This is a genomic window from Pseudomonas sp. GD03875, from assembly GCF_029840585.1.
GTDB lineage: Bacteria > Pseudomonadota > Gammaproteobacteria > Pseudomonadales > Pseudomonadaceae > Aquipseudomonas > Aquipseudomonas paralcaligenes.
The window spans coordinates 55000-110363 of record NZ_JAOCCV010000014.1; the positions used below are offsets into that span (position 1 = coordinate 55000).

55 protein-coding genes and 1 tRNA gene (2 of these 56 only partly in view) are annotated in these 55364 nt (G+C 67.3%); 16 read left to right on the forward strand and 40 right to left on the reverse strand.

Annotated elements, in window-relative coordinates; genetic code table 11:
• Both guaB and N5D30_RS14150 read right to left on the reverse strand, forming a co-directional pair.
• Window positions 1–295 carry the beginning of an IMP dehydrogenase gene (gene guaB / locus N5D30_RS14145; RefSeq protein ID WP_279903143.1) on the reverse strand. 1175 nt of this gene lie to the left of the window's left edge, so 295 of the gene's 1470 nt are visible here — the first part of the coding sequence; its start codon is at window positions 293–295; its stop codon lies off the left edge, out of view.
• A gap of 90 nt (window positions 296–385) precedes the next feature.
• The gene (locus N5D30_RS14150) at window positions 386–1144 is read right to left on the reverse strand and encodes a sulfite exporter TauE/SafE family protein (protein WP_279909588.1); all 759 of its coding nucleotides are present in this window, start codon (window positions 1142–1144) and stop codon (window positions 386–388) included.
• 120 nt (window positions 1145–1264) lie between these two features.
• On the opposite strand from N5D30_RS14150, the gene N5D30_RS14155 reads away from it, so the two are divergent.
• The gene (locus N5D30_RS14155; RefSeq protein WP_279909533.1) at window positions 1265–2161 is read left to right on the forward strand and encodes a LysR substrate-binding domain-containing protein; all 897 of its coding nucleotides are present in this window, start codon (window positions 1265–1267) and stop codon (window positions 2159–2161) included.
• Between the two features lie 6 nt (window positions 2162–2167).
• Here the strand turns inward: N5D30_RS14155 and N5D30_RS14160 are convergent, their stop codons facing one another.
• Entirely contained in the window at window positions 2168–2719 is a 552-nt protein-coding gene (locus N5D30_RS14160) for a sugar ABC transporter ATPase (RefSeq protein WP_279909534.1), read from the reverse strand.
• Entirely contained in the window at window positions 2716–3471 is a 756-nt protein-coding gene (locus N5D30_RS14165; protein WP_279909535.1) for an EAL domain-containing protein, read from the reverse strand. The genes N5D30_RS14160 and N5D30_RS14165 overlap by 4 nt, the downstream gene beginning before the upstream one ends.
• 105 nt (window positions 3472–3576) lie before the next feature.
• On the opposite strand from N5D30_RS14165, the gene xseA reads away from it, so the two are divergent.
• The 5 genes from xseA (at window position 3577) to N5D30_RS14190 (ending at window position 10005) form a co-directional block, all read left to right on the forward strand.
• Window positions 3577–4956 (forward strand): exodeoxyribonuclease VII large subunit, encoded by a 1380-nt coding sequence (xseA, locus tag N5D30_RS14170; RefSeq protein ID WP_279909536.1) that lies wholly within the window; start codon window positions 3577–3579, stop codon window positions 4954–4956.
• A 3-nt stretch (window positions 4957–4959) separates the two neighbouring features.
• On the forward strand, window positions 4960–5778 hold the full coding sequence (locus N5D30_RS14175) for a peptidoglycan DD-metalloendopeptidase family protein (RefSeq protein WP_279909537.1): 819 nt from the start codon (window positions 4960–4962) through the stop codon (window positions 5776–5778).
• Window positions 5779–5886: 108 nt separating this feature from the next.
• Entirely contained in the window at window positions 5887–6393 is a 507-nt protein-coding gene (locus N5D30_RS14180; protein ID WP_279909539.1) for a sigma-70 family RNA polymerase sigma factor, read from the forward strand.
• Window positions 6390–7346: a FecR family protein gene (locus N5D30_RS14185; protein ID WP_279909540.1), complete on the forward strand. Its 957-nt coding sequence runs from the start codon at window positions 6390–6392 to the stop codon at window positions 7344–7346. Before N5D30_RS14180 ends, N5D30_RS14185 begins: the two co-directional genes overlap by 4 nt.
• 178 nt (window positions 7347–7524) lie before the next feature.
• Window positions 7525–10005, forward strand: coding sequence for a TonB-dependent siderophore receptor (locus tag N5D30_RS14190; RefSeq protein WP_279909541.1), 2481 nt, complete (start codon window positions 7525–7527; stop codon window positions 10003–10005).
• 34 nt (window positions 10006–10039) lie between these two features.
• On the opposite strand, the gene N5D30_RS14195 is transcribed toward N5D30_RS14190, so the two are convergent.
• The gene (locus N5D30_RS14195; protein WP_279909542.1) at window positions 10040–10432 is read right to left on the reverse strand and encodes a DUF6491 family protein; all 393 of its coding nucleotides are present in this window, start codon (window positions 10430–10432) and stop codon (window positions 10040–10042) included.
• A 131-nt stretch (window positions 10433–10563) separates the two neighbouring features.
• On the opposite strand from N5D30_RS14195, the gene N5D30_RS14200 reads away from it, so the two are divergent.
• The 4 genes from N5D30_RS14200 (at window position 10564) to N5D30_RS14215 (ending at window position 15232) form a co-directional block, all read left to right on the forward strand.
• Window positions 10564–11793 carry a mechanosensitive ion channel family protein gene (locus tag N5D30_RS14200; protein WP_279909543.1) on the forward strand — a complete coding sequence of 410 codons (1230 nt, stop codon included), beginning with the start codon at window positions 10564–10566 and terminating at the stop codon, window positions 11791–11793.
• Between the two features lie 82 nt (window positions 11794–11875).
• Window positions 11876–12034: a hypothetical protein gene (locus N5D30_RS14205; RefSeq protein ID WP_279909544.1), complete on the forward strand. Its 159-nt coding sequence runs from the start codon at window positions 11876–11878 to the stop codon at window positions 12032–12034.
• A 72-nt stretch (window positions 12035–12106) separates the two neighbouring features.
• Entirely contained in the window at window positions 12107–13783 is a 1677-nt protein-coding gene (leuA, locus tag N5D30_RS14210) for a 2-isopropylmalate synthase (protein ID WP_279909545.1), read from the forward strand.
• Between the two features lie 387 nt (window positions 13784–14170).
• Window positions 14171–15232 (forward strand): NAD(P)-dependent alcohol dehydrogenase, encoded by a 1062-nt coding sequence (locus tag N5D30_RS14215; RefSeq protein ID WP_279909546.1) that lies wholly within the window; start codon window positions 14171–14173, stop codon window positions 15230–15232.
• Between the two features lie 235 nt (window positions 15233–15467).
• On the opposite strand, the gene N5D30_RS14220 is transcribed toward N5D30_RS14215, so the two are convergent.
• From N5D30_RS14220 to trmJ, 22 genes are all read right to left on the reverse strand, one after another.
• Window positions 15468–15959 carry a hypothetical protein gene (locus N5D30_RS14220; RefSeq protein ID WP_279909548.1) on the reverse strand — a complete coding sequence of 164 codons (492 nt, stop codon included), beginning with the start codon at window positions 15957–15959 and terminating at the stop codon, window positions 15468–15470.
• A 14-nt stretch (window positions 15960–15973) separates the two neighbouring features.
• A complete protein-coding gene (locus tag N5D30_RS14225) occupies window positions 15974–16813 on the reverse strand; it encodes an amidohydrolase (RefSeq protein ID WP_279909590.1) in 840 nt (279 codons plus the stop codon).
• 36 nt (window positions 16814–16849) lie between these two features.
• Window positions 16850–17998: a pyridoxal phosphate-dependent aminotransferase gene (locus N5D30_RS14230; protein ID WP_279909549.1), complete on the reverse strand. Its 1149-nt coding sequence runs from the start codon at window positions 17996–17998 to the stop codon at window positions 16850–16852.
• A 269-nt stretch (window positions 17999–18267) separates the two neighbouring features.
• A complete protein-coding gene (der, locus tag N5D30_RS14235; protein WP_279909550.1) occupies window positions 18268–19767 on the reverse strand; it encodes a ribosome biogenesis GTPase Der in 1500 nt (499 codons plus the stop codon).
• Between the two features lie 69 nt (window positions 19768–19836).
• Window positions 19837–20988 (reverse strand): outer membrane protein assembly factor BamB, encoded by a 1152-nt coding sequence (gene bamB / locus N5D30_RS14240; RefSeq protein WP_279909551.1) that lies wholly within the window; start codon window positions 20986–20988, stop codon window positions 19837–19839.
• Window positions 20981–21616, reverse strand: coding sequence for a tetratricopeptide repeat protein (locus N5D30_RS14245; protein ID WP_220815564.1), 636 nt, complete (start codon window positions 21614–21616; stop codon window positions 20981–20983). The genes bamB and N5D30_RS14245 overlap by 8 nt, the downstream gene beginning before the upstream one ends.
• A gap of 33 nt (window positions 21617–21649) precedes the next feature.
• On the reverse strand, window positions 21650–22936 hold the full coding sequence (hisS, locus tag N5D30_RS14250) for a histidine--tRNA ligase (RefSeq protein ID WP_279909553.1): 1287 nt from the start codon (window positions 22934–22936) through the stop codon (window positions 21650–21652).
• Window positions 22937–22949: 13 nt separating this feature from the next.
• Window positions 22950–24062, reverse strand: a complete 1113-nt coding sequence (gene ispG / locus N5D30_RS14255) for a flavodoxin-dependent (E)-4-hydroxy-3-methylbut-2-enyl-diphosphate synthase (RefSeq protein ID WP_279903165.1) — start codon at window positions 24060–24062, stop codon at window positions 22950–22952.
• Between the two features lie 8 nt (window positions 24063–24070).
• Window positions 24071–25081 carry a helix-turn-helix domain-containing protein gene (locus tag N5D30_RS14260; protein ID WP_279909555.1) on the reverse strand — a complete coding sequence of 337 codons (1011 nt, stop codon included), beginning with the start codon at window positions 25079–25081 and terminating at the stop codon, window positions 24071–24073.
• Window positions 25081–25842 (reverse strand): type IV pilus biogenesis/stability protein PilW, encoded by a 762-nt coding sequence (pilW, locus tag N5D30_RS14265; protein WP_279909556.1) that lies wholly within the window; start codon window positions 25840–25842, stop codon window positions 25081–25083. The genes N5D30_RS14260 and pilW overlap by 1 nt, the downstream gene beginning before the upstream one ends.
• A 12-nt stretch (window positions 25843–25854) precedes the next feature.
• Window positions 25855–27000 (reverse strand): 23S rRNA (adenine(2503)-C(2))-methyltransferase RlmN, encoded by a 1146-nt coding sequence (gene rlmN, locus N5D30_RS14270; protein ID WP_279909558.1) that lies wholly within the window; start codon window positions 26998–27000, stop codon window positions 25855–25857.
• Window positions 27001–27024: 24 nt separating this feature from the next.
• The gene (gene ndk / locus N5D30_RS14275) at window positions 27025–27456 is read right to left on the reverse strand and encodes a nucleoside-diphosphate kinase (protein WP_043308688.1); all 432 of its coding nucleotides are present in this window, start codon (window positions 27454–27456) and stop codon (window positions 27025–27027) included.
• Between the two features lie 95 nt (window positions 27457–27551).
• Window positions 27552–27752: a Fe-S cluster assembly protein IscX gene (iscX, locus tag N5D30_RS14280; RefSeq protein ID WP_220815499.1), complete on the reverse strand. Its 201-nt coding sequence runs from the start codon at window positions 27750–27752 to the stop codon at window positions 27552–27554.
• Window positions 27753–27766: 14 nt separating this feature from the next.
• Complete coding sequence (gene fdx / locus N5D30_RS14285) at window positions 27767–28108, reverse strand: ISC system 2Fe-2S type ferredoxin (protein WP_220815500.1); 342 nt, start codon at window positions 28106–28108, stop codon at window positions 27767–27769.
• Complete coding sequence (gene hscA / locus N5D30_RS14290; RefSeq protein ID WP_279909559.1) at window positions 28108–29976, reverse strand: Fe-S protein assembly chaperone HscA; 1869 nt, start codon at window positions 29974–29976, stop codon at window positions 28108–28110. The genes fdx and hscA overlap by 1 nt, the downstream gene beginning before the upstream one ends.
• Window positions 29977–30017: 41 nt before the next feature.
• The gene (hscB, locus tag N5D30_RS14295; RefSeq protein ID WP_279909560.1) at window positions 30018–30539 is read right to left on the reverse strand and encodes a co-chaperone HscB; all 522 of its coding nucleotides are present in this window, start codon (window positions 30537–30539) and stop codon (window positions 30018–30020) included.
• An 11-nt stretch (window positions 30540–30550) separates the two neighbouring features.
• Window positions 30551–30874 (reverse strand): iron-sulfur cluster assembly protein IscA, encoded by a 324-nt coding sequence (gene iscA / locus N5D30_RS14300; RefSeq protein ID WP_220815503.1) that lies wholly within the window; start codon window positions 30872–30874, stop codon window positions 30551–30553.
• 18 nt (window positions 30875–30892) lie between these two features.
• Window positions 30893–31279 (reverse strand): Fe-S cluster assembly scaffold IscU, encoded by a 387-nt coding sequence (gene iscU, locus N5D30_RS14305; RefSeq protein ID WP_220815504.1) that lies wholly within the window; start codon window positions 31277–31279, stop codon window positions 30893–30895.
• Between the two features lie 47 nt (window positions 31280–31326).
• The gene (locus tag N5D30_RS14310) at window positions 31327–32541 is read right to left on the reverse strand and encodes an IscS subfamily cysteine desulfurase (RefSeq protein WP_220815505.1); all 1215 of its coding nucleotides are present in this window, start codon (window positions 32539–32541) and stop codon (window positions 31327–31329) included.
• Between the two features lie 32 nt (window positions 32542–32573).
• Complete coding sequence (gene iscR / locus N5D30_RS14315; RefSeq protein WP_220815506.1) at window positions 32574–33065, reverse strand: Fe-S cluster assembly transcriptional regulator IscR; 492 nt, start codon at window positions 33063–33065, stop codon at window positions 32574–32576.
• A 134-nt stretch (window positions 33066–33199) separates the two neighbouring features.
• Complete coding sequence (gene cysE / locus N5D30_RS14320) at window positions 33200–33979, reverse strand: serine O-acetyltransferase (protein ID WP_279909562.1); 780 nt, start codon at window positions 33977–33979, stop codon at window positions 33200–33202.
• A complete protein-coding gene (gene trmJ / locus N5D30_RS14325) occupies window positions 33972–34751 on the reverse strand; it encodes a tRNA (cytosine(32)/uridine(32)-2'-O)-methyltransferase TrmJ (protein WP_279909591.1) in 780 nt (259 codons plus the stop codon). The genes cysE and trmJ overlap by 8 nt, the downstream gene beginning before the upstream one ends.
• A 149-nt stretch (window positions 34752–34900) precedes the next feature.
• Between trmJ and suhB the strand changes: the two genes are divergently transcribed.
• Window positions 34901–35716, forward strand: coding sequence for an inositol-phosphate phosphatase (suhB, locus tag N5D30_RS14330; RefSeq protein ID WP_220815509.1), 816 nt, complete (start codon window positions 34901–34903; stop codon window positions 35714–35716).
• A 55-nt stretch (window positions 35717–35771) separates the two neighbouring features.
• On the opposite strand, the gene N5D30_RS14335 is transcribed toward suhB, so the two are convergent.
• The 7 genes from N5D30_RS14335 to N5D30_RS14365 form a co-directional block, all read right to left on the reverse strand.
• Window positions 35772–36311 carry a glycine zipper 2TM domain-containing protein gene (locus N5D30_RS14335; protein ID WP_279909563.1) on the reverse strand — a complete coding sequence of 180 codons (540 nt, stop codon included), beginning with the start codon at window positions 36309–36311 and terminating at the stop codon, window positions 35772–35774.
• Window positions 36312–36489: 178 nt separating this feature from the next.
• Window positions 36490–37404, reverse strand: coding sequence for a protein translocase subunit SecF (gene secF, locus N5D30_RS14340; RefSeq protein WP_279903172.1), 915 nt, complete (start codon window positions 37402–37404; stop codon window positions 36490–36492).
• Window positions 37405–37413: 9 nt separating this feature from the next.
• Window positions 37414–39282, reverse strand: a complete 1869-nt coding sequence (secD, locus tag N5D30_RS14345; RefSeq protein WP_279909565.1) for a protein translocase subunit SecD — start codon at window positions 39280–39282, stop codon at window positions 37414–37416.
• Window positions 39283–39342: 60 nt separating this feature from the next.
• A complete protein-coding gene (yajC, locus tag N5D30_RS14350) occupies window positions 39343–39684 on the reverse strand; it encodes a preprotein translocase subunit YajC (protein WP_279909567.1) in 342 nt (113 codons plus the stop codon).
• 112 nt (window positions 39685–39796) lie between these two features.
• Window positions 39797–40915: a tRNA guanosine(34) transglycosylase Tgt gene (gene tgt / locus N5D30_RS14355; RefSeq protein ID WP_279909592.1), complete on the reverse strand. Its 1119-nt coding sequence runs from the start codon at window positions 40913–40915 to the stop codon at window positions 39797–39799.
• Window positions 40916–40920: 5 nt separating this feature from the next.
• A complete protein-coding gene (queA, locus tag N5D30_RS14360) occupies window positions 40921–41976 on the reverse strand; it encodes a tRNA preQ1(34) S-adenosylmethionine ribosyltransferase-isomerase QueA (protein WP_279909568.1) in 1056 nt (351 codons plus the stop codon).
• A gap of 110 nt (window positions 41977–42086) precedes the next feature.
• A complete protein-coding gene (locus N5D30_RS14365) occupies window positions 42087–43844 on the reverse strand; it encodes a cation:proton antiporter (RefSeq protein ID WP_220815515.1) in 1758 nt (585 codons plus the stop codon).
• Window positions 43845–44034: 190 nt separating this feature from the next.
• Between N5D30_RS14365 and N5D30_RS14370 the strand changes: the two genes are divergently transcribed.
• From N5D30_RS14370 to N5D30_RS14380, 3 genes are all read left to right on the forward strand, one after another.
• Window positions 44035–44119, forward strand: a tRNA-Leu gene (locus N5D30_RS14370).
• A gap of 254 nt (window positions 44120–44373) precedes the next feature.
• Window positions 44374–44586, forward strand: coding sequence for a cold-shock protein (locus tag N5D30_RS14375; protein ID WP_021700367.1), 213 nt, complete (start codon window positions 44374–44376; stop codon window positions 44584–44586).
• Window positions 44587–44710: 124 nt separating this feature from the next.
• Entirely contained in the window at window positions 44711–45208 is a 498-nt protein-coding gene (locus N5D30_RS14380; RefSeq protein WP_279909571.1) for an RDD family protein, read from the forward strand.
• Between the two features lie 105 nt (window positions 45209–45313).
• On the opposite strand, the gene N5D30_RS14385 is transcribed toward N5D30_RS14380, so the two are convergent.
• Together N5D30_RS14385 and N5D30_RS14390 are read right to left on the reverse strand one after the other, a co-directional pair.
• Window positions 45314–46237 (reverse strand): GIDE domain-containing protein, encoded by a 924-nt coding sequence (locus N5D30_RS14385; protein WP_279909572.1) that lies wholly within the window; start codon window positions 46235–46237, stop codon window positions 45314–45316.
• A gap of 2 nt (window positions 46238–46239) precedes the next feature.
• Complete coding sequence (locus N5D30_RS14390) at window positions 46240–46812, reverse strand: LemA family protein (protein ID WP_220815518.1); 573 nt, start codon at window positions 46810–46812, stop codon at window positions 46240–46242.
• A 152-nt stretch (window positions 46813–46964) separates the two neighbouring features.
• Here N5D30_RS14390 and N5D30_RS14395 point away from each other — a divergent pair, with 152 nt between their 5' ends.
• Entirely contained in the window at window positions 46965–48311 is a 1347-nt protein-coding gene (locus tag N5D30_RS14395; RefSeq protein ID WP_279909574.1) for an imelysin family protein, read from the forward strand.
• A gap of 93 nt (window positions 48312–48404) precedes the next feature.
• On the opposite strand, the gene N5D30_RS14400 is transcribed toward N5D30_RS14395, so the two are convergent.
• From N5D30_RS14400 to N5D30_RS14415, 4 genes are all read right to left on the reverse strand, one after another.
• The gene (locus tag N5D30_RS14400) at window positions 48405–49340 is read right to left on the reverse strand and encodes an aliphatic sulfonate ABC transporter substrate-binding protein (protein WP_279909575.1); all 936 of its coding nucleotides are present in this window, start codon (window positions 49338–49340) and stop codon (window positions 48405–48407) included.
• A 2-nt stretch (window positions 49341–49342) separates the two neighbouring features.
• Entirely contained in the window at window positions 49343–50386 is a 1044-nt protein-coding gene (gene mgrA / locus N5D30_RS14405) for an L-glyceraldehyde 3-phosphate reductase (protein ID WP_279909576.1), read from the reverse strand.
• Window positions 50387–50542: 156 nt separating this feature from the next.
• Window positions 50543–51868 (reverse strand): LLM class flavin-dependent oxidoreductase, encoded by a 1326-nt coding sequence (locus N5D30_RS14410; RefSeq protein WP_279909577.1) that lies wholly within the window; start codon window positions 51866–51868, stop codon window positions 50543–50545.
• A 219-nt stretch (window positions 51869–52087) separates the two neighbouring features.
• The gene (locus N5D30_RS14415) at window positions 52088–54301 is read right to left on the reverse strand and encodes a TonB-dependent receptor (RefSeq protein ID WP_279909578.1); all 2214 of its coding nucleotides are present in this window, start codon (window positions 54299–54301) and stop codon (window positions 52088–52090) included.
• A 286-nt stretch (window positions 54302–54587) separates the two neighbouring features.
• Here N5D30_RS14415 and N5D30_RS14420 point away from each other — a divergent pair, with 286 nt between their 5' ends.
• Window positions 54588–55364, forward strand: partial view of a LacI family DNA-binding transcriptional regulator gene (locus N5D30_RS14420; RefSeq protein WP_279909579.1) — the 5' portion only. It continues 303 nt past the right edge of the window; 777 of the gene's 1080 nt are visible here — the first part of the coding sequence; the start codon lies at window positions 54588–54590; its stop codon lies beyond the right edge, outside the window.

The following is a 55364-nucleotide window of genomic DNA, read 5'->3' on the forward strand; positions in this document are numbered from 1 at the left end:
TGATCGGGTCCTTGACCACGCCGGACTCGTAGCGCTTGACCTTGCGCACCTCGGTGGCCTGCTGCTCGATGGTCATGTTCTTGTGGATGATGCCGATGCCGCCTTCCTGGGCCATGGCGATGGCCAGGCGGGCTTCGGTGACGGTATCCATGGCGGCGGACAGCAGCGGGATGTTCAGCTCGATGCCTCGGGTCAGGCGGGTCTTGAGGCTGACGTCCTTGGGCAGGACTTCGGAGTAACCGGGGATGAGCAGAACGTCGTCGAAGGTGAGTGCTTCTTGGCTGATGCGCAGCATGGCAGGGCTCCCGGGAGGGAAAAATAAGAAGCGCGGCATTATACCCAGCCCAGGCGCCGCGCTCAATGCGGACGTGCGCGGAAAAATCCGCTAGGCGCCGCTCAGGTAGCGCCCGATCAGGCCCAGGCCGCTGGCCAGCACCAGCCAGGTCACCAACCGCACGAAGGCCTCGCGCGACATGTTCAGGGTCAGCCGCCGGCCGCACCACAGGCCCAGGGCCATGGGCGGCAACAGGCAGACGGCCAGCGCCAGCATCTTCAGGTCGGCGTAGACGCCCGCGACGAGGAACAGGCTCAGCCGCAGCAGCGCGCTGCAACTGATCAGCGCGCTCTGGGTGGCGCGCGCCTGCTGCTTGTCCGCCAGCCGCGCGTTGAGATAGAGCGCGTAGAGGAAGCCACCACTGCCGAACAGCGCACCGAACAACCCTCCCACCGTGCCAGCCGGCACCGCCCAGGCGGCCGCCAGGCTGGCCGGACGCACCCGCACCGCGAGGCTGTACAGGGCGTAGGCGGTGACGAACAGGCCCATCGCCAGCAGCAGCACGTCGGACTTCAGATTGAGCAGGAAGGTCACGCCCAGCGCGCAGCCCAGCGCCATGCACGGCAGCAGGCGCAGCAGCTCGGCCCTTGCCACGTCGCGCCGCGACGGCAGCAGGTTGCCGAAGGCGGCGACGAAATCCAGCAGCACCAGCAGCGGGATGATGGTCGACAGCGGCAGGAAGTGCAGCAGCACCGGCCCCGCCACCAGCGCCGTGCCGAAGCCGGCGATGCCGAACACCACGTAGGCGGCGACGATGCCCAACAGGATCGCCAGCCAGTCGACGGGCGAAAACGGCAGCGAGGCGAACAGCGCGGTGAGCGCCATCGAGCGACATCCTTCTTGCACAACGACGCCGGCACTCTAGCGCCAGCCCAGCCATGCCGACCAATATGTTTAGAATCGCCAAGCCATCTCGAAAAGGCATGACAGATGATCTCCACCCGCCAGTTGCGCTACTTCGTCGCCATCGTCGAAAGCGGCAGTTTCAGCGCCGCCGCCGAACGCCTGTTCGTCGCCCAGTCGGCCTTGAGCCGGCAGATCAAGGAGCTGGAGGCACAGATGGGCACCGCCCTGTTCGTGCGCACCGCGCGGCAGCCGCTGCTCAGCGACGCCGGCGCGGCCTTCTACCCGCGGGCGCGCGGCCTGCTGCTGGAGCTGGAACGGGCCAGCCAGGAAAGCCGGGAGATCGGCCTCGGCCAGCGCGGCACCCTGCGCCTCAACCATTCCAGCACCGTGCCGCTGAGCGGCGCGCTGATGGAGGCGCTGGCCGGCTACCTCGCCGAGTCCCCCGGCGTGCGCATGGAGATCGCCCAGCAGTCCTCGGAAATCCAGCTGCAGGAGCTGGCCGAGCGGCGCCTGGACATCGGCCTGCTGCGCCTGCCGGTGCTGCGCCAGCACGACGGCGTGGTGCTGCACCGGCTGCTCGACGAGCCCATGCTGCTGGCCGTCGCCAGCCACCACCCGCTGGCCGCGGCGGCATCGGTGCGCCTCACCCAGCTGGTGGACGAGCCGTTCATCTCCATTCCCCATCCGCAGCGCGGCGGCCTCAGCTACCGGGCGGCCGAGCTGTGCACGCGCGCCGGTTTCTACCCGAAGGCGGCGCGGGTGGTGTCGCGCAAGACCACCCAGCTGCAACTGATCCAGGCCGGCTTCGGCATCGCCCTGCTGCCGCAGTGCATGAGCGCCATCGCACCGCCCGGCGTCAGCCTGGTGCCGCTGGCCGACGCGGCCTGCGACACCAGCATCGCCCTCGCCTGCCGGCAGGACGACTCGGCGCTGGTGCAGGCGTTCGTCCACCACTTCCGCGACGCTCTGGCGGCGGGCTGACGCCGCTCAGGGATCGACGACGACCTGGGCGACAGGAAACCCCGCCCGCTCGGCGAACGCCTCCAGGAAGGCCGGCGCGAAGCCCGCCTCGGCCCAGCCGTTGAAGATGAAACCCAGGTTGGAGAACGCGCACGGCTGCAGGAACAGGAAGCCGTTGACCTCGTCCTCGTGGCCGCACTCGGGGCAGGTGAAGTTGTCGGTGTCGCCGGGCGTCCACTCGTCCAGGCTCTCGAAGAAGGCCTCGCCGATCTCCTGGCGGCACTCCGGGCAGCCAGCCTCCTCGTGGAAGTCGCGGGTCGGCGTGTAGATGCAGCGCCGGGTGACGATCTCCAGGCCGTTGCACGGCTGGCCATAGGGCAGCCGCTCCGGGTGCAGCGCCACTCGCCGCGCGCCCTCGCCGATGGCGTAGGCCATGCCACCCCGGCCACGGCCGCAGGTGGTGGGCAGCGCCGCGACGATGCCCTGGCGCACCAGCCAGTCGAGCAGCTTGCGCGCCCGGTACTCGTGGTCCGGCACCCGCGACAGGCGCGGCACCAGGATCAGCTGGCGCTCGCTCATGCGCAGTGCTCCAGCGGCGCGGCCGGCGCCTCGCCGGCCCAGTGGAGGATGAAGCGCTCGCGGAACAGGAAGCCCTGCACGCAGTCGATGCCCTGCTCGCGCGCCCAGCGCAGCTGGGCCTCGTCCTCCACGCCTTCGAGGATCACGGTCTTGCCGGCCTCGCGGGCGAACGCCAGGATACCGCGCAGCAGCGCCATGGACGCCGGGCTGGACAGCCGCGACAGCCAGTCCCGGGCCAGCTTGAGGTATTGCACGCCGAGCAGCACGTCGAACGACACCAGGCTGTCGTGGGCGCCGAGGTCGTCCAGGGCGATGGGGATGCCGGCGCCGCCGAAGGCCTGCTGCATGGCGATGCTGACCCGGGCGTCGGCCACCGAGCTGTTCTCGATGATCTCCACCACCGCCAGGCGGTGCACCAGCAGCAGCTCGACCATGGGGTGGCGGGCCTCGCCGAGGAACACCTCGAAGGCGTCCTGATCGATGTTGAGGAACACCGGCAGCTCCGCCGGGCAGGCCTCCAGTTGCAGGCGCTTGATCAGCAGTTCGAGCTGGAACAGGCTCAGCGGGCTGTCGTGCAGCTGGCGGAACACCTGGTCCGGCGGCAGGTAGCCGACCCGCTCGTGGCGGAAGCGCGCCAGCGCCTCGTAGGCTACCGGCTCGCCGTCGGCGACGCGCAGGATCGGCTGGTACTCGACGCCCAGGCCATCGCCGGCCAGGAAGGACAACAGAACATCGGGGGAAATGCGCACCATCACACTCGCGAACAAACAGGAATCGCTCTCATTATGACGCCGCCGCGGCCTCCCCGGCCAGCGGGGCCCATGACCGCGACCGGCAAAGCCACTATGATGCCGGCCATGTTCACCGATCCCTTCGCCCGCCTCGGCCTCGACCGCGAGGCCCTCAGCGTCAGCCAGCTCAACAACCGCGCCCGCCTGCTGCTGGAGGACGTGTTCGCCCAGGTGTGGGTGGAGGGCGAGATCTCCAACCTCGCCCGCCCGGCCTCCGGCCACATCTACTTCACCCTCAAGGACAGCCAGGCCCAGGTGCGCTGCGCGCTGTTCCGGCAGAACGCCGCGCGGGTACGCCAGGCGCTGCGTGACGGCCTGGCGGTGAAGGTGCGCGGCAAGGTCTCGCTGTTCGAGGGGCGCGGCGACTACCAGCTGATCCTCGACACCGTCGAGCCGGCCGGCGACGGCGCCCTGCGCCTGGCCTTCGAGGCACTCAAGGAGAAGCTCGCCGGCGAGGGCCTGTTCGCCGCAGAGAGCAAGCGCGCGCTGCCCGCCCACCCGCGGCGCATCGGCATCGTCAGCTCGCCGACCGGCGCGGTGATCCGCGACATCATCAGCGTGTTCCGCCGACGCGCGCCGCAGGTGGAGCTGACCCTGGTCCCCACCGCCGTGCAGGGCCGCGAGGCCACCGGGCAGATCGTCCGCGCCCTGCAGCTGGCCGATGCGCAGGGCTTCGACGCGCTGATCCTGGCCCGTGGCGGCGGCTCGCTGGAAGACCTCTGGTGCTTCAACGAGGAAGCCGTGGCCCGCGCCGTGGCCGCCTGCGCCACGCCCATCGTCAGCGCCGTGGGCCACGAGACCGACGTCTCGATCAGCGACTTCGTCGCCGACGTGCGCGCGCCCACGCCTTCGGCCGCCGCCGAGTTGCTGGCCCCGGACAGCTCCGACCTGCAGCACCGCCTGGACAGCCTCGCCCGCCGCCTGCAGCTGTCCCTGCGCCAGCGCCTGCAGCGCGACCTGCTGCGCCTGGACGGCCTGGCCCGGCGCCTGCGCCACCCCGGCGAGCGCCTGCGCCAGCAGGCCCAGCGCCTGGACGACCTCGACCTGCGCCTGCGCCGTGCCTTCGCCCAGCAGGCCGCCGGCCGCCACGACCGCCTGGCCCGCCTGGAGGGCCGCCTGGCCGCCCAGCACCCGGGGCGCACCCTGGCCCTGCTGCGCCAGCGCCTGGACAGCCTGGCCGAGCGCCTGCCGCGCGCCACCCACGCCCTGCTGCGCGAACGCCGGCAGCGGCTGGGCAACCTGGCCCAGACCCTCAACATCGTCAGCCCGCTGGCCACCCTCGGCCGCGGCTACAGCATCCTCCTCGACGAACGCGGCCAGGCCGTGCGCGCCGCCGCCCAGACCCACCCCGGCCAGCGCCTCAAGGCGTGCCTCGGCGAGGGCGAGCTGGACGTGCGCGTCGAGGACAACCACCTCGCCCCGGTCACTCTCTCGCTGCTGGACTAACCCGTGCGCCCGATCCTCGCCCTGCTGTTGTGCCTCGCCCTGCCCGCCCACGCCGAGGGCTTCATCACCCGCCTGCTGAACAAGCCGGTGCCCGGCGGGGTGGCGGTGCTCGACCTGGGCAACGGCGCCCAGGCGCCCCAGGCGCGCTACCAGGGCAAGCCGGTGCTGGTCGTGCGCGAAGACGGCGCGCGCTGGATCGCCATCGTCGGCATCCCGCTCACGGTCAAGCCCGGCGAGCAGCGCCTGGAGGCCGACGGCCGCAGCCTGAGCTTCAGCGTCGGCGCCAAGCACTACCGCGAGCAGCGCATCACCCTGAAGAACAAGGAACAGGTCAACCCGAGCCCGAAGAACCTGGCCCGCATCGAACGCGAGCTGGCCGAGCAGACCGCCGCCTACCGCCAGTTCAGCCCGCGCCAGCCGAGCAACCTGCTGTTCGACAAGCCGGTCAATGGCCCGCTGTCCTCGCCCTTCGGCCTGCGCCGCTTCTTCAACGGCGAGGAGCGCAACCCGCACTCCGGGCTGGACTTCGCCGTGGGCGCCGGCACGCCGATCAAGGCGCCCGCCGCCGGCAAGGTGATCCTGATCGGCGACTACTTCTTCAACGGCAAGACGGTGTTCGTCGACCACGGCCAGGGGCTGATCAGCATGTTCTGCCACATGTCCAAGGTGGACGTGCAGCTCGGCCAGGAGCTGCCGCGCGGCGGCGTGGTCGGCCGCGTCGGTGCCACCGGACGCGCCACCGGCCCGCACATGCACTGGAACGTCAGCCTCAACGACGCACGGGTCGACCCGGCCATCTTCATCGGCGCCTTCCAGCCCTGAGAATCCGAGGGCGCACGCCAGAGCGGCCCGACGCGACGCGCCAGGCATTGCAAAGCGCAGCCGCGGCCATGACAATGCGAGCAATTATCAAATGCAACGCAGTGCCCCATGCCCGGCGACACCCTCCATACCTTCTATAGCGACCACCACGGCTGGCTGAAGTCCTGGCTGCGCGCGCGCCTGGGCAACGCCGCCGATGCCGCGGACTTCGCCCAGGACACCTTCCTGCGCGTCATGCAGCGCTGCGACCTCGGCGCCATCGACACGCCGCGGGCGTTCCTGCGCACGGTCGCCCGCGGCCTGGTGATCGACCACTGGCGGCGGGAGGAGCTGCAGCGCGCCTGGCTGGAAAGCCTGGCCCACCTGCCCGAGGCCGAGGCGCCGTCGCCGGAAGCCCGGGAGGTGGTGCTGGAACTGCTCGAACGCATCGCCCGGATGCTCGACGGCCTCAAGCCGAGGGTGCGCAGCGCCTTCCTGCTGGCCCAGTGCGAGGGCCTGACCCACGTGCAGATCGCCGAGCGCCTCGGCGTGTCGGTGCGCTCCGTGGAGCGCTACGTGGCCGAGGCGCTGTACCACTGCTACCTGCTGCGCTACGGCGACGAGGCCGAGGCATGAGCGGCAGCCCGCACAACGACGCCGAGGCGCTGCGCGTGCGCCAGGCCATCGACTGGCTGGTGCGCCTGCAGCACAGCGACGACCCCGCCCTGCGCCAGCAATGCGAACACTGGCGCCGCCAGGACGCCCGCCACGAACGGGCCTGGCAGCGCATCAGCGGCCTGCACCGGGAAATCTCCCGCGACCTCGGCGCCCTGCCCGGCGGCACCGTGGCCACCCTGGAGAACTCGGCGCGCCGCCTGCAACGGCGCCAGGCGCTCAAGCTGCTGTCGCTGGCCACCGTGGCCGGCGCCGCCGCCTGGCTGGGCCGCGACCTCGGCCTGGCCCAGCCACTGCTGGCCGACCAGGCCACCGCCGTGGGCGAGCGCCGCCAATTGCCGCTGGGCGACGGCAGCACCCTGGACCTCAACACCGACAGCGCCGTCGACCTGCAACTGGATGGCGCACAGCGCCTGATCGTGCTGCGCCGTGGCGAACTGTTCCTCGACTGCCGCCCGGGCGGCGCGACGCCGCTGCGCGTGCGCACCCCGGACGGCCTGTTCGAGGCCGCTCCCGACAGCCGCTTCGGCCTGCGCCTGGGCGACGCCGGCACCTGCCTCAGCGTCGACCAGGGCAGCGTCGCCTTCGGCGAGCCGCCACTCAGCGCCAGTGCCGGCCAGCGCTACCTGATCGCAGGCGGCAAGGCCGACCTGCTGCCGGCCCAGGCGCTGGAGCCGAACGCCTGGCGCGACGGCCTGATCGTCACCCGCGACATGCGCCTGGACCACTTCCTCGAGGAAGTCGGCCGCTACCGCCCGGGCCACCTGGGCTACGCGCCGGACGTCGCCGGGCTGCGCCTGTCCGGCGTGTTCCGCCTGGCCGACACCGACGAGCTGCTGCGGGTGCTGGCCCGCACCCTGCCCGTGCGCACCCGCTACATGACCCGCTGGTGGGTGCGCGTCGAGGCCGCTTGAGTGCATCGAGGTAGGGTGCGCCGCGCGCACCAGCAAGCCAGCCCCTGGCCCCACGTCACGCTACGCGCACAACCGGTGCAATGGGCCATATGAAAAAACTGAAGAATTTCTGTCGGGTTCTGCGGGGATGGATCGGCAGGGAATAAGAACCATTCCTGCCACGAGCCGTTTCCCGCCCATGACCATGTCCACCTCCCGACCGATTCCCACCCTCTCGCCCCTGATCCGTGCCCTGCGCGGCACACTGTTCGGCGCCGCCCTGGGGCTGAGCGCCGCGCCCCTCGCCGTACAGGCGGCCGACGCGCCCGGCGCGACCAGCGCCCGCCACTACGATATTCCCGCCGGCACGCTGGCCGATGCCCTCAACCAGTTCGCCCGCGCCGCCGGCATCACCCTCGCCAGCACACCGCAGCAGACCGCCGGCCGCACCTCGCCGGGGCTGCAGGGCGACTACGAAGTCAGCCAGGGCCTGGCCCGGCTGCTCCAGGGCAGCGGCCTGCAGGCCCTGGACCAGGGCAACGGCAGCTTCGTGCTGAGCGAGCAGGTGGACGCCGGCAGCGCCGTCGAACTGGGCGCCACCAGCGTCAGCGCGGTCGGCCTGGGCGCCATCACCGAAGGCAGCGACTCCTACACCACCGGCGCCGTGAGCATCGGCAAGGCGCCCCAGTCGCTGCGCCGCACCCCGCAGTCGGTCAGCGTGCTCACCGAGCGACGCCTGAAGGACCAGAACCTGAACAACCTGACCCAGGTTCTCGAGCAGACCCCGGGCGTCGTGGTCGACTACACCGACAGCGAGCGGGTCAATTACTACTCGCGCGGGTTCTCCATCGACGCCATCCAGTTCGACGGCGCCACCGTCGCCCAGGGCGCGGGCGGCGGCAGTTTCATCCAGCCCGACACGGCCACCCTCGACCACGTGGAAGTCCTGCGGGGCGCCAGCGGCATGCTGCGCGGCGCCGGCAACCCCTCGGGCACGGTGAACATGGTGCGCAAACGCCCCACCCGGGACTTCCAGGGCTCGGCCAGCTACACCCTGGGCTCCTGGGAGGCCAACCGCTACGTGGCCGACCTGTCGGGACCGCTGGTGGACGGCGGCGCGATCCGCGGCCGCGTGATCGCCGTGCACGACGACAAGGACTTCTTCCAGGACACCCGCATGGAGCGCAAGAACGTGCTCTATACCGTGCTGGCCGCCGACCTCGGCGCAAACACCACGCTGACCGGGGGATTGGAATACACCGAACTGGATGCCACCGGCGCCTGGGGCAACCTGCCGGCGGACTTCGACGGCTCGCCGCTGCCGTTCTCGCGCGATACCTTCCTCGGCGCCAACTGGGCCCGCTGGGACCGCACCGGCACGCAGTACTTCGCCGAGCTGGAGCACATCTTCGACAACGGCTGGACGCTCAAGCTGAACGGCAGCCGCAACCGCTTCGCCTACAAGGACCACGGCTTCCAGCAGACCAACCTGGCGCGGCCGAGAGGCGCCACCGATCCCTACCTGTGGGACGTGTCCTACAACTTCAGCGACGGCGGTGGCAGGACCCTGCACACCAACCTGGGAGCCGTGCTGGACGGCACCTTCAACCTGCTGGGCAGGGAGCACCGCCTGACCGTCGGTGCCGAGCGCTACGAGTCCGACAGCATCGGCGTCGAGTCCGTGTGGGGCTACAACGCCCGTGGCGTCGACCTGCGCAACTGGAACCCGTCGCAGGTCAACAAGGACCGCACCAGCCCGACGGCCAACCCGCAGACCCACACCATCACCACCCAGGAAGCCCTCTACGCCAGCTGGAACATCTCGCTGGCCGATCCGCTCACCGCCATTCTCGGCGCGCGCCTGAACTGGTACGACTTCGACCAGCGCACCAGCGCGACCGGCGACTACCGGGTCAATCGGGAAGTGGTGCCCTACGCAGCCCTCATCTACGACCTGAACGAGGCCCTCAGCGCCTACGCCAGCTACACCGAGATATTCTCCCCGCAGGCGGTGTTCGACAGCACGGGCTCGGTAATCGAACCCATGACCGGCGAAGTGTACGAAGTGGGCCTCAAGGGCGAATTCTACGAGGGCCGCCTGAACAGCGCCGTCTCGGTGTTCCGCACCAACCTGATCGGCAAGGCGCTGGACGACCCATCGATCACCGACGGGGTTCAGCAATGCCCGCCGTACTACCCCACCGGGTTCTGCAAGTCCGCTTCCGGCAAGAGCCGCAGCGAGGGCGTGGAACTGGAGATTTCCGGCGAGCTGATGCCCGGCTGGCAGGTTGCAGGCGGCTATACCTACACCACCACCGAGTACCTGAAGGACACCGCCGCCAACGCCGGCAACGTCCTGCGCACCACGGACCCGAAACACCTGCTGCGCCTGTTCACCACCTACCAGCTGCCCGGCGCCTATTCCGCCTGGACCGTGGGTGGCGGCGTGCAGGCGCAAAGCGACATCTACTCGGTCAACGGCGCCGCACGTGCCGAACAGGGCGGCTATGCGATCTACAACGCGATGCTGGGGTACCGCTTCAACGAGCACTACTCGGTCCAGTTCAACGCCAACAACCTCTTCGACAAGTACTACTACGAGAAGATTGGCGCCATCGGCGTGAACTACTACTACGGCGAGCCGCGCAACTTCTCCCTGGCCCTGCGCGGCGAGTTCTGACCCCCACGGGGCGGCGCGCGCCGCCCCGTCTGCCTCAGGGCGCCTTCTTCTCCACCTTATCCAGCCGGTACAGGCCCTCGATCTGGCAGGTCTGGGGAATGTCGCCCATGTCCGTCACCGTGATGTGGTCCATGCGGGTCAACTGGCCCACCGTCGAGCTGAAGCCGATGATGCTGGAGAAGCCGAGCCGGTCGCACGGCCGGGTGAACTCCACCAGATAGCGCCGCGCCGGCGCGCGACCCACGCTGATGTGGCGCTTGTCCAGGTACTCCCAGCCGCCGATGTCATAGCGCGATATCGCCTGCACGGCCTCGCCCTGGCGCAGCCCGAGCCTGGCCAGGTGTTCGTCCAGCGGCAGCTGGTCGTTGCGCGGGCCGCTGGCGCAGCCGGCCAGCAGCCCCAGCAACGCGACGAAAACAGTTCTCATGATCTCTCTCCTGACAGGTCAGACAGGTTTGGTAAGAAAACCGGCCGGCATTACCCACCGCTCCTTGTTAGGGTAATGCACTTTGCCGCGCCCCGGCCGGCCACCGGAAACACCACCTGTCGAGGAGACCCATGCCCGAACAGTACCGCGAAGCCCTGCAATGGCTCGAACAGCACCCGCAACTCTTCACCCTGATCGGCGCCAGCCTGCTGGTACTGGCCGCCTGGATCGCCAACTGGCTGGTCAAGCGCATCCTCCTGCGCGGCCTGTACCGCGCGCTGCGCGCCACCGCCCTGGGCCAGGACAGCGTGCTCAACGACTCCAAGGTCATCGCCCGCCTGGCAAACATCGTCCCGGCGCTGATCCTGTCCCTCGGCGTGGGCCTGATCGCCGGCCTGCCGGCCGAGGCGGTCACCGTGGTGCGCAACGTCTGCGGCGCCTTCGTGGTGCTGACCCTGGCGCTGGCGATCAGCGAGGTCCTGGGCCTGGTCAACACCCTCTACCAGCGCCGCCCCGACGCCCACCTGCGACCCATCAAGGGCTACGTGCAGGTGCTCAAGATCGCCGTGTTCGCCATCGCCGCGATCCTCATCATCGCCGCGCTGATCGACCGCTCGCCGCTGATCCTGCTGTCCGGCCTCGGCGCCATGGCCGCGGTGCTGCTGCTGATCTTCCAAGACACCCTGCTGTCGCTGGTGGCCAGCGTGCAGATCAGCTCCAACGACATCATCCGCGTCGGCGACTGGGTGGAGATGCCGCAGCTCAACGCCGACGGCGACGTCATCGACATCGCCCTGCACACGGTCAAGGTGCAGAACTGGGACAAGACCATCACCACCATCCCCACCAAGCGCTTCATCACCGACTCGTTCAAGAACTGGCGCGGCATGCAGGAGTCCGGCGGCCGGCGCATCAAGCGCTGCCTGCACCTGGACCAGAACAGCGTGCGCTTCCTCGACGCCGAGGGCCTGGAGCAACTGCACCGCTTCGACCTGATTGGCGACTACCTGGAACAGAAGCGCGCCGAGCTGCAGCAGTACAACGCCGGCTTCGGCGACCCGCTCAACGGCCGCCAGCTGACCAACCTCGGCACCTTCCGCGCCTACGTCGAGCGCTACCTGCGCAACCACCCCGAGGTGCATCCGCAGATGACCCTGCTGGTGCGCCACCTGCAGCCGGGCGAGAGCGGCCTGCCGCTGGAGATCTACTGCTTCACCAACACCGTGGCGTGGGCGCAGTACGAGCGCATCCAGGCGGACATCTTCGATCACCTGCTGGCGATCCTGCCTGCCTTCGGCCTGCGCGTGTTCCAGAACCCCGGCGGCGCGGACTTCCAGCGCCTGGTGGGCGCCGACCGCTGATCCGCCCCGGGCGCGTGGCGAGACCGCGCGCCCGGACGCAAGCCGCTCTCGCCGAACGCCACGATCAGGCAATAAAAATCCCATGAAAAACCGATTGCGCGATTTTATGGCGTTTTTCCGAGAAGCCTTGCCAGCTTTCACCTCGCTGATTAAGGTGAACGCCATGAAAACCGCCCACACCCTCATCCTGCTGCGTCAATACGCCTGCCAGCGCCTGGTCAGCCCGCGACTGCGCAGCTGAGCCCCCTCCCCCGACGCACCACCCGAATTCGCGATTCGCCCCGGCCTGCCGCCGACACAAGGATCTAGCCCGATGACCATGCTCAAAGACCCGTCCCGGAAATACCGCCCGTTCACACCGATCCAGCTCCCGGACCGCACCTGGCCGGACAAGATCATCGACAAGGCGCCGATCTGGCTGTCCACCGACCTGCGCGACGGCAACCAGTCGCTGATCGAGCCGATGGATGCCGAGAAGAAGATGCGCTTCTTCAAGTGCCTGGTGCAGGTGGGCCTCAAGGAGATCGAGGTGGGCTTCCCGTCCGCCTCGCAGACCGACTTCGACTTCGTCCGCGAACTGATCGAAGGCGGCCACATCCCCGACGACGTGACCATCCAGGTGCTGACCCAGGCCCGCGACGACCTCATCGAGCGCACCTTCGAGTCCCTCAAGGGCGCGAAGAAGGCCATCGTCCACTACTACAACGCCTGCGCGCCGAGCTTCCGCAAGATCGTCTTCAACCAGGACAAGGCGGGCGTCAAGGCCATCGCCGTGGCCGCCGGCAAGACCATCAAGCGCCTGGCCGACGCCGCGCCGGAAACCCGCTGGGGCTTCGAGTACTCGCCGGAGGTGTTCAGCAGCACCGAGACCGACTTCGCCGTCGAGGTGTGCAACGCGGTGATCGACGTGTTCCAGCCGACCCCGGCCAACCGCCTGATCCTCAACCTGCCGGCGACCATCGAGTGCGCCACGCCGAACCACTACGCCGACCAGATCGAGTGGTTCGGCCGCCACATCGACAAGCGTGACAGCGTGATCATCAGCCTGCACACCCACAACGACCGCGGCACCGGCGTGGCCGCCTCGGAACTGGCGCTGATGGCCGGCGCCGACCGCGTGGAAGGCTGCCTGTTCGGCAACGGCGAGCGCACCGGCAACCTCTGCCTGGTGACCATGGCGCTGAACATGTACACCCAGGGCGTGCACCCACAGCTCGACTTCTCCGACATCGACGCTGTGCGCAAGGTGGTCGAGGACTGCAACCAGATCCCGGTGCACCCGCGCCACCCGTACGTCGGCGACCTGGTCCACACCGCGTTCTCCGGCTCGCACCAGGACGCCATCCGCAAGGGCTTCGCGCAGCAGAAGGACGACGCCGTCTGGGAAGTGCCGTACCTGCCGATCGACCCGGCCGACATCGGCCGCGACTACGAGGCGGTGATCCGCGTCAACAGCCAGTCCGGCAAGGGCGGCATCACCTTCCTGCTCGAACAGGAGTACGGCATCACCCTGCCGCGCCGCCTGCAGATCGAGTTCAGCCAGGTGGTGCAGCGCGAGACCGACCGCCTCGGCCTGGAGATGACCGCCCAGCAGATTCACCGCCTGCTGCAGAGCGAATACCTCGAGGCCGACAGCCCCTACGCGCTGAAGGGTCATCGCCTGCAGGAAGAGAACGGCATCTGCACCGTGGACGTCGAGGTCAGCCACAACGGCGAGACGCGCCGCAAGCACGGCACCGGCAAGGGTCCGCTGGAGGCACTGGTCGCCGCGCTGCCGCAGAGCATCGAGATCATGGACTACCACGAGCACGCCATCAGCGCCGGCACCAACGCCCAGGCCGCGGCCTACATCGAGGTACGCCTGAACGGCGGCCGTCCGCTGCACGGCATCGGCATCGACGAGAACCTGACCACCGCGACCTTCCGCGCCCTGTTCAGCGCGCTCAACCGCGCCCTGGCCCAGGCTTCCGGCGACAGCGCCGCGGCCTGATCCAGCGGCATCGGACACAGGGGGCTTCGGCCTAATGCCTGTCAGTTAAGAGAAACGCCGCGATTGCCCTGCTGGGTCACGGCGTTTTTCCCTGGCTATGCCTGAGTCGGCCGTGGCGAACAGACTCGGCCTTTGTGGGAGCGGCTGGGCGGCATTCCGATTGGCCGCGAAGCTTTGTTGTCAGCCCCGTTCGCGGACAAGTCCGCTCCCACAGGGTGGATGGCGCTCGCCAACCATGGAAAATGCCTTAACTGACTGGCATTAGGCTTCGGCCCCCTTTTTCGCTCCGCCATCTCTGGGCATGGATTCGGCAGGATCGTGCAAACCCGCCGCCATCGCCCTGCACTAACCTCTCCTTCGGCCCATCGATCCGCCCAGGAGATTTCCATGAGCACGACCCTCGCCTACGCCGCCCAGAACCCACAGGCGCCAATGGCCCCCTTCGAGATCCAGCGCCGCGCCGTCGGCCCGGACGACGTGAAGATCGACATCCTCTACTGCGGCGTCTGCCACTCGGACCTGCACACCGCCCGCAACGAATGGAAGAACACCCTGTACCCTTCGGTACCCGGCCACGAGATCATCGGCAAGGTGGTCGCCGTGGGCGCCAACGTCAGCGCCTTCAAGGTCGGCGACGTCGCCGGGGTCGGCTGCATGGTCGACAGCTGCCGCCACTGCGCCTCCTGCGCAGAAGGCCTGGAGCAGTACTGCGAGAACGGCTTCACCGGCACCTACAACGGCCCGGTGTTCGGCGGCGAGAACACCTACGGCGGCTACTCCGACAACATCGTGGTCGACCAGAAGTTCGTCCTGCGCATCCGCCACGCCGACAACCTGGCGGCGGTCGCCCCGCTGCTGTGCGCCGGCATCACCACCTATTCGCCGCTGCGCCAGTGGAAGGTCGGCCCGGGGCAGAAGGTCGGCGTGGTCGGCCTCGGCGGCCTCGGCCACATGGCGGTGAAGATCGCCAGCGCCATGGGCGCCCACGTGGTGCTGTTCACCACCTCGCCGAACAAGCGTGACGACGCCCTGCGCCTGGGCGCCGCCGAAGTGGTGGTGTCGAAGAACGCCGAGGAAATGGCGGCCCACGTCAACAGCTTCGACTTCATCCTCAACACCGTGGCCGCGCCGCACCCGCTCGACCCGTTCCTCGCCCTGCTCAAGCGCGACGCGACCATGACCCTGGTCGGCGCCCCCGAGTCGCCGCACCCGTCGCCAGACGTGTTCGGCCTGATCTTCAAGCGCCGCCGCATCGCCGGCTCGCTGATCGGCGGCATCGCCGAGACCCAGGAAATGCTCGACTTCTGCGCCGAGCACGGCATCGTCTCGGACATCGAGATGATCCCGATCCAGTCGATCAACCAGGCCTACGAGCGCATGCTCAGAAGCGACGTGAAGTACCGCTTCGTGATCGACATGGCCTCCCTCAAGCAGACCGACGCCGAGTAGGGCGGGTGGAACCCGCGGGTTTCACCCGCCCTACCGGGCCACGCAGTATTGCTGTTCACCGGGCACAACCAGTTGTTGGTGAACTCGCCCCTGTGGGAGCGGACTTGTCCGCGAATGGAGCTGACAACACAGCTTCGCGGCCAAGGCCGCTCCCACAAGGGCATCCAGCAATGCTCAATTGGGCCATAGCCTGACAGCATTACGGGCTTGGCCCGGCTTTTTTCGTACGCGCCTTTTATTCGACCGACACAGGACCACCCAACGTGGTCATCTCGCCCTCGCCCACGCCGATCACCAGCGCTGCGCCGAACACCACCACGAGGAACGCCAGCAGGAACAGCAGGGAGATGCCGAACGCCCGCCAGTTGGAGCGGAAGGGGCCGGCGTGCCCCTCCACCGCCTCGCCGAACTGCGCCTTGGCGTACTGGTGCATGCCGATCACCTGGGCGACGGTCATGCCGATACCCGCGCCGTCCGGCAGCCAGTAGCCGATCACCATCACGACGGCGAACAGGCCGATGGCCAGCCACCAAGTGTTGCGCACCCGCGCCTGGAGACCCAGGGCGCGCAGGTTGTGGGCGGCGATGTAGGCGCCGGCCAGCGGCGTGCCGAAGAAGGTGGCGATGCCCACGGCACTCAGGCGGTAGAGCGGGCCGCTGGCCTGGCCGGCGGTGACCAGGTCGGCCTGGGGCGCTTGGTAGGGGTTGTTGTCGGGCTTGGCGTCCATGCGGATGTCTCCTGTCAGTTCGAGTCGAGGTGGAAGGTGTCGGCGTCCAGATGGGCCGGGAAGCGCTCGCGGTAGGCCGCCAGGTCGGCGGCGGGCAAGCGCACGCGGAACACACCCGCAGCATCGCCCGGCGCCAGCAGGGCTTCGCCCTGGAAATCCAGCACCTGGGAATCGCCGCTGTAGGGATGGCCGTTGCCGTCGCTGCCGATGCGGTTCACCGCCGCAACGTAGCACAGGTTCTCGATGGCCCGGGCCGGCAGCAGGCGATTCCAGTGGTGGCGGCGGGCGGCCGGCCAGTTGGCGGTGTAGAGCAGCAGGTCGGTGTCCCGCGGGTCGCGGCTCCACACCGGGAAGCGCAGGTCGTAGCAGATCAGCGGCCGCACCTTCCAGCCCTTCACCTCCAGCAGCACCTGTTCCTCGCCGGCGGCGTAGTGCTTCTGCTCGCCGGCCATGCGGAACAGGTGGCGCTTGTCGTAGTGCGCCAGCGAACCGTCCGGGCGCGCCCACAGCAGGCGGTTGCGGTAGCTGCCGTCGGCCGCCTGGATGATCAGGCTGCCGGTCACCACGGCGTCGATGCGCCGGGCCTGCTCGCGTAGCCAGGCCGTGGTGGGGCCGTCCTCCGGCTCGGCCAGCTCGGCCGAGCGCATGGAGAAACCGGTGCTGAACATTTCCGGCAGCACCACCAGGTCGGCGCCGCGAGCCTGCTCCAGCAGCGGCTCGAAGCGCGCGCGGTTGGCGGCGGCGTCGTGCCAATCCAGTTCGCTCTGGACCAGCGCCAGTTCGAGGTCGGGTCTGCTATTCACGGGTAACTCCTGAAATCTTTGTGGGAGCGGCCTTGGCCGCGAGGCAGGCAACACGAGAACATCGCGGCCAAGGCCGCTCCCACTCCACTACACGGAGCGGAGCCTGTCGGCGGCCTGGCGCAGCGTCTCCTCGCGCTTGGCGAAGCAGAAGCGCACCAGGCGCAAGTCGGCCGGCGCCTGCTGATAGAACACGGAGACCGGGATGGTCGCCACACCGTGCTCGCGGGTCAGCCATTCGGCCATGGCCACGTCGTCCAGGTCCGGGCGGATCGCCGAGTAGTCGGCGAGCTGGAAGTAGGTGCCCGGCGCGCGGGTGAAGCGGAAGCGAGAGTCGGCCAGCAGATCGCAGAACAAGTCGCGCTTGGCCTGGTAGAAGGCCGGCAGCTCCTCGACATGCTCGGGATGCGCGGCCATGAAGTCGGCCAGCGCGTGCTGCAGCGGGGTCACCCCGCAGAAGTTGACGTACTGGTGGATCTTGCGCAGCTCGGCGGTCAGCGCCGGCGGCGCCACCACGTAGCCGGTCTTCCAGCCGGTGACGTGGTAGGTCTTGCCGAATGAGCTGACCACGTAGGCCCGGGCGTTCAGCTCCTCGTGGGCCAGCACGCTGGCATGGCGGGCGCCGTCGAAGATCAGGTGCTCGTAGACCTCATCGCTGATGATGTGGATGTCGCGGCCACGGATCAGGTCGGCCAGTCGGTCCAGATCCTCGCGGGCGAGCAGCGCGCCGCTGGGATTGTGCGGCGAATTGAGGAAGATCAGGCGGGTGCGCGGGGTGATGGCGTCGGCCAGGCGCTGCCAGTCGACCGAGAAGTCCGGCAGCGCCAGCGGCACATGCACGCAGCGGCCGCCGGCCAGTTCCACCGAGGGCTCGTAGCTGTCGTAGCAGGGGTCGAGGACGATGGCCTCGTCGCCCGCATGGATCAGCGCCTGCACCGCGCAGAAGATCGCCTCGGTGGCGCCGGGGGTGATGGTGATCTCGCTGTCCGCGTCGCGCTGCACGCCGTAGCTGCGGGCCAGCTTGGCCGCCACCTGCTGGCGCAGGGCCGGCAGGCCGGTCATCGGCGAATACTGGTTGCGCCCTTCCAGCACATGCCGGGCCACCGCTTCGCGCAGGGCCTGCGGGCCATCGAAGTCGGGAAAGCCCTGGGACAGGTTGAGCGCGCCGGTCTCCGCGGCGAGCTGGGACATGCGGGTGAAGATGGTGGTGCCGACATTGGGCAGCTTGCTGGCGAGCATCGGGACTTCCTCGGGGAAAGCTGCAAGCTACAAGCTTCAGGCCGCAAGAAAAAGCGGTCCGGCTCCATTTGCAGCTTGTCGCTTGCCGCTTGTAACCAGGGGCAACCGGGTAGAGAGCCCCCCTGTACCGACAAGGCAGGCAGGAAATTCCGTCATTCCCGCGCAGGCGGGAATCCAGTAGCCGCCTCGCTGGGTCCCCGCCTTCGCGGGGACGACGGGGTGTCGGGTTGTGCGTACAGCTGCTCCACCCGATTGCCCCGTGCTGGAAACTACCTTTTCTTGTCCTTGCGCTTCTTCTCGGCCTTCTTGTGGTGGCTCATCAGCCGGCGCTTGCGGTTCACCTGGCGCTCGGTGAGCTTGTTCTTCTTGCCCTCGAACGGGTTGTCGCCGCCCTTGTACTCGATGCGGATCGGCGTGCCGACCAGCTTGAGCACGCGCCGGTAGGTGTTTTCCAGGTAGCGGGTGTAGGTCTTCGGTACCGAATCCACCTGGTTGCCGTGGATCACGATCAGCGGCGGGTTGGCGCCACCGAGGTGGGCGTAGCGCAGCTTGATGCGGCGGCCGTTGACGGTCGGCGGCTGGTGCTCCTGCACGCAGTCCTCGAGGATCTGGGTCAGGCGGTTGGTCGGCCAGCGGGTCACGGCGGCCTTGAAGGCGGTCTGCACCGACTTGTACAGGTGGCCGACGCCGGTGCCGTGCTTGGCCGAAATGAAGTGGATGTCGGCCCAGTCGACGAACATCAGCCGGCGTTCCAGCTCGGTCTTCACGTAGTCCTTCTCGCCCTGCTCCATGCCGTCCCACTTGTTCAGGGCGATGACCAGCGCGCGGCCGGTTTCCAGCACGAAGCCGAGCAGGTTGAGGTCGTGCTCGACCACGCCCTCGCGGGCGTCCATCACGAAGATCACCACGTTGGCGTCTTGGATGGCCTGCAGGGTCTTGACCACCGAGAACTTCTCGACGGCCTCGAAGATCTTGCCGCGGCGGCGCACGCCGGCGGTGTCGATCAGGGTGTACTTCTCCTCGTCACGCTCGAACGGGATATAGATGCTGTCCCGCGTCGTTCCCGCCTGGTCGTAGACGATCACCCGCTCCTCGCCGAGCATGCGGTTGACCAGGGTCGACTTGCCCACGTTGGGGCGGCCGATGATGGCGATCTTGATGCCGTCCTTCTCGCTCGGACCGGGGATGCGCTTGGCCTCCTGCCCTTCAGCGACCACTTCCTCGGCCGGGGCCTCCGCGCCCTCCTCGCCGTCGACCGGCTCTGGCTCGCCATCGTCGCGGGGGAAGATGCCCAGCGCGGCTTCCAGCATCTGGGTGATGCCACGGCCGTGGGCGGCGGCGATCGGCAGGGCGTCGCCCAGGCCCAGCGGGCTGAACTCGGCGCGGGCGATGTCCGGGTCGACGGTATCGACCTTGTTGGCGATCAGGAAGCGGCGCTTGTTCCGCTTGCGCAGATGCTCGGCGATCATCTGGTCGGCGGCGGTCATGCCGGCGCGCGAGTCGACCATGAACAGCACGGCGTCGGCTTCCTCGATGGCCTGCAGGGACTGCTCGGCCATCTTGGCGTCGATGCCTTCCTCGTCGCCGGAGATGCCGCCGGTGTCGATGACGATGTAGGTGCGCCCCTGCCACTTGGCCTCGCCGTACTGGCGATCGCGGGTCAGGCCCGCGTATTCGGCCACGATGGCGTCGCGGGTCTTGGTCAGGCGGTTGAACAGCGTCGACTTGCCGACGTTGGGGCGGCCCACCAGGGCGATTACAGGAACCATCGACATTTACCTCAGAAAACACAAAGGCCGCTGCCGTCGAACGGCAGCGGCCGGGCTTTGCAACTCAGCTTAGCGGATGGTCAGGCCGACCAGCTTGCCGCTGTTGCCGTAGGCATAGATCCAGTCGCCGATCACCAGCGGACGGACGCGCACGCCGTCGCCATCGATCTTCTCGCGACCGACGAAATGGCCGTCCACCTGGCTCAGCAGGTGTAGATAGCCCTCGAAGTCACCGACCGCCACGTAGCTGGAGAACACTTCCGGCGCGGACAGCTGGCGACGCAGCAGGGCATCGTTGCTCCACAGGGCGGAATTGGAGTTCTCGTCGACGCCTTCCACGGCACCGCTGGCCAGGCTGACGTAGACGCTGCCGAAGCCCTGGGCCAGGCCCACGTAGCTGGATGCGTCACGGGTCCACAGCGGGCGGCCGGATTCCGCGTCGAACGCGGCGACCTTGCCCTGGTAGCTCACCGCGTACAGGTTGCCGCCGGTGAGCAGCAGGTTGCCGTCGATGTCGACCATGCGCTCCAGTTCGGAACGGCCCTGCGGCACGGCCACGCGCTGTTCCCACACCGGAATGCCACGGCTGGCGTCCAGCGCCAGGAGCTTGCCGGACGAGAGACCGGCGATCACCAGGCTGTTGGTCATGACCGGGCTGCTGGTGCCGCGCAGGGTCAGCACGGCCGGGCTGTTCTCGTAGATCCAGCGCTGGCTGCCGGTGCCGGCGTCGAAGGCGATCAGGCGGTCGTCCTGGGTCTGCACCACGACGACGTCGCCGTTGGTGGCCGGGGCGGAGAGCACTTCGCTGGTGACGCGGGCGCGCCACTTCTCTTCGCCACTGCTGGCGTCGAGGGCGATCACCTCACCCTTGAGGGTGCCGACCAGCACCAGGCCGTAGCCGGCGCCGACACCACCGGAGATCGGCAGGTCGAGATCGACCTCCCAGAACTTGTCGCCGGTCAGGCGATCCAGGGCGACCACTTCGCCGTCGGCGGCAGCGGCGAACAGGCGCTCGCCGTCGCTGGCAGGCGTCAGCAGGTTGTACAGATCGCCCTGGCCATCACCGACCGAACGGCTCCAGCGGGCATCCAGGCGTACTTCTTCCTGGATGTCGGGCAGTTCGTTCGGCGGCAGTTCCTTCTTGCTGTTGCTGCTGCAACCCACGGCCAGTACGGCCAGGGCCAGCATCGCTGCATTCTTCCAACGCATCACGTCAGGCATCCCCTTTGGCCAGGTCGTCGAGCTTCATCTGCAGGCCACCCACGGCGGCGTCCTCGGCCAGGGACTCCTTGGCCTTCTGGTAGGCCGCGTGGGCGTCGTCGCCACGGCCGAGCTGCACCAGCAGGTCACCCTTGAGTTCCTCGCGGCTGGCCTGCCAGGCCTTGCCGACCTTGCCGTCCAGCAGCTTCAGGCCTTCCTCGACCTTGCCCTGGGCCGCCAGCACGCGCGCGGTGCGCTGGCGCGCCATCTCGCCGATGGCTTCGTCGGCGGGCTTGTCCAGCAGCGGCTTGAGTTCGGCGATGGCATCGTCCAGCTTGCCGTTTTCCACGGCCAGCTTGGCGATGAACAGGCTGGCGTACTGGGCGTAGCTGGTGCCGCCGTATTCCTTCTTCAGGCGGGCGGCGAGTTCGGTGACCCTGCCGACGTCCGGCTGGCCATCGGCCGTGAAGGTGGACTCGAGCATCTGCTGATAGAGCGCCCCCGCGCCCTGGGCCTGGCTGGTCTTGTAGTGCTGCCAGCCCTGCCAGCCGAACACCAGGGCCAGCGCAAGCACGCCGCCGGTCAGCAGGGGTTTGCCATTGCGCTGCCACCAGTCCTTCAGCTGCGCAATCTGTTCTTCTTCGGTCATGCTCACCCCGATAACTCCTTATTCGCTTTGTTCTCAGGCCTGCAGGCAGGCGGCGAGATGCGCCGGCAGCGCATCCCAGGCAATGTTCTGTTGCTGTGCGTCGTCGCGCAGGGGTTTGCAACCTACCACGCGGGCGGCCAGTTCGTCCTCACCCAGAATCAGGGCGAAGCGCGCGCCGCTCTTGTCGGCCTTCTTGAACTGGCTCTTGAAGCTGCCGCCGCCGGCGTTGACCAGCAGGCGCAGCCCGGGAATGGCGTCGCGCAGGCGCTCGGCCAGGCCCAGGCCGGCCACTTCGGCGGCCTCGCCGAAGGCGCACAGGTAGACGTCCGCCGGGCTGTTCAGCTCGGCCGGCAGCAGTTCCAGGGTTTCCAGCAGCAGCACCAGGCGCTCCACGCCCATGGCGAAGCCCACGCCCGCGGTCGGCTTGCCGCCGAGCTGGCCGACCAGGCCATCGTAGCGGCCGCCGGCGCACACCGTGCCCTGGGCGCCGAGCTTGTCGGTGACCCACTCGATCACGGTGCGGTTGTAGTAGTCGAGGCCACGGACCAGCCTGGGGTTGATCTCGTAGCGGATGCCCACCGCGTCCAGGCGCGCCTTGACGCCTTCGAAGTGCAGGCGGGACTCCTCGTCCAGGTAGTCGGCCAGGGACGGCGCGTCGGCCAGCAAGGCCTGGGTCTGGGCGTTCTTGCTGTCGAGGATGCGCAGCGGGTTGGTGGTCAGGCGGCGCTGGCTATCCTCGTCGAGCTGGTCGAAGCGCTCCCGCAGATAGGCCACCAGGGCGTCGCGGTAGGTCGCGCGGGCCTCGCTGGAACCCAGGCTGTTGAGCTGCAGGGTCACCGCATCGGCCAGGCCGAGCTTCTGCCACAGGCGCCAGGTCAGCACGATCAGCTCGGCGTCGACGTCCGGCCCCGGCAGGTTGAAGATTTCCACACCCACCTGGTGGAACTGGCGGTAGCGCCCCTTCTGCGGCTTCTCGTAGCGGAACATCGGGCCGGCGTACCACAGCTTCTGCACCTGGCCGCCGCCGGACAGGCCGTGCTCGAGCACCGCGCGCACGCAGCCGGCGGTGCCTTCCGGGCGCAGGGTCAGGGATTCCTCGTTGCGGTCGAGGAAGGTGTACATCTCCTTGTCCACCACGTCGGTACCCTCGCCGATGCCACGGGCGAACAGCTCGGTGTACTCGACGATGGGCAGGCGGATTTCCTTGTAGCCATAGCCATCGAGCAGGCTGGCCAGGGTGCTTTCCAGGTAGCGCCAGGCCGGCGTCTGCTCCGGCAGGATGTCGTTCATGCCACGGATGGCTTGTAGGGTCTTGCTCACAGGGAGTCCTTAATCAGCCGCGGGCGATGACGGCCGCGTCGGCCTCGGCCTTCTCGGCCGCCTTGCGACGGATGAGCTTCTCCAGCTCGTCCACCAGATTGTCGTTGGTCAGTTTCGACGCCGGGGCGCCATCGATGTAGACCAGGTTGTTCGGCGTGCCGCCGGTGAGGCCGATGTGCGCCTCCTTGGCCTCGCCCGGGCCGTTGACCACGCAGCCGATCACGGCCACGTCCATCGGCACCAGCAGGTCCTCGACCCGCGCCTCCAGCTCGTTCATGGTCTTGACCACGTCGAAGTTCTGCCGCGAGCAGCTCGGGCAGGCGATGAAGTTGATGCCACGCGAGCGCAGGCGCAGGGACTTGAGGATGTCGAAACCGACCTTGATCTCCTCCACCGGATCGGCGGCGAGGGAAATGCGGATGGTGTCGCCGATACCGTCGGCCAGCAGCATGCCCAGGCCGACCGCGGACTTCACGGTGCCGGAGCGCAGGCCGCCGGCCTCGGTGATGCCCAGGTGCAGCGGCTGCTCGATCTGCCTGGCCAGCAGGCGGTACGCCTCGACGGCCATGAACACGTCGGAGGCCTTCACGCTGACCTTGAAGTCGGGGAAGTTCAGGCGGTCCAGGTGCTCGACGTGGCGCAACGCGGACTCCACCAGCGCCTCGGGCGTCGGCTCGCCGTACTTCTTCTGCAGGTCCTTTTCCAGGGAGCCGGCGTTGACCCCGATGCGAATCGGGATGCCCTTGTCGCGGGCCGCCTCGACCACCGCCTTGACCCGGTCCTCGCGACCGATGTTGCCCGGGTTGATGCGCAGGCAGTCGACGCCCAGCTCGGCCACGCGCAGGGCGATCTGGTAGTCGAAGTGGATGTCGGCGACCAGCGGCAGGTTGACCTGCTGCTTGATCCTGCCGAAGGCCTCGGCCGCCTCCATGGAGGGCACGGAGACGCGCACGATGTCGGCGCCGGCGGCTTCGAGGCGCTGGATCTGGCCGACGGTGGCCTCGACGTCGCAGGTCTCGGTGTTGGTCATGCTCTGCACCGCGATCGGCGCATCGCCGCCGACCGGTACCGAGCCGACCCAGATCTTGCGGGACAGGCGACGCTTGATGGGGGATTCGCAATGCATGTTCTGGCTCACTGCCCCAGTTTGAGGCGGGCGGTTTCACCGTGAATGAAGGGGGCAACGTCGACGGCCTGGCCATTGACCAGCACCACCACACCGCGGGCGTAGCCCAGGCGCAGCTCCAGCGGCGCCTTGCCGGCCAGTTCCACGCTGTCGCCGCGGCGCTTGAGAGCGCTGAGCAGCACCTTGCCGTTGGCATCGGTGAGCTGGGTCCAGCAGTCCGCGGTGAATTGCAGGTTGACCAGCGCCTCGCCGGCGGCGGGCGTCACCGGGGTGCTGGCTGCCGCCGGGGCAGGAGTCTCGGCGGCGGCTGTGGACGGCGGCGTCTGGGGTGAGGCGGCAGGCGGGACCGGCGGAACCGCTGCCGGAGCCTGGGCGCCGGCGGGCGGTGTCGGGGCAGCGGCGTCGGGGCTCGCGACCGTGGGCGCTTCGGCCTCGGCGGCGGACTCGGCCGGCGGCGTCACTTCGTCCGGAGACGGCTCCACCTGGGCATCGGCGACGGCCTGGTCTTCCGGCTCGCCCAGCGGATGCAGCTCGGTGGTGCCATCGGCGGCCTCGACCTCGACGTGCTCCAGGCTGCTGGTCTTGGCCGAATCGTTGCCGAGGCGCTCGGTCTCGCTCTGCCACCAGAGGAAGCCCGCCGCGCCCAGCGCCAGCAGCACCACCACGCTGAAGAATTTCACCAGACTCTGGGAAAGGCGCGCCGGCTCCTCGATGCGTACGAGGCTGGCCACGCTGGCGCCACTGGCGTCGGTACCGGTGTACTGGTCGAAGTCGTTGACCAGGCGATTGGGGTCGAGCCCCATCAGCTTGGCGTAGGCGCGCACGTAGCCCCGGGCGAAGGTATGCCCCGGCAACCGCTCGAAGGCACCCTCTTCCAGATGGCGCAAGGCCTGCGCGGTCAGGTTGAGCTGCACCGCCACGTCGTCCAGCGCCAGATCCCGGCTTTCGCGCACCTTGCGCAGCGTCTCCCCGGGGTTGACCCGGGGCGCGGCAACAACTTCAGGATGCGAAGGCTTCATCACTGCTCCGACAGATATTGCTGATACTCCGGGGTACCCGGATAGAGACGCTTCAACTGCAGCCCCAGGCTGGCCGCCTGGTCGCGGTCCTCGAACACCCGGGCCAGGCGAGTGCCCAGCAACAGGCTCTGCGGGGTCTGCCGGGCCTGCTGGCTGTAGCTGGCGTAGTAGCTGCGGGCGGCCACGTAGTCCTTGTCCTCGAAGGACAGCAGGCCCATCTGCAGCAGCGAGACCGAGCGCTGGCTGTTCATCCGCAGGGCGCGCTCGAAGTAGTGCTTGGCTTCCTCGCGCTTGCCCAGCTGCTGGGCAGTCAGGCCGAGGTTCTCGAACACCCGGGAGCGCTCGCCATAGAGGGTGTCCTCGGAAGCCTTGAGGTACTGCTCGTAGGCCTCCTTGTAACGCTTCTGCTCGAACAGGAAACCGCCGTAGTTGTTCAGCAGGCGGGCATCGCCCTTCTTCAGCGCGATGGCCTTGCGGTAGTTCTCGTCGGCGAGCTTGGGCTCCATCTCGTACTGGTAGACCACCGCCAGGGCGGCGTAGGCCTCGGCGCTGGAGGAGTCCAGCGCCAGCGCCTGGCGCAGCGGCTCCTTGGCCTGCTCGGTGGAGCCGTTCTGCAGATGGCCGATGCCCAGCTGGATATAGGCGTCGCGCGCGGCGTCCCTACCCTCTCGCGTACTCATCGGATCGACCGGGCCGCCGGTGCGGACGCACCCGGCCAGCAGGCAGACAAGAGACAGATAAAGCGCGGCGCGCAAGGTCATGAAATTCCCCCTTCAATTTCGGTTGGCGGCGTTGCGAGGCTCTGCGGCCTCGTTACCCAGCTGGCGTACGGCGATGTAACGCTCGCTGCGACGGGTACGGTCCTGCACCTGGCCGACCAGCTGCCCGCAGGCGGCGTCGATATCGTCGCCACGGGTGGTACGGACGGTGACGTTGAAACCGGCCTTGTGCAACAGATCCTGGAAACGGCGGATGGCATTGTTGCTCGGCCGTTCGTAACCGGAGAAGGGGAAGGGATTAAACGGAATCAGATTGATCTTGCAAGGGAAATCCTTGAGAAGTGCGATCATCTGCGCAGCATGTTCCGGCTGGTCGTTGACGTCCTTGAGCAGGGTGTACTCGATGGTCAGGAAGCGCTTCTCGCCCAGACCCTCGATGTAGCGGCGGCAGGCCGCCAGCAATACGTCCAGCGGATACTTCTTGTTGAGCGGCACCAACTGGTTGCGCAGCTCGTCGTTCGGTGCGTGCAGCGACAGGGCCAGGGACACGTCGGTGACGGTCGCCAGCTTGTCGATCATGGGCACCACGCCGGAGGTGGACAGGGTCACCTTGCGCTTGGAAATGCCGTAGCCGAGGTCATCCATCATGATCTGCATGGCCGGCACGACATTGTCGAAATTCAGCAGGGGCTCGCCCATGCCCATCATCACCACGTTGGTGATGGCACGGTCGATCTTGGCCGGCACGGTGCCGAAGGATTTGTTGGCGATCCATACCTGGCCGATGATTTCCGCGGCAGTCAGGTCGCTGTTGAAGCCCTGCTTACCGGTGGAACAGAAACTGCAATCCAGCGCACAGCCGGCCTGGGACGACACACAGAGGGTGCCGCGACCACCTTGCGGGATGTACACGGTCTCGACGCAGCTGCCGGACGCCACGCGGACCACCCACTTGCGGGTACCGTCGGCGGAGATGTCCTGGCTGACGATCTCGGGACCGCGAATCTCGGCGCAGGCACTGAGCTTTTCGCGCAGGGCCTTGCCGAGATTGCTCATGGCATCGAAGTCCTCGACGCCGAAGTGGTGAATCCATTTCATGACCTGACCGGCACGGAAGCGCTTTTCTCCGATGCTCTCGAAGAAGCTTTCCATTTCCGCCTGGGTCAGCCCCAGCAGGTTGGTCTTGGCAACATCAGTCATGGATTCACCCTCGCCGGTTCGCGCTTAGCGAATGCGAGCGCACACCTCGGTGGCGGAGAAGAAGTACGCGATCTCGCGAGCGGCGGAAGCCTCGGAGTCGGAGCCGTGAACAGCATTCTCGTCGATGGAAACGGCGAAGTCGGCGCGGATAGTGCCGGCGGCGGCTTCTTTCGGGTTGGTGGCGCCCATCAGCTCACGGTTCTTCAGAACGGCGTCTTCACCTTCCAGCACCTGGACGATAACCGGACCGGAAGTCATGAAGGCAACCAGATCCTTGAAGAAGCCGCGCTCGCTGTGCTCGGCGTAGAAACCGGCGGCTTCGCGCTCGGACAGCTGGACCATCTTGGAAGCGACGACGCGCAGGCCGGCCTTCTCGAAACGGGTGGTGATTTCACCGATGACGTTCTTGGCGACGGCATCCGGCTTGATGATGGAGAAAGTACGTTGAACAGCCATGTGAAGCTCCAGAGAGTTAAAGCGAAAAATTAAACCCGCGAATTATACGCGGGTTAGGGGGAAATGCGTAGGGCCGTGCCCTTGAGGGGTACAGCTCAGTCGAGTTCTTCGATCCAGGCCGCCTGAATGGCCTCCAGCACCTTCTCGCCGCCGCGCTGCGGATCGTCGGCGAAGTCCGGCAGGGCCAGCACCCAGCGGTGCAGATCGACGAAGTTGATGTAGCGCGGATCGACATCCGGCTTGCTTTCGGCCAGTTCGATGGCGATGTCCAGCACGTCAGCCCATTTCAGACTCATGACGGTTCCTTGAATCAGTGCGGCGCTTCGGCGGCATGATTGAGCGAGTATTTCGGGATTTCGACGGTCAGGTCTTCCGTCCCGACGACCGCCTGGCACGCCAGGCGCGATTGTGCCTCCAGCCCCCAGGCCCGATCGAGGAAATCCTCCTCCAGCTCGTCGGCCTCTTCCAGCGAATCGAAACCCTCGCGGATGATGCAGTGGCACGTGGTGCAGGCGCAGACGCCGCCACAGGCACTCTCCATCTCGATGTGGTGCGCATGGGCCAGCTCGAGAATCGACGTGCCGGGCTCAGCCTCCACGACCATGCCATCAGGGCAGAACTTCTCGTGCGGCAGAAAAATGACCTGTGGCATCAGTTATCCTCGATTTCATTCAGAGTGCGCCCCGCCAGAGCGGCTTTCACCGTCGAGTCCATCCGCCGCGCGGCGAAGGCGTCGGTAATCTGCGACAGGCGCTTGGTCTGCCGTTCGATGGCCGCCACGTCAGTGGTCGCCAGCAACTCGCGCAGCTCATCCATGCTCGCCAGGATGGCAATCCGCTCGTCGTCGCCGAGCAGCCGCTCGCCATCGACATCCAGCGCCGACTGCACGGCCTCGAGCAGACGCTCGGCATCGACCTGCTGCTCACGCAGGGCACGTGCATCCTTGTCGCCACCGGCATTATGGAAGGAGTCCTGCAACATGCGGGCGATCTCGCCATCGGTCAGGCCGTAGGACGGCTTGACCTGGATGCTCGCCTCGACGCCGGAACCCAGCTCGCGGGCGGCGACGCTGAGCAGGCCGTCGGCATCGACCTGGAAGGTCACGCGGATCTTCGCCGCGCCGGCGACCATCGGCGGAATGCCGCGCAGCTCGAAGCGCGCCAGGGAGCGGCAGTCCTTGACCAGCTCGCGCTCACCCTGCAGCACCTGGATGGCCATCGCCGTCTGGCCATCCTTGTAGGTGGTGAAGTCCTGGGCCCGCGCCACGGGAATGGTGGTATTGCGCGGAATGACCTTCTCCATCAGCCCACCCATGGTTTCCAGCCCCAGGGACAGCGGGATCACGTCGAGCAGCAACAGCTCCTCGCCGTTGCCGCGCTGGTTGCCGGCCAGGGTGTCGGCCTGGATCGCGGCGCCGATGGCCACCACCTGATCCGGGTCGATATCGGTCAGCGGAGGGCGCCCGAACAGCTCGCCCACCGCCTCGCGCACGCGCGGCACACGGGTGGAGCCGCCGACCATGACCACCGCCTCGACCTCCTCGACCTCGATGCCGGCATCGCGCACGGCGCGGCGGCAGGCCTTCAGGCTGCGGGCGACCATCGGCTCGATCAGCGCCTCGAACTGCGCCCGACTCAGTTCGCCGGACCAGCCATCGTGGACCACCGGCACACTGTCGGCCTCGGTCAGCGCTTCCTTGGCCGCACAGGCGGCCTGCAGCAGGCGGCGCTGGGCCGCCGGGTCGAGATCATGGGAGAGGCCGGCCCGCTCGATGATCCAGCCGGCAATGGCATGGTCGAAGTCGTCGCCACCCAGGGCACTGTCGCCGCCGGTCGCGAGCACCTCGAACACGCCCCGGGTCAGGCGCAGCACGGAAATATCGAAGGTGCCGCCGCCCAGGTCATAGATCGCGACCACACCCTCCGCGCCCTTGTCCAGGCCGTAGGCCACGGCGGCGGCGGTCGGCTCGTTGAGCAGGCGCAGCACATTGAGATTGGCCAGGCGCGCGGCATCCTTGGTGGCCTGGCGCTGGGCGTCGTCGAAATAGGCCGGCACCGTGATCACCGCGCCGACCAGTTCGCCGCCCAGGGCCGACTCGGCGCGCTCGCGCAGGGAGCGGAGAATTTCCGCCGACACTTCCACCGGGCTCTTGGCACCCTGCACCGTCTCGATGAACGGCATGTGCGACTCACCCTCGGCGAAGCGATAGGGCAACTGGTCGCCGAGCTGCCTGATGTCCTCGACACCACGCCCCATCAGGCGCTTGACCGATAGCACGGTGTTCAATGGGTCCAGCGCGGCCGAAGCCTTGGCGGAAGCGCCCACCTCGACGCGATCGGCGTGGTAGCGCACCGCGGACGGCAGGATCACCCGCCCTTCGGCATCGGCCAGCGGCGCGGACAGGCCGCTGCGGACGGCGGCGACCAGCGAATTGGTGGTACCCAGGTCGATACCCACCGCCAGACGGCGCTGGTGGGGTTGCGGGCTCTGTCCGGGCTCGGCGATCTGCAGTAGGGCCATGGTGCTCTAGGTATCAGGCGCGCAGCGCGGGCTGCGCCGGGTTAGTCGTCGAGGCGCTCTTCCAGGTCGCGCACTTCGTGGGCCAGCTTGTCGAGGAACTGCATGCGACGCACCAGGCGCTCGGCCTCCTCGCGTCGCGACGCATCGTCCCAGCAGGCGGAAAAACCTTCATCCAGCTCATCCTGAGCCGCCTTGAGGCGCTTCTTGAACGCCGCCACGCCGGCCAGGTCGGCACTGTCCTGCAGGTCTTCCAGCTCCTCGCGCCAGCGCATCTGCTGGAGCAGGAACTCGGGGTCCTGCACCGTCACTTCCAAGGGCAGCTCGCGGCCGCCCAGCGCCAATAGGTAAAGCGCACGCCGCGGCGCGCTCTTCAGGGTCTGATAGGCCTCGTTGAGTCGCGCCGACTGTTCCAGCGCCAGGCGCTGCTCACGCTCGCCGGCATCGGCGAAGCGATCCGGATGCACGGCCTTGGCCAGCTCGCGGTAGCGCGCCGACAGCTGCGCCTGATCCAGCCGGAACGCGGGCTGCAGCTCGAACAGGGCGAAATGACAGGGACTGCCCACAACAACCCGCCTTAGACGTTGAAGCTCTCGCCGCAGCCGCACTCGCCGCGCACGTTGGGGTTGTTGAACTTGAAGCCCTCGTTGAGGCCTTCGCGGACGAAGTCCAGTTCGGTGCCATCGAGGTAGGCCAGGCTCTTGGGGTCGATGATCACCTTGACGCCGAAGTTCTCGAACACCTGATCCTCGCCCGCCACTTCGTCGACGAACTCCAGCACATAGGCCAGGCCCGAGCAGCCGGTGGTGCGCACGCCAAGGCGGATGCCCTCGCCCTTGCCGCGCCCTTCGAGCGAGCGTTGCACATGGCGAGCGGCGGCTTCAGTCATGGTGATGGCCATAGCGGATCCTCGGTGGTGTCAGAGCAGACCTTTCTTCTGCTTGTAGTCGCGCACGGCGGCCTTGATGGCGTCCTCGGCGAGCACGGAGCAGTGGATCTTCACCGGCGGCAGGGCCAGTTCCTCGGCCAGCTGGGTGTTCTTGATGGTTTCGGCCTCGTCCAGCGTCTTGCCCTTCATCCACTCGGTGGCGAGGGAGCTGGAGGCGATGGCCGAGCCGCAGCCGTAGGTCTTGAACTTGGCGTCTTCGATCACGCCCTGCTCGTTGACCTTGATCTGCAGACGCATCACGTCGCCGCACGCCGGAGCGCCGACCATGCCGGTACCGACATTCGGGTCCTCGGCATCCATCTTGCCGACGTTGCGGGGGTTTTCGTAATGGTCGATGACCTTTTCACTGTATGCCATGCTGCCAATCCTCTCTCATCAGGTGCCGCTCTACAGGCGACTCGAAATCAGTGTGCCTGCCATTCGACCTTGGATATGTCGACACCTTCTTTGAACATGTCCCACAGCGGCGACAGCTCACGCAGCTTGTTCACCGCATCGGCCACCTTGCTGGCGGCGTAGTCGATCTCTTCCTCGGTGGTGAAGCGGCCGAAGGTGAAGCGGATCGAGCTGTGCGCCAGCTCGTCGTTGCGCCCCAGGGCGCGCAGCACGTAGGAAGGCTCCAGCGAGGCGGAAGTACAGGCGGAACCGGAAGAGACCGCCAGATCCTTGAGCGCCATGATCAGCGACTCGCCCTCGACGTAGTTGAAGCTGAGGTTCAGGTTGTGCGGCACGCGCTGGGTGAGGCTGCCGTTGACGTACAACTCCTCCATGCCCTCGACCTGCCGGTAGAAGCGGTCGCGCAGGGCCAGGATGCGCTCGTTCTCCTGCGCCATTTCTTCCTTGGCGATGCGGAAGGCCTCGCCCATGCCGACGATCTGGTGGGTCGCCAGGGTGCCGGAACGCATGCCGCGCTCGTGGCCGCCACCGTGGATCAGGGCTTCCAGGCGCACGCGCGGCTTGCGCCGTACGTAGAGGGCGCCGATGCCCTTGGGGCCATAGGTTTTGTGCGCAGAGAACGACATCAGGTCGACCTTCATCTTGTCCAGGTCGATCGCCACCTTGCCGGTGGACTGGGCCGCGTCGACGTGGAACAGGATGCCGCGGGAGCGGGTCAGCTCGCCAATGGCGGCGATGTCGTTGATGGTGCCGATCTCGTTGTTGACGTGCATGATCGACACCAGAATGGTGTCGTCGCGCAATGCCGCCTCGACCATGGCCGGAGTCACCAGGCCGTCTTCGCCCGGCTCGATGTAGGTCACCTCGAAGCCTTCGCGCTCCAGCTGGCGGGTGGTGTCCAGCACCGCCTTGTGCTCGATCTTCGAGGTGATGATGTGTTTGCCCTTGGTGCCGTAGAAGTGCGCGACGCCCTTGATGGCCAGGTTGTCGGATTCGGTGGCGCCGGAGGTCCAGACGATCTCGCGCGGGTCGGCGTTGACCAGCTCGGCGACCTGGCGACGGGCGTTCTCCACCGCTTCCTCGGCTTTCCAGCCGAATACGTGGGAGCGCGATGCCGGGTTGCCAAAGTTGCCATCCACCAGCAGGCACTCGCTCATCTTCTGCGCCACGCGCGGATCGACCGGGGTGGTGGCGGAGTAGTCGAGGTAAATCGGCAATCTCATCAGGTATCTCCTATTTCAGGCAGGCGCCCTGCTCACTCGACGGCGGACGCTTCGATCTTATCCAGCTGCGGCATCCTGCCATTACAGCGGCGCTGGTCCTGGCGCTGGGCGACTTCCTGCACTTCGCGCCGGGTCACCAGATCAGCCAGGCTGATGCCGCTGAGGAATTCGTGAATCTGCTGACTGAGGTCGCACCACAGATGGTGGGTCAGGCAGGTATCGCCCGAGTGGCAGTCACCCATACCCTGGCAACGGGTGGCGTCGACCGATTCATTCACCGCGTCGATCACCTGGGCCACCTGGATCACCCGCATGTCCCGCGACAGCTGGTAGCCGCCACCCGGGCCGCGCACGCTGCTGACCAGGTTGCCGCGACGCAGCTTGGCGAACAGCTGCTCCAGATAGGACAGGGAAATGCCCTGCCGCTCGGAGATATCCGCGAGCGAAACCGGCCCGTTCTGGGCATGCAGCGCCAGATCGAGCATGGCTGTGACGGCGTAACGGCCTTTGGTGGTCAGACGCATGGTTTTCGCACCACGGGTGAACTGAGTTGCCGCGATTATCCTCTTTTCCGACTATTTAGGTCAACTATAAGACCAATTAAAATAGTCAGGTATAGAGGCCGTGCGGGGCGCGAATGATAGCAGACTATCTGTCGTCAGGCAGCAGGCTTGTCGCCCTGCTCCTTGCAGACGTCGGCGAAGTCCTCGTCGCGCAGCGCCGGCAGGTCCTTGGCGCAGTAGTCGCTGCCCAGCTCCTTCAGCGCAGAGCACATGCCTTCGAGCCGGCCATCCACGGCATGCAGATGATCCAGCAGCTGGCCGATGGCGCGCGCCACCGGGTCGGGCATGTCCGGCCCAACGCCGTAGGCATCGAAGCCGAGCTTCTCGGCCATGGCCTGGCGTTTGGCCTCCTGCTCGTCGTCGCTCTTGACGATGATCCGCCCCGGAATGCCGACCACGGTGGCGCCGGGCGGCACCTCCTTGGTCACCACGGCGTTGGAGCCGACCTTGGCGCCGGCACCCACGGTGAACGGCCCCAGCACCTTGGCGCCGGCGCCGACCACCACGCCGTCCTCGAGGGTCGGGTGGCGCTTGCCCTTGTTCCAGCTGGTGCCACCCAGGGTCACGCCCTGATAGAGGGTGACGTCGTCGCCGATCTCGGCGGTCTCGCCGATGACGATGCCCATGCCGTGGTCGATGAAAAAGCGCCGGCCGATCCTCGCCCCCGGATGGATCTCGATGCCGGTCAGCCAGCGACCGAAATTGGAAACCACCCGCGCCAGCCACTTCCAACCGCTCGCCCACAGGGCATGGGCGACACGGTGCAGCCAGACGGCGTGCAGCCCCGGGTAGCAGGTCACCACTTCGAAGGCATTGCGCGCCGCCGGATCCCGATGGAAAACGCTCTGGATATCTTCGCGCACACGCTCAAACATCGTCTCTACTCCGCTTGTGAGGCTCGCCACGCACCGCCTTCCCGGTTTCCGTGAGGATGCCGCGCAGGATATTCATTTCCAGCTTGCTGATGCCACTGCGCCCGTACAGGCGCCGCAGGCGCGACATCAGGTGGCGCGGATTGGCCGGATCGAGGAAGCCGATCTCCACCAGCGTACTCTCCAGGTGGCCGTAGAACAGCTCCAGCTCATCCGTGGTCACCGACTGGGCATTGAGCATCGCCGTGGTTTCCAGCTTGTTCATCTTGGTCGGCTGGCCTTGCGCGGCCAGCCAGGCCATGCGCACCTCATAGGTCAGCACCTGCACCGCCGCCGCCAGGTTCAGCGAGCTGAACTTGGGGTCCGACGGGATATGCACATGGAACTGACAGCGCTGCAGCTCGTCGTTGGTCAGGCCGGCGTATTCACGACCGAACACCAGCGCCACCTCGCCGCCCTGCTCGACGTGTTGCAGCGAGGTGGTCGCACACTCGCGCGGGTCCAGCAGCGGCCAGGGAATGCGCCGGTCACGAGCACTGGTTCCGAGGGCCACGCTGCAGCCGACCAAAGCCTCCTCCAGCGTCTTTACGACCACGGCACTGTCGAGGATGTCGGTAGCGCCGGAGGCGCGCGCCACCGCCTCGCTACTGGGAAAGTCTTGCGGATCGACCAGCACGAGACGCGACAGGCCCATGTTCTTCATGGCCCGTGCGGCACCACCGATATTGCCGGGATGGCTGGTATTGACCAGCACCACGCGAATGTTCTGCAGCAACGCCAGCTCCGCCCGAGGATGCGAAAGGGCCATGAATGTTACAGAAGGCCCCAGCCCGATGTCATGCACAACGACGAGCCGGCTGCACAGAAAAAGCCAGTCTGCTAGAATGGCCGGCTTTACTCTTTAATGATCCAGGTGAACCTTCCATGCAGCCCATGCTGAATATCGCGCTGCGCGCTGCGCGCAGTGCCGGCGAACTGATCATCCGCTCCGTCGAACGCCTGGACGTCATCGCCGTCAACGAGAAGGATGCCAACGACTACGTCAGCGAAGTCGACCGCGCCGCCGAGCAGACCATCATCCAGGCGCTGCAGAAGGCCTATCCGACCCACGGCTTCCTCGGCGAGGAAAGCGGCAGCATCGCCGGCAGCGGCGACGGCGCCGACTACCAGTGGATCATCGACCCGCTGGACGGCACCACCAACTTCCTGCGCGGCGTGCCGCACTTCGCCGTCAGCATCGCCTGCAAGTACCGCGGCCGCCTGGAGCACGCCGTGGTGCTGGACCCGGTGCGCCAGGAAGAATTCACCGCCAGCCGCGGCCGTGGCGCCGCCGTCAACGGCAGGCGCATCCGCGTCAGCAACCGCAAGAGCCTGGACGGCGCCCTGCTGGGCACCGGCTTCCCATTCCGCGCCGAGCAGGTCGACAACCTGGACAACTACCTGGGCATGTTCCGCAGCCTGGTCGGCCAGACCGCCGGCATCCGTCGCGCCGGCGCCGCCAGCCTGGACCTGGCCTACGTCGCCGCCGGCCGCTACGACGCCTTCTGGGAGTTCGGCCTGTCCGAGTGGGACATGGCCGCCGGCGCCCTGCTGATCCAAGAAGCGGGCGGTCTGGTCAGCGACTTCAGCGGCGGTCACGACTTCCTCGAGAAGGGCCAGGTGGTCGCCGGCAACACCAAATGCTTCAAGGCGGTGCTGACCGCCATCCAGCCGCACCTGGCGCCGTCGATGAAACGCTGATCGAGCGCCCATGAAAAAGCCGCCCTAGGGGCGGCTTTTTCGTTTCCGGCCGGCGTTACTGGGCGACTTGCGACAGCACCAGCTGGCCTTCCTTGTTGACCGGGATCTGGCTGCCCGGGTCGCGATCCATGCGTACCTGGCCGACCTTGCCATCGAGCCGGTACTTCACGTCGTAGCCGACCAGTTTCTCGCTGGTATCGGTCACGGTGCTGCAGCGGGTCTCGGTGGTGGTGTAGGTGTCGCGTTGCTGCATGCCTTCCTGCACCTTGTTGCCGGCGTAGCCACCACCCACGGCGCCGGCGACGGTGGCGATCTTCTTGCCGTTGCCGCCGCCGACCTGGTTGCCCAGCAGGCCACCGACAACCGCGCCGATGGCGGTGCCGGCGATCTGGTGCTGGTCCTGCACCGGGCGCTGGCGGGTCACGGCCACGTCCTTGCAGACCTCGCGCGGCGTCTTGATGGTTTCATTGACCGGCTGCACCGCCAGCACCTCGGCGTACTGAGGGCCGCCCACCAGGCTATAGGCCGCTATCGCGCCGCCAGCGGTCACACCCACCGCGCCCAGCACTGCACCTACGATCATCGACTTGTTCATGGGGTCCTCCAGAGACTTCGGTTGCCGGGCGTTCACGCCCTACTCCCAGCCTTGGATTGAGCCATTTGAGGTGAGTTCCCGTTGCGCTGGCCGAGCGGCCCGAGGTGCGACGAAGCGCACACCCCGAAAACACGAAGCCCGGCACGGGGCCGGGCTTCGTCGGACGACCTGAGCGGATTCAGGGACGCTCATCCACCTCTTCGGCGACCGTCGGAGGAATCAGGTCCTCGCTGGTCAGCTTCAGCCAGACCAGCACGGTCGCGCCGATGTAGACCGACGAGTAGGTACCCACCACCACGCCGACCAGCAGGGTCAGGGCGAAGTTGGCCAGGGTATCGCCGCCGAACACCAGCAGCGCGATGAGCGCCAGCGCGGTGGAGAACGAAGTGGCGATGGTCCGCAGCAGGGTCTGGGTGACCGAGATATCGATGTTCTCGATCAGGTCGGCCTTGCGCAGAACACGGAAGTTCTCGCGGATACGGTCGTAGATGATGATCGTGTCGTTCAGCGAGTAGCCGATCATCGCCAGCACCGCCGCCAGCACCGTCAGGTCGAAGGGAATCTGGAAGAAGGCCAGGATACCCAGGGTCAGCACGGTGTCGTGGAACAGCGAGGCGACCGCGCCGACGCCGAACTTCCACTGGAAGCGGAAGGCCAGGTACAGCAGGATGCCGGCCAGCGCCAGCAGCATGGCCAAACCGCCCTGATCGCGCAGCTCCTCACCCACCTGCGGGCCGACGAACTCGACGCGCTTGAGCTCGAACCGGCTGTCCGGGTCGATCTTCTGCAGCGCGTCGGCGACCTGCCGGCCCAACTGCGGATCGTCACCAGCCAGGCGCACCAGCACGTCGGTGGTGGCGCCGAAGCTCTGCACGACCGCGTCGGTGTATCCGGCCTCGCCCAGCTCGCGCTTGATGAGTTCCAGATCGGCCGGCTTCTCGTATTGCAGCTCGATCAGGGTGCCGCCGGTGAAGTCCAGGCCAAAGTTCAGGCCCTTGGCGAACAGGGCGCCGAAGCCGATGAGGGTCAGCAGCACGGTGATGGCGAACGCGATGTTGCGGATCGCCATGAAACGGATGGTGTTCTTGATCATGGCCATTCCTCAGATCCACAGCTTCTTCATGTTACGGCCACCGAAGATCAGGTTGACCATGCCGCGGGTGAACATGATCGCCGTGAACATCGAGGTCAGGATGCCCAGCGACATGGTGACTGCGAAGCCCTTGACCGGCCCCGTGCCGAGGGCGAACAGGATGCCGCCGACCAGCAGGGTGGTGAGGTTACTGTCGATGATCGCCGAATAGGCGCGGTCGAAGCCCTCGTGGATGGCCCGCTGCACCGCCATGCCGTTGTTCAGCTCCTCACGTATCCGCGAGTAGATCAGCACGTTGGCGTCCACCGCCATGCCCAGCGTCAGCACGATACCGGCGATGCCGGGCAGCGTCAGCGTCGCGCCGATCACCGACATCAGGCCGACCAGCAACACCAGGTTGAAGGCCAGCGCCACGGTCGCCAGGATCCCGAAGAACTTGTAGATCAGGATCACGAAGATCGATACGAAGACCAGCGCCCACCAGGTGGAGTCGATGCCCTTGGCGATGTTCTCGGCACCCAGGCTCGGGCCGATGGTGCGTTCCTCGGCGAAGTACATCGGCGCCGCCAGACCGCCCGCGCGGAGCAGCAGGGCCAGTTCGGAGGATTCGCCCTTGCCGTCCAGGCCGGTGATGCGGAACTGGCTGCCCAGCGCCGACTGGATGGTGGCCAGACTGATGATCTTCTTCTCTTCCTTGAAGGAGGAGACGGCCACTTCCTTCTCGACGCCGTCGACCACCTGCTTGACGTACTGGGTCACCGGCTTCTGCTCGATGAAGATCACCGCCATGCTGCGGCCCACGTTGTTGCGGGTGGCGCGGTTCATCAGCTCGCCGCCGTGGCCGTCCAGGCGGATGTTGACCTGGGGCCGGCCGTTCTCGTCGTAGCTGGCCTGGGCGTCGGTGACCTGGTCACCGGTGATGATCAGGCTCCGCTCCAGCAGCACGGCCGGGCGGCCGGACTCGCGGAACTCGAAGGGCTCGGTGGTGGCACGCGGCGCCTCGGACTCGGCCTGCAGACGGAATTCCAGGTTGGCGGTCTTGCCGAGGATGCGCTTGGCTTCGGCGGTGTCCTGCACGCCCGGCAGCTCGACCACGATGCGGTTGGCGCCCTGGCGCTGGACCAGCGGCTCGGCCACGCCCAGCTCGTTGACCCGGTTGCGCACGGTGGTCAGGTTCTGCTTGATCGAGTATTCGCGGATTTCCGCGCGCTTGGCCTCGCTCAGCGGCAGGCGCAGCACCGACAGACCGTTGCGCTCGGCGGTGGTCAGGTCGAAGTCGTTGAAGTTCTTGGTGATCAGGCCACGGGCCTTCTCCAGCGACTCGCCGTCGGAGAAGCCCAGCTGGATGGCGCCGTCCTGCTGCGGCAGGCTGCGGTAGCGCACGCGCTCCTTGCGCAGCAGGCTCTTGATCTCGCTCTCGTAGACCTTGAGGCGGGCGTCCATGGCCTTGTCCATGTCCACTTCCAGCAGGAAGTGCACGCCGCCGGACAGGTCGAGGCCCAGCTTCATCGGGCCGGCGCCGAGGCTGCGCAGCCACTGGGGCGTGGTCGGGGCCAGGTTCAGCGCCACTACGTAGTCGTCGCCGAGGGAACGGCGCACCAGTTCCTTGGCCGGCAGCTGGTCGCCGAGCTTGAACAGGCGGATCAGGCCGCCCTTGCCCTGGCCGGTCAGGCTCGCGTCCTTGACCTTGATGCCCGCTTCTTCGAGCGCCTTGCCGACGCGGTCGAGGTCGGCCTGGCCGATCTCGAGCGCGGAGCTGGCGCCGCTGATCTGGATGGCCGGGTCATCCGGGTACAGATTGGGCGCGGAATAGATTAAGCCGACGGCCAGTACGGCCAGGATCAGCAGGTACTTCCACAGAGGATATTTGTTGAGCATGACGCCGCCCGTTATGACACGGGGCGCCTGAAGCGCCCCGTCGTGACTGAAGATGAATCGTTAGATGGCTTTCAGGGTGCCCTTCGGCAGGGTCGCCGCGATGGCCTGCTTCTGGAACCTGAGCTCGACGTTGTCGGAAACCTCGATCACCACGAAGTCGTCGGTCACCTTGGTGACCTTGCCGGCGATGCCGCCGCTGGTCACGACCTCGTCGCCCTTCTGCAGGCCGCCGAGCAGGTTCTTGTGCTCCTTGGCGCGCTTGGCCTGGGGACGCCAGATCATCAGATAGAAGATGACCAGGAAGCCAATCAGGAACACCCACTCGAAGCCGGTACCGGCGGGGCCGGCGGCAGCGGCCGGCACGGCGGCGTCGGCATAGGCGGCGGGAATCAGAAAGCTCATGGAAAACTCCTATTTCGAGGTCTGGAAACTGTTGTTGTCTGGTTGGCCGGCTGTTGTCGGCCATCGCGCATAGATGGAGGCGAAGCGGTAAATTTCAACCGCCCGGCCACTCTCAGGGCTCCAGCGGCGGCGTCGGCAGTCCGCGCCGGGCATAGAAGGCGTCGACAAAGGCGGCCAATGTACCCTGTTGAATTGCCTCGCGCAAACCAGCCATGAGGCGCTGGTAATGGCGCAAGTTGTGGATGGTATTGAGCATGCTTCCCAGCATTTCGCCGCATTTGTCCAGGTGGTAGAGGTAAGCGCGGGAGAAGTGCTGGCAGGTGTAGCAGTCGCAGGCCGGGTCCAGCGGCGAGTCGTCGTGCTTGTGCACGGCGTTGCGTATCTTGATCACCCCGGTGTCGATGAACAGGTGGCCGTTGCGCGCGTTGCGGGTCGGCATCACGCAGTCGAACATGTCCACCCCGCGGCGCACACCCTCGACCAGGTCTTCCGGCTTGCCCACGCCCATCAGGTAGCGCGGCTTGTCGGCCGGCAGGTGCGGCGGCAGGAAGTCCAGCACGCGGATCATCTCTTCCTTCGGCTCGCCTACCGAGAGGCCGCCGATGGCCAGGCCGTCGAAGCCGATCTCCAGCAGCCCTTCCAGGGAGCGCAGGCGCAGTTCCTCGTGCATGCCGCCCTGGACGATGCCGAACAGCGCCGAGGGATTGCCCTCGTGGGCGTTCTTCGAGCGCTTGGCCCAGCGCAGCGACAGTTCCATGGAGCGCTTGGCGGTGTCGAAGTCGGCCGGGTACGGGGTGCATTCATCGAAGATCATCACGATGTCCGAGCCCAGGTCGCGCTGGACCTGCATGGACTCTTCCGGCCCCATGAACACCTTGGCGCCATCGACCGGCGAGGCGAAGTAGACGCCCTCCTCCTTGATCTTGCGCATGGCGCCCAGGCTGAACACCTGGAAGCCGCCCGAATCGGTGAGGATCGGCCCCTGCCACTGCATGAAGTCATGCAGGTCGCCGTGCTTCTTGATCACCTCGGTGCCAGGACGCAGCCACAGGTGGAAGGTGTTGCCGAGGATGATCTGCGCGCCGATGGCCTCGATGTCGCGCGGCAGCATGCCCTTGACCGTGCCGTAGGTGCCCACCGGCATGAAAGCCGGGGTCTCCACCACGCCGCGGGGGAAGGTCAGGCGGCCGCGGCGGGCACGGCCGTCGCTGGCCAGCAGCTCGAAGGACATGTGGCTCATGGAGTCTCCTCGGGACCGCGCGGGTCGGGGTTGCGGGTGATGAACATGGCGTCGCCGTAGCTGAAGAAGCGGTACTGCGCCTCGACCGCCGCGGCGTAGGCGGCCATGGTCTCGGGGTAGCCGGCGAAGGCCGATACCAGCATCAGCAGGGTCGATTCCGGCAGGTGGAAGTTGGTGACCAGGGCATCGACCACATGGAAGGTCTTGCCCGGGTAGAGAAAGATGTCGGTGTCGCCGCTGAACGCCTTGAGCTGGCCGTCGCGGGCGGCGCTCTCCAGGGAACGCACGCTGGTGGTGCCCACCGCGATCACCCGGCCGCCGCGGGCGCGACAGGCGGCGACCGCGTCGACCACGTCCTGGCCGACCTGCAGCCACTCGCGGTGCATGTGGTGGTCCTCGATGAGCTCGACCCGCACCGGCTGGAAGGTGCCGGCGCCGACGTGCAGGGTGACGAAGGCGGTGTCCACACCCTTGTCGCGGATCGCCGCCAGCAGCGCCTCGTCGAAGTGCAGCCCGGCGGTCGGTGCGGCCACGGCGCCGGCCTTGTCGCGGTCGGAATAGACGGTCTGGTAGCGCTCGTGGTCGGAAGCATCGTCGGCGCGATCGATATAGGGCGGCAGCGGCATGTGGCCGACCCGCTCCAGCAGCGGCAGCACCTCTTCGCCGAAGCGCAGCTCGAACAGCGCGTCGTGGCGGGCGACCATCTCGGCCTCGCCGCCACCTTCTATATGGATCAGCGAGCCCGGCTTGGGCGACTTGCTGGAACGCACGTGGGCCAGCACCCGATGGCTGTCCAGCACCCGCTCGACCAGGATTTCCAGCTTGCCGCCGGAGGCCTTGTGGCCGAACAGGCGCGCCGGGATCACCCGGGTGTCGTTGAACACCATCAGGTCGCCGGGGCGCAGGTAGTCGAGCAGGTCGGCGAAGCGCCGGTGCGCCAGTTCGCCGCTCGCGCCGTCCAGCACCAGCAGGCGGCTGGAGCGCCGCTCGGCCAGCGGATGACGGGCGATCAGGGCGTCAGGCAGGTCGAAATGGAAGTCGGCAACACGCATGGGTCAGTCTCGCAGGGGGCGCAGAGCTTACCGGAAAGCGGGCCCGCGGGCCACGCACCGGCCGACTGAAGGCGCTGCGCGGCTCGCCGGAACCCCGGCGCCCTGCGACCTCAATGCCCGTGCTTGTCCTGCTCCAGCGTCTCCAGCAGGGCGATCTGCATCCGCGAATGCAGGCGGATCAGCCAGCGCCACAGCAAGGCGATGGCGCCGACCGCCACCAGGCCGATCACCACCAGCGCCTCGACGGTCGGCAGGATGCTGGCCGACAGCGCCATCAGCAGCAGCATGATCACCACCAGGGAGAACAGCGGGATCAGCTCGGCGATCACCTTGCGCACGCGCACCGTGTGCCGGCCGGCCTTCTCCGGGCGCACCGCCAGCTCGGCGAGCAGCATGGCCAGTGCCTTCAGCTTGCGGTAGGCGGCGACCAGGAACGGCAGCGACACCAGCAGCGCGCCTCCCCACACCAGGGAGCGCTGAACGTTCTCCCCCTCGACCCAGGGCGCCAGGTAGCCCTCCAGGGTCGCGGCGAAGTAGCGGGCACCGAGGAAGAATGCCACCACCAGGGCGATGTTGACGCCCACCTGCAGCAGGATGCGCCGGATCATGCTCATCAGCATGACGTTCTGGCCCTGGGGCTGGATGCTGCGCAGCCAGTCGCCGTACAGATTGAAGATGCGCGCGATACGCTCCGGCATCACCCGTGCCAGGGTGTTGGAGAAGGGGTCGGCGGCGCGGATCAGGTAGGGCGTGGTCAGCGTGGTGATGGCCGACACGGCCACCGCCACCGGATAGAGGAAGTCGCTGGTGACCTGCAGGGTCATGCCCAGCGCGGCGATGATGAAGGAGAACTCGCCGATCTGCGACAGACCCATGCCGACGCGCAGCGAGGTACGCCCGTCGTTGCCGGCGATGAAGGCACCGAGGCCGCAGGACACCACCTTGCCGACGATCACCGCCACCGTGATCACCAGGATCGGCACGGTGTACTCGATGAGGATGTTCGGGTCGATCAGCAGGCCGATGGCGACGAAGAAGATCGCGCTGAACATGTCGCGCACCGGCTCGATCAGGCGCTCGATCTGCGGCAGCTGGCGCGACTCGGCCATGATCGCGCCGATCAGGAAGGCGCCCAGCACCATGCTGTACTCCAGCTTGACCACCAGCAGGCAGAAGCCGAAGCACAGGCCCAGCACGGTGACCAGCAACATTTCGTTGCTCTCGAAGCGGGCCACGTAGGCGAGCAGGCGCGGCACCAGCAGGATGCCGATCACCAGCGCTACGATCATGAACAGCGACAGCTTGCCGACGGTGGCGAACACCTCGCCGGTCTCCACCGAACCGGTCACCGCGATGCCGGACAGCAGGGCGATGATGCCGATGCCGAGGATGTCCTCGACGATCAGCACGCCGAAGATCAGTTGGGCGAAGCGCTCGTTCTTCAGCTTCAGGTCATTGAGCGCCTTGATGATGATGGTGGTCGAGGAGATCGCCAGGATGCCGCCGAGGAACAGCGAGTCCATCTTGCTCCAGCCGAAGTAGCTGCCGATCTCGTAGCCGATCCACAGCATCAGGCCGATCTCCAGCGACGCCGCGATGAAGGCGGTGGAGCCGACGCTGAACAGCTTGCGCAGACTGAATTCGAGGCCGAGGAAGAACATCAGGAAGATCACCCCCAGCTCGGCGAGGATCTTGATCGTTTCTTCTTCGTGGATCAGGCCGAAGGGCGGCGTGTGCGGGCCGATGAGGAAGCCGGCGAGGATGTAACCGAGCACCACGGGCTGGCGCATGCGATGGAACAGAATGGTGACCACGCCGGCGACCAGCATGATCACGGCCAGATCCTGGATGAAGCTTACGGCATGCATCGCGGCGTCCCTCCCCTGTGTAAGCGCCCCCGGCGCCACGTGCGCGGCCACCGCGAAAATAGATGTCAAAGCCTAACATCTTGATTTACCGGACTTATCGATGCCGGTCCAGGATTTTGTAAGCTCAGATGGCAGAACCGAAGCGCAATTGACCGCCTTCCGGCGCCTCCCTATACTGCGCGCCCATCGTGCCTCGGTGGCGGAATCGGTAGACGCGGCGGATTCAAAATCCGTTTTCGAAAGAAGTGAGAGTTCGAGTCTCTCCCGGGGCACCACGATATCCCTCCCAAATTGCCTGCGAGGCCCCTGGAATCGCCTGTTCCAGGGGGCTTGGCAAATGAGTTTGAGTTAGCGTAGAGTGGGTCAACTGTGTTTGCATGGGTCGCCTTGAATCGTGACCTGGTGCAGTAGATCCCAAGATCCGCTACATCCCGCTCGACTTCTCTTACTCTCTGCAACCAGTTCCAGCCCTCTCGCGCCTGAAAATCCGGGAGGCTGTCATCAACTCTAGTTTCAAGGAAATAAGACAATGTCGAATCGTCAAACCGGCACCGTCAAATGGTTCAACGACGAGAAGGGCTTCGGCTTCATCACCCCCGAGAGCGGTCCGGATCTGTTCGTGCACTTCCGCGCTATCGAAGGTAGTGGCTTCCGCAGCCTGAAAGAAGGCCAGAAAGTGACTTTCGAAGCCGTGCAAGGCCAGAAAGGCATGCAAGCCGACAAGGTCCAGGTTCTGGGCTAATCGCTGCTGCTACGAAAGAGCCCCTGATGGCGACATCAGGGGCTTTTTTGTGCCCGGTGATTTTTGTGCCCGGCGTTTCCAGCCCGTACAATCCGGCGCGGTTCCCTTCCCTGTCGAGCTGTCCATGCCCAAGCACATGCTGCGCCCCCAGGGCGACTTCCCCGTCGCCGGCCTGATCCGCCGCTTCGCCGCGATGTTCTACGACTTCCTGCTGTGCGTCGCGCTGGTGATGGTGGTCGGCCTGATCTACCAGCAGGGCCTGCTGCGGATGATCTACGGCGGCGAACGGCTGATGGAGCTGTCCGAGATGGGCGCCCTGGACAACGACCCGCTGCTGGCCAGCCTGGTGCTGCTCAGCCTGTTCGGTTTCTTCGCCAAGTTCTGGACCCACAACGGCCAGACCCTCGGCATGCAGGCCTGGGGCCTGCGCATCCAGAACGCGGACGGCTCGGCCATCAGCCTGTGGCAGGCGCTGCTGCGCTTCGTGGTGGCCATCGGCTCCTGGCTGTTCCTCGGCCTCGGCTTCCTCTGGGCGCTGTGGGACAAGGAGAAGCGCAGCTGGCACGACATCTATTCGGAAAGCCGCGTGGTGCAGCTGCCCAAGGGCATTCACAAGAAATAGGTGCGGCCTTGGCTGCGAGCTGTTTTCGGGGCTGAGAGAAAAAGCTCGCGGCCAAGGCCGCTCCCACGGGGCGTCTGACCAGACGATGCTCTCCGTTGCAAACGCTCAGCCGGCAGCCAGCCCCGGTATCAGCACGTTGCTGACCAGCCAGGCGGTCGCCAGCGCCCCGATCAGGCAGACGATCGCGCCGCCGGCTGCCTGCCAGTAGAAGCGCCGCGCCAGTTCGTCCTCCCCGCTGTTGGAAAGAATGAAGGGATAGGACTCTCCCGGCCGGCTCAGCTGGTGATGCACCGGCGCCTCGCCGCGCGCCGCGTGGCGCCGCTGGGCCTCGGCCCGCGCCGACTGGCGCATGCGCTCCCACTCCGAAGTGTCCAGCTGGCCGTCGCCATTGACGTCGAAGCGCTGCACCAGGCCGGCGAAGTCGCTCTTCCACTCGCGGATCACCTCGCCCTGCGCCTGGGTCAGGTCGAAGGCCTCGGCGCCGCCCAGGGTGCGGAAATTGCCGATGGCGTAGAGGGGCTGGTCGGCGTGCAGGCGCTCCTCGGTATAGCGGTAGTGGCCGCTACCGCCGAGCAGCATGCCGAACAGCCCCAGGCTCGGCCCGTTGGGGTTGCCCATGGGCCGGCGCTCGTTGCCGTACCAGGTTTCGCGGACGACCGGCCGCACCTCCGCGCCGCGCGGGTTGATCAGGCATTCGCCGGTGGCGTCGCGCAGGCGCAGCCAGGCCTCGCTGGTGCCGCTCTCGAGCACGCGCCAGGAGCGGCGCTTGCCCTGCTCGCTGTATTCCTCGACCTTGAAGCGCCACCACAGGCAGGACGTGCCGGACAACGGCGCGCGCACCTCGCCTTCGTCATGGGCATGCAGAACACCGTAAAGCTCGACGTACCCCTGCGCCGCCGAGCGGATCTTCGAGGTCGGCGTGTTGAGCAGGAAGCGCGCCTCGGACAGGCGCCTGATGCACCACCAGCCGCCGCCGGCGCAGGTGCCGACGCTGAAGAACAGGCTGATCGCCAGCCCACCGACATCCATGCTCAGTTGAACAGCGACTTGAGGTCGACGTCGGCCTTCTCTTCCTCGCTGAACTGCAGCAGCTCGGCTTCCTTGAAGGCGAACAGGCGTGCCAGGATCACGTCGGGGAACTGCTCGATGCGCACGTTGTTCAGGTTGACCGCTTCGTTGTACAGCTCGCGGCGGTCGGCGATGGCGTTCTCCAGGCCGGAGATGCGCTGCTGCAGGTGCTGGAAGCTCTCGTTGGCCTTGAGGTCCGGGTAGTTCTCGGCCAGGGCGAACAACTGGCCCAGGCCGGCGCGCAGGGTGCTCTCGGCCTTGCCCAGGGCGCCCACGTCATGCTGCTCGCGGGCACTGGCCACGGCGCTGCGGGCGGCCACCACCCGCTCCAGGGTGGTGCGCTCGTGCTGCATGTACTGCTTGCAGGTCTCCACCAGCTTGGGCAGTTCGTCGTGGCGCTGCTTGAGCAGCACGTCGATGTTCGACCAGGCCTTGCTCACCCCGTGCTTGAGGCGCACCAGGCCGTTGTAGAGGACCACCGCCCAGGCGGCGAGGAGGAACAGCACGACGAGTACGACGACGGCAGTGAGGCTCATGGACAACGCTCCTTGTGGACTGCCGGCATTCTAGCGACAGCGCGTCCCGCCTCTCAACGCAGCGCGGGAAAACGGCTTTGCAATTAATGAAAATCTTTCGCATCATTGGGCGGTTTTCCCGCCTTCCAACACTAGAAGCAAAGGACTCCGCCATGACTCGCATGCCCCTGGCCACCGCCAGCCTGCTGGCCCTCGCCATTTCCCTCGCCGGCTGCGGCGACGACAAGAAAGAGGCCGCCGCGCCGCAAGCCCAGGCGCCGGCCGCCGCCAACACCGAAGCCCCGGCCGCCGCCGCTGCGAACAAAGTGGACGAAGCCGCTGCCAAGGCCGTGGTCGCCCACTACGCCGACCTCGCCCTGGCCGTGTTCAGCGACGCCGCCAGCACCGGCAAGAGCCTGCAGAGCGCCATCGACGCCTTCCTCGCCAACCCCAGCGAAGACACCCTGAAGGCCGCCAAGGAAGCCTGGCTGGCGGCCCGCGTGCCGTACATGCAGACCGAGGTGTTCCGCTTCGGCAACGCCGTGGTCGACGACTGGGAAGGCCAGCTGAACGCCTGGCCGCTGGACGAAGGCCTGATCGACTACGTGGCCGGCGACTACCAGCACGCGCTGGGCAACCCGGGCGCCAGCGCCAACATCATCGCCAACACCACCATCCAGGTCGGCGAAGACAAGATCGACGTCACCGAGATCACTGGCGAGAAACTGGCCGAGCTGAACGAGTTGGGCGGTTCCGAGGCCAACGTCGCCACCGGCTACCACGCCATCGAATTCCTGCTCTGGGGCCAGGACCTGAACGGCACCAACCCGGGCGCCGGCAACCGTCCCTACACCGACTACCTGACCGGCGAAGGCGCCACCGGCGGCAACAACGAGCGTCGCCGCACCTACCTGAAGGCCGCCACCGACCTGCTGGTCGCTGATCTGGACGGTATGGTCGAGCAGTGGAAGGCCGGCGTCGCCGACAACTACCGCGCCAAGCTGGAGGCCGAGTCGGCCGAGAGCGGCCTGCGCAAGATGCTGTTCGGCATGGGCAGCCTGTCCCTCGGCGAGCTGGCCGGCGAGCGCATGAAGGTCGCCCTGGAAGCCAACTCCACCGAAGACGAGCACGACTGCTTCAGCGACAACACCCACAACTCGCACTTCTACAACGGCAAGGGCATCCGCAACATCTACCTGGGCGAGTACAAGAAGGTCGACGGCACCACCCTGACCGGCCCGAGCCTGTCCTCCCTGGTCGCCAAGCTGGACGCCCAGGCCGACAGCGCTCTCAAGGCCGACCTGGAAACCACCGAGGCCAAGCTGCAGGCCCTGGTCGACAGCGCCGAGAAGAACAACGTGCACTTCGACCAGCTGATCGCCGCCGACAACGCGGACGGCCAGCAGCTGGTGCGTGACGCCATCGCCGCGCTGGTCAAGCAGACCGGCTCCATCGAGAAGGCCTCCGCCGTGCTGGGCATCAGCGACCTAAACCCGGACACCGCCGACCACGAGTTCTGATCGGTCGCCAGCAGTAAAACGGACGGGCTCACGAGGCCCGTCCGTTCTTTTCCCTCCTCCGCTTTACCCTCTCCCCTCTCCCCTCTCCCAGGCTCAGTCCGTCCGCTGCACGGCTGCGGCCACATCCACCCTGCGTGGCAACAGACGATGTTCGAAGAACAGGTCGGCTGTGCGCTGCTGTGCGGCGACGATCTCGGCCGTCAGCGGGCCGATCGGTGATGGCGGGCGGTGGCTGAAGGCCCGTGCGATCACCGCCTCGCCCAGGCCGGTGACCCGTGCCAGCAGGGCGATGCTGGCGGCTTCGTCGCTGCGGGTCAGCGCCTCGGCGCGGTTCAGCTCGGCGAGCAGTTCAGGCAGGAATCGCGGGTGAGCCTCGGCGAACGGCCGCGCCGCGAGCACGAAGGGCCCGCTCAGGTCGAGGCCCTCGCCGTTGGCCAGCAGCCGCGCGCGGCCTTCCAGCTCGATGGCGGAGTAGAACGGGTCCCAGATCGCCCAGGCATCCACGCTGCCACGCTCGAAGGCGGCGCGGGCGTCGGCCGGCGGCAGGTAGATCGGCTGGATATCGGCGAACGTCAAACCTTCACGGGCCAGCGCGCGCAGCACCAGGCTGTGCGCGCTGGAGCCCTTCTGCAGCGCCACGCGCTTGCCCTTGAGCTGAGCCACCGCCTGGATCGGGCTATCAGCCGCCACCAGGATCACCTCGGCCTGCGGCTTGGGCGGCTCGGCGCCGATGTACAGCAGGTCAGCCCCGGCGGCCTGGGCGAACAGCGGCGGGATGTCGCCGGTGGAGCCGACGTCCAGGCTGCCGATATTCAGCGCCTCCAACATCTGCGGCCCGGCCGGGAATTCGATCCACTGCACCCGCACCTCGGGGAATCGCTTCTCCAGCATCCGGTGTTCCTTGGCCAGCACCAGGCTGGTGGAGCCCTTCTGGAAGCCGATGCGCAGCACCTCGGGCTCGGCCGCCCGCGCCACGCCGGCGAGGGCCAGCAGCGCCAGCACGGCGGCGCCGAATCGGATGGTCTTCATCTTCACTCCTGCCAGTCGGTGGACGGTTTTTCCCAGAGATTGATGCCGCCCTCCACCGCGTAGCGGTCGATCTCGGCCAGTTCCTCGGCGCTGAACGCCAGGTTGTCCAGGGCGGCGACGTTCTCGACGATCTGCTCCGGGCGGCTGGCGCCGATCAACGCTGAGCTGACCCGCGGATCGCGCAGGGTCCAGGCCAGCGCCAGCTGGGCCAGACTCTGCCCGCGCCGCGCGGCGATCTCGTTCAAGGCGCGAGCGCGGGCGATGTTGGCCTCGGACAGGTGCTCCGGACGCAGCGAGGCGCCGCCCGGGCGGTTGACCCGCGCGTCCTGCGGGATGCCATCGAGGTACTTGTCGCTGAGCAGGCCCTGGGCCAGGGCGGTGAACACGATGACGCCGGCGCCCAGCTCGTCGGTAGCGTCGAGCAGGTCCTGCTCGATCCAGCGGTTGAACAGGTTGTAGGCCGGCTGGTGGATCAGCAGCGGTACCTTCAGCTCACGCAGCAGCGCGGCGATCTCGCGGGTCTTGCCCGCCGAGTAGGAGGAGATGCCGACGTACAGCGCCTTGCCCTGGCGGACGATGTCGGCCAGGGCGATGGCGGTCTCCTCCAGCGGCGTGTCGGCGTCGAAGCGGTGCGAGTAGAAGATGTCCACGTAGTCCAGGCCCAGGCGCTGCAGGCTCTGGTCGAGGCTGGAGATCAGGTACTTGCGCGAGCTGCCGCCCTGGCCGTACGGCCCCGGCCACATGTCCCAGCCGGCCTTGGTGGAGATGATCAGTTCATCGCGGTGGGCCTTAAAGTCTTCCTGCAGCAGGCGGCCGAAGTTGCTCTCGGCGCTGCCGTAGGGCGGGCCGTAGTTGTTGGCCAGGTCGAAGTGGGTGATGCCCAGGTCGAAGGCGGTGCGCAGCAGCGCGCGCTGGGTATCGATCGGCATGGCGTCGCCGAAGTTGTGCCACAGGCCCAGGGACAGGGCCGGCAGCAGCAGGCCGCTGCGACCGACGCGGCGGTAGGGGATGCGCTGGTAGCGGTTGGCGGCGGGGATGTAGGTCATGGGGAATCCTTGGCGTATCGGTGTACGGTCTCCCCTCTCCTGCGGGAGAGGGGCCGGGGCGGCCCGCGTAGGGGTGAGGGGCTTCCAGGCTGCTCCGAGTCGCCCATAGCACCCTCACCCCGGCCCTCTCCCGGAGGGAGAGGGGGTTGTTCGGCGTCAGGTGAAGAAGGGGTTGCTTGGATACGGCAAGCCGAGGTGCTCGCGCAGGGTGCGGCCGCGGTATTCGGTGCGGAACAGGCCACGCCGCTGCAGTTCGGGCACTACCTTGGTGGCAACGTCCTCCAGGCCGGCCGGCATGTGCGGCACCAGCACGTTGAAACCGTCGGCGCCGCGGCCCTCGAACCAGGCCTGCAGCTCGTCGGCGATCTGCGTCGGCGTGCCGATCAGGCTGTGGTGGCCACGCCCGCCGGCGATGCGCCGGCCGAGTTGGGCCAGGGTCAGGTTCTCGTTGCCGGCCAGTTCGGTGAGCAGCACCTGGCGACTGCGCTGGCCGTTGTCGGTCAGCGGCAGCTCCGGCAGCGGGCCATCCAGCGGGTAGCCGGACAGGTCGAAGTTGCCCAGCATGCGGCCGAGCAAGGCCACACCCACCTCGGGCTCGACCAGCGCCTGGAACTGCTCGAACTTCTCGCGGGCCTCGGCCTCGCTGTCGCCGACCACCACGAACACGCCGGGCATGATCTTCAGCTCGTCCTCGCCGCGCCCGTACTTGCCCAGGCGACCCTTGAGGTCGGCATAGAAGGCCTGGGCATTGGCCAGCGAGGTCTGCGCGGTGAACACCACCTCGGCGGTCTCGGCGGCCAGCTCGCGGCCGGTCTCCGAGGAGCCGGCCTGCACCACCACCGGCCGGCCCTGGGGCGAGCGGGCGACGTTGAGCGGGCCGCGCACGCGGAAGTGTTCGCCGTGGTGGTCGAGCACATGCAGCCTGGCCGGGTCGTAGAAGCGCCCGCCGGCCTGGTCGTGGACGAAGGCATCGTCGGCCCAGCTGTCCCACAGGCCGCGCACCACCTGGTGGAACTCGCGGGCGCGGGTGTAGCGCTCGGCGTGCGGGATGTGCGCGTCGCGGCCGAAGTTGAAGGCCTCGGCGGCGGCGTCCGAGGTCACCAGGTTCCAGCCGGCGCGGCCGCCGGAGATATGGTCCAGCGAGGCGAACTTGCGCGCCACGTGGTACGGCTCGTTGTAGCTGGTGGTCACCGTGCTGACCAGGCCGATGCGCTCGGTGACGGCGGCCAGCGCCGAGAGCAGGGTCAGCGGCTCGAAGTACACCGAGCGCGGCGTGCGGCTGGCGATGGCGTCGCTCGGCGCCGCCACGCTGTCGGCGACGAACAGGGCGTCGAACCTGGCCGCCTCGGCGATCTGCGCGGCGCGGCGGTACTGGGCGAAGTCCAGCGGGTTGGGCACCACGTCCGGGTGGCGCCAGGCGGCGATGTGGTGCCCGGTGGCCATGAGGAAGGCGCCGAGGCTTAGTTGACGGGGTTGGGTCATGAAGAAGTACCTGGATCGATGACAATGCCGCCCGGCCGTTCTGCGCCAGCTCGGACGGGTTCTGCACGCGGCGGGTCCATACGGTGCGCCATGGCCACGGAAGCGGTGCGCATGGCGCACCCTACGGGTCGTGCGCACGGGTCAAGGTAGGGTGCGCCGCGCGCACCACGGCCTATCCAGCCCGTAGGGCGGGTGCAACCCGCGTGGCGGCCGAATGGCTCAGAAGTCCTTGCGCAGCTGCACGCCGAAGTAGCGCTGGTCGTCGCGCGGCACCGCGCGGTAGATATAGCTGCCGCCGCTGGCCAGGGCCTGGGCGTAGGACTTGTCGGCGAGGTTCTTGCCCAGCAGGGCCACGCGCCAGCCGGCGTTGTAGTCGGCCAGGGCGACGCTGGCGTTCCAGATGCCGTAGGCGCCCTGCACCGTGTCCGGGTTCTGGTCGAGGCTGAACTGCACCTCGTCCTGCCAGCTGTAGTCGGTGCTCAGTTCCACATCCAGGCCGTTGTCCAGCGGGATGCTGTAGTCGGCGCGCACGTAGCTCTTCCAGTCCGGGGTGAACGGCAGGCGGCCGCCGTCGATGTCGCAGGTGGCCGCCGCGCCCGCCGGGCAGTTGAAGTGGTCGACCCGCGCCTGGGTGTAAGCCAGCGCCGCCGACAGCTTGAGCTGGCGGGTGGCCTGCAGGCTGGCGTCCAGCTCCACGCCCTGGGTCTTGACGCTGCCGGCGTTGATCAGGCGCGTTACTACCTGGTTGGCCACGGTGTCGAAGAAGTTGGCCTGGTAGTCGTCGTAGTCGGTGTGGAACACGGCCAGGTTGGCGGTCAGGCGGTTGTTCCAGGCCGTGCTCTTGAGACCCACCTCGTAGGAGTCGGAGGTCTCCGGCTTGAGCGCGCCGGTGTCGCGCGGCTGCATGTTGAAGAAGGTGTTGTAGGCCGGGCCCTTGTAGCCGCGCGAGTAGGTGACGTAGCCGGTGAGGTTGTCGGTGAAGTCGTACTGCAGGCCGGCACGACCGCTGAAGCCGTCCTCGTCCACCGAACCTTCGCTGCGGGTGGAGGGCTGGATGCCGGTGACCGGTGTGGCCGAGGTGGACACCCGGCGGTGGTCGTATTCCAGGTCGTCATGGGTCCAGCGCAGGCCGAGCAGGGCGCGGAAGTCGTCGGTGAAGTTGAAGGTGTTCTCGCCGAACAGGGCCACGCTCTCGTTGGTTACGCGGTAGTCGGCGCGGCCGTGGTTGAGCACGCCGCCGTTGGTCGACCAGCGCTGGTAGGCCTCGTCGGAGCGGCCGTGGAAGTAGTAGGCGCCGAGCACGTATTCGTTGAAGCCGCCCTTGGGCGAGGTCAGGCGGAACTCCTGGGAATACTGGTCGAAGTCCACCTCGCCCTTGTCGTGGGAGGCGGTCAGCGGCAGCTGGGCGCTGCGGTCGCCGTCCTGGTACTGGGTGTTGTCCCAGCCGCGCCAGGCGGTGATCGAGGTCAGGGTGAAGTCGCCCAGCTGCCAGTCGGCCTGGCCGGACAGGCCGGTGTTGCTGTCCTCGACCCGGGTCTTGAAGTCGGCGTTGATCTCGCGGTTGTGCCCGCTCACCGACACCGGGCGCAGCACGCCGGCGAAGGCGGAGTTGGCCGAGGTGATCACGCCGCTGGGCAGGCTGTCCTCGCCGTCCATGTAGTCGCCGATCAGGGTGAAGCTGAAGTCCTCGCGCGGCTCGAACACCAGCTTGCCGCGCACGCCCTTGCGCTCGTAGCCGTTGACGTCGTGGCCGTTGTGAACGTTCTCCACGTTGCCGTCGTAGCTGCCCCACAGAGTGCTCAGCGAGCCCTTGAGACTGTCGTTCAGGCGCCCGCCGAGGCCGAAGCGCAGGCGATTCTCGTTGCCGCCGCCGAAGTGCGAGTAGTCGATGTAGCCGCCGGTTTCTTCCGGCGCGTCCTTGCTGACCACGTTGAGCACGCCGGCCGAGGCGTTCTTGCCGAACAGGGTGCCCTGCGGGCCGCGCAGCACCTCGATGCGCTGCAGGTCGAGCACGTCCAGGGTGGACTGGCCGGGGCGGCCGAACACCACGCCGTCGACCACAGTGGCCACGGTCGGCTCGACGCCCGGCGAGGTGGAGATGGTGCCCACGCCGCGGATGAACAGCGAGGTGTCCTTGTTCGAGGCGCCGGCCCGGTAGTTGAGGGTCGGCACTTCCTGGACGATGGCGGCGACGTTGTTGCGGTTGCCGCGTTCGAGCTGCTCGCCGTCGACCACCGAGACGGCCACCGGCACTTCCTGCAGCGAGGCTTCGCGGCGGGTGGCGGTGACGGTCACGGTGCCGAGGGCAGTGGCCTGTTCGGCGCCGTCGCGGGCGACCTGCTCGGCCCAGGCGGCCTGGCCCAGGGTGGTGAGGAGAACGGCCGCGGCCAGCGGGCTGCGGGTGAATTGGCGAGTGGATCGATTGCTGTGCATGTGCTGCCCCGAGATGACCAGACGGTGTTGGTTCAGGGTTGTCGGTGTCTGGTCTCGCTCGTGCGAGTGGCAGCGTGGTGCGCGCAACCCATTATTTGTTAGCGCTAACATCACCAGTATCGGAGAGCGCCTAATAGAGCGTCAAATAATTAAAAATTACTTTTATATTCCAGTATCACCGTAGGGTGCGCCGCGCGCACCGTGCAGCCGTCGCCAGGTCCATCGGTGCGCACGGCGCACCCTACCCGTCTTTCCACAAGCCTTTGTTAGCGCTAACAGATGCAGTATGGTGGACCCTTTTCGGTTCCGGGACCTCATCTTGAGCAGCAGCAAGGACTCCCCGCGCAAGCGCCGTGGCGCCGGGCGCGTCACCCTCAGCCAGGTGGCCGAGCGGGCCGGCGTCTCGGCGATCAGCGTGTCGCGCTTCTTCAACCAGCCGGAGCAGGTGTCGGGCGAGCTGCGCGAACGCATCCAGGCAGCGGTGACCGACCTCGGCTACGTGCCCAACCTGGTGGCCGGCGGCCTGGCCTCGGCGCGCGGGCGGATCGTCGGCATGGTCATCCCGAACATCTCCGGGCCGATCTTCGCCGCCACCATCCAGGGCTTCAGCGACACCCTGGCGAAGCACGGCTACCAGTTGCTGCTGGCCTCCAGCTACTTCTCCGAGGAACAGGAGGAGAGCGCCGTGCGCGCCTTCCTCGGCTGGTCGCCGGCGGCGCTGGTGGTCACCAGCCACTTCCACAGCCCCGGCACCGAGAAGCTGCTGGCCGAGGCCGACGTGCCGGTGGTGGAGATCTGGGACTACCGCCCCGAGCGCGCGCCGCTGCAGGTCGGCTTCCTCCACTACGAGGTCGGCGTGACCGCCACCCGCCACCTGCTGCAGCGGGGCTACACCCGCATCGCCTTCGTGCAGAACAGCGCGGCCGGCGACCTCAGCGCCCTGGAACGCCGCGACGGCTACGTCGACACCCTGCGCGCCGCCGGCATCGAGCCCTGGGTGTTCGTGCCCTCGGCCGACGCCGCGCCGTTCGAGGCCGGCAAGCAGGCGATGGACGCCCTGATG

Bases quoted from the DNA above. Each gene is read 5' to 3' on its own strand.
- iscX (WP_220815499.1), bottom strand. From the start codon at position 27,752: ATGAGTCTGAAATGGGCTGACGTGCTGGACATCGCCATCGAACTGGCC.
- N5D30_RS14200 (WP_279909543.1), top strand. From the start codon at position 10,564: ATGCCCGAACAGTACCGCGAAGCCCTGCAATGGCTCGAACAGCACCCG.
- N5D30_RS14395 (WP_279909574.1), top strand. From the start codon at position 46,965: ATGACTCGCATGCCCCTGGCCACCGCCAGCCTGCTGGCCCTCGCCATT.
- N5D30_RS14385 (WP_279909572.1), bottom strand. From the start codon at position 46,237: ATGGATGTCGGTGGGCTGGCGATCAGCCTGTTCTTCAGCGTCGGCACC.
- secD (WP_279909565.1), bottom strand. From the start codon at position 39,282: ATGCTCAACAAATATCCTCTGTGGAAGTACCTGCTGATCCTGGCCGTA.
- N5D30_RS14245 (WP_220815564.1), bottom strand. From the start codon at position 21,616: ATGACCGAAGAAGAACAGATTGCGCAGCTGAAGGACTGGTGGCAGCGC.
- yajC (WP_279909567.1), bottom strand. From the start codon at position 39,684: ATGAGCTTTCTGATTCCCGCCGCCTATGCCGACGCCGCCGTGCCGGCC.
- N5D30_RS14390 (WP_220815518.1), bottom strand. From the start codon at position 46,812: ATGAGCCTCACTGCCGTCGTCGTACTCGTCGTGCTGTTCCTCCTCGCC.
- pilW (WP_279909556.1), bottom strand. From the start codon at position 25,842: ATGACCTTGCGCGCCGCGCTTTATCTGTCTCTTGTCTGCCTGCTGGCC.
- secF (WP_279903172.1), bottom strand. From the start codon at position 37,404: ATGATCAAGAACACCATCCGTTTCATGGCGATCCGCAACATCGCGTTC.
- N5D30_RS14185 (WP_279909540.1), top strand. From the start codon at position 6,390: ATGAGCGGCAGCCCGCACAACGACGCCGAGGCGCTGCGCGTGCGCCAG.
- N5D30_RS14415 (WP_279909578.1), bottom strand. From the start codon at position 54,301: ATGCACAGCAATCGATCCACTCGCCAATTCACCCGCAGCCCGCTGGCC.
- N5D30_RS14410 (WP_279909577.1), bottom strand. From the start codon at position 51,868: ATGACCCAACCCCGTCAACTAAGCCTCGGCGCCTTCCTCATGGCCACC.
- N5D30_RS14155 (WP_279909533.1), top strand. From the start codon at position 1,265: ATGATCTCCACCCGCCAGTTGCGCTACTTCGTCGCCATCGTCGAAAGC.
- suhB (WP_220815509.1), top strand. From the start codon at position 34,901: ATGCAGCCCATGCTGAATATCGCGCTGCGCGCTGCGCGCAGTGCCGGC.
- N5D30_RS14180 (WP_279909539.1), top strand. From the start codon at position 5,887: ATGCCCGGCGACACCCTCCATACCTTCTATAGCGACCACCACGGCTGG.
- N5D30_RS14230 (WP_279909549.1), bottom strand. From the start codon at position 17,998: ATGCTCGCCAGCAAGCTGCCCAATGTCGGCACCACCATCTTCACCCGC.
- iscU (WP_220815504.1), bottom strand. From the start codon at position 31,279: ATGGCATACAGTGAAAAGGTCATCGACCATTACGAAAACCCCCGCAAC.
- hscA (WP_279909559.1), bottom strand. From the start codon at position 29,976: ATGGCCCTACTGCAGATCGCCGAGCCCGGACAGAGCCCGCAACCCCAC.
- N5D30_RS14195 (WP_279909542.1), bottom strand. From the start codon at position 10,432: ATGAGAACTGTTTTCGTCGCGTTGCTGGGGCTGCTGGCCGGCTGCGCC.
- xseA (WP_279909536.1), top strand. From the start codon at position 3,577: ATGTTCACCGATCCCTTCGCCCGCCTCGGCCTCGACCGCGAGGCCCTC.
- iscR (WP_220815506.1), bottom strand. From the start codon at position 33,065: ATGCGTCTGACCACCAAAGGCCGTTACGCCGTCACAGCCATGCTCGAT.
- N5D30_RS14310 (WP_220815505.1), bottom strand. From the start codon at position 32,541: ATGAGATTGCCGATTTACCTCGACTACTCCGCCACCACCCCGGTCGAT.
- fdx (WP_220815500.1), bottom strand. From the start codon at position 28,108: ATGCCACAGGTCATTTTTCTGCCGCACGAGAAGTTCTGCCCTGATGGC.
- N5D30_RS14215 (WP_279909546.1), top strand. From the start codon at position 14,171: ATGAGCACGACCCTCGCCTACGCCGCCCAGAACCCACAGGCGCCAATG.
- queA (WP_279909568.1), bottom strand. From the start codon at position 41,976: ATGCGTGTTGCCGACTTCCATTTCGACCTGCCTGACGCCCTGATCGCC.
- ndk (WP_043308688.1), bottom strand. From the start codon at position 27,456: ATGGCTGTTCAACGTACTTTCTCCATCATCAAGCCGGATGCCGTCGCC.
- N5D30_RS14260 (WP_279909555.1), bottom strand. From the start codon at position 25,081: ATGAAGCCTTCGCATCCTGAAGTTGTTGCCGCGCCCCGGGTCAACCCC.
- N5D30_RS14365 (WP_220815515.1), bottom strand. From the start codon at position 43,844: ATGCATGCCGTAAGCTTCATCCAGGATCTGGCCGTGATCATGCTGGTC.
- rlmN (WP_279909558.1), bottom strand. From the start codon at position 27,000: ATGACTGATGTTGCCAAGACCAACCTGCTGGGGCTGACCCAGGCGGAA.
- N5D30_RS14335 (WP_279909563.1), bottom strand. From the start codon at position 36,311: ATGAACAAGTCGATGATCGTAGGTGCAGTGCTGGGCGCGGTGGGTGTG.
- leuA (WP_279909545.1), top strand. From the start codon at position 12,107: ATGACCATGCTCAAAGACCCGTCCCGGAAATACCGCCCGTTCACACCG.
- N5D30_RS14400 (WP_279909575.1), bottom strand. From the start codon at position 49,340: ATGAAGACCATCCGATTCGGCGCCGCCGTGCTGGCGCTGCTGGCCCTC.
- der (WP_279909550.1), bottom strand. From the start codon at position 19,767: ATGGTTCCTGTAATCGCCCTGGTGGGCCGCCCCAACGTCGGCAAGTCG.
- N5D30_RS14380 (WP_279909571.1), top strand. From the start codon at position 44,711: ATGCCCAAGCACATGCTGCGCCCCCAGGGCGACTTCCCCGTCGCCGGC.
- N5D30_RS14165 (WP_279909535.1), bottom strand. From the start codon at position 3,471: ATGGTGCGCATTTCCCCCGATGTTCTGTTGTCCTTCCTGGCCGGCGAT.
- N5D30_RS14160 (WP_279909534.1), bottom strand. From the start codon at position 2,719: ATGAGCGAGCGCCAGCTGATCCTGGTGCCGCGCCTGTCGCGGGTGCCG.
- cysE (WP_279909562.1), bottom strand. From the start codon at position 33,979: ATGTTTGAGCGTGTGCGCGAAGATATCCAGAGCGTTTTCCATCGGGAT.
- tgt (WP_279909592.1), bottom strand. From the start codon at position 40,915: ATGTCCTTCGAGCTGCTGGCCAGCGACGGCCGTGCCCGCCGCGGCCGC.
- N5D30_RS14190 (WP_279909541.1), top strand. From the start codon at position 7,525: ATGACCATGTCCACCTCCCGACCGATTCCCACCCTCTCGCCCCTGATC.
- N5D30_RS14220 (WP_279909548.1), bottom strand. From the start codon at position 15,959: ATGGACGCCAAGCCCGACAACAACCCCTACCAAGCGCCCCAGGCCGAC.
- bamB (WP_279909551.1), bottom strand. From the start codon at position 20,988: ATGCCTGACGTGATGCGTTGGAAGAATGCAGCGATGCTGGCCCTGGCC.
- mgrA (WP_279909576.1), bottom strand. From the start codon at position 50,386: ATGACCTACATCCCCGCCGCCAACCGCTACCAGCGCATCCCCTACCGC.
- iscA (WP_220815503.1), bottom strand. From the start codon at position 30,874: ATGGCCATCACCATGACTGAAGCCGCCGCTCGCCATGTGCAACGCTCG.
- ispG (WP_279903165.1), bottom strand. From the start codon at position 24,062: ATGCATTGCGAATCCCCCATCAAGCGTCGCCTGTCCCGCAAGATCTGG.
- N5D30_RS14375 (WP_021700367.1), top strand. From the start codon at position 44,374: ATGTCGAATCGTCAAACCGGCACCGTCAAATGGTTCAACGACGAGAAG.
- N5D30_RS14205 (WP_279909544.1), top strand. From the start codon at position 11,876: ATGAAAAACCGATTGCGCGATTTTATGGCGTTTTTCCGAGAAGCCTTG.